This is a genomic window from Leptodesmis sp., assembly GCF_052746595.1.
Genome location: NZ_JBRAGO010000009.1, coordinates 1 through 57,436, shown reverse-complemented (window position 1 = coordinate 57,436; position 57,436 = coordinate 1). Strand labels below are relative to the sequence as shown.

General features: G+C 50.3%; 55 protein-coding genes, 1 tRNA gene and 1 pseudogene. 23 read left to right on the top strand and 34 right to left on the bottom strand.

What is annotated here, in order from left to right; translation table 11 throughout:
* The first annotated feature begins 91 nt into the window (after positions 1-91).
* Positions 92-3,103 (top strand): L-glutamate gamma-semialdehyde dehydrogenase, encoded by a 3,012-nt coding sequence (gene pruA / locus ACUVQO_RS03540; protein WP_445924516.1) that lies wholly within the window; start codon positions 92-94, stop codon positions 3,101-3,103.
* Positions 3,104-3,227: 124 nt separating this feature from the next.
* The gene (locus ACUVQO_RS03535) at positions 3,228-3,701 is read left to right on the top strand and encodes a TerB family tellurite resistance protein (protein WP_445924515.1); all 474 of its coding nucleotides are present in this window, start codon (positions 3,228-3,230) and stop codon (positions 3,699-3,701) included.
* Positions 3,702-3,762: 61 nt separating this feature from the next.
* Here ACUVQO_RS03535 and ACUVQO_RS03530 read toward each other — a convergent pair whose 3' ends face one another.
* Positions 3,763-4,773 (bottom strand): ABC transporter permease, encoded by a 1,011-nt coding sequence (locus ACUVQO_RS03530; RefSeq protein ID WP_445924514.1) that lies wholly within the window; start codon positions 4,771-4,773, stop codon positions 3,763-3,765.
* A 223-nt stretch (positions 4,774-4,996) separates the two neighbouring features.
* A complete protein-coding gene (locus ACUVQO_RS03525) occupies positions 4,997-6,088 on the bottom strand; it encodes a PIN/TRAM domain-containing protein (protein ID WP_445924513.1) in 1,092 nt (363 codons plus the stop codon).
* 176 nt (positions 6,089-6,264) lie between these two features.
* On the opposite strand from ACUVQO_RS03525, the gene hemW reads away from it, so the two are divergent.
* Complete coding sequence (hemW, locus tag ACUVQO_RS03520; protein ID WP_445924512.1) at positions 6,265-7,587, top strand: radical SAM family heme chaperone HemW; 1,323 nt, start codon at positions 6,265-6,267, stop codon at positions 7,585-7,587.
* Positions 7,588-7,723: 136 nt separating this feature from the next.
* On the opposite strand, the gene ACUVQO_RS03515 is transcribed toward hemW, so the two are convergent.
* The 3 genes from ACUVQO_RS03515 to ACUVQO_RS03505 all read right to left on the bottom strand — a co-directional run bounded on the left by ACUVQO_RS03515 (position 7,724) and on the right by ACUVQO_RS03505 (position 10,074).
* Complete coding sequence (locus ACUVQO_RS03515; protein ID WP_445924511.1) at positions 7,724-7,924, bottom strand: hypothetical protein; 201 nt, start codon at positions 7,922-7,924, stop codon at positions 7,724-7,726.
* A gap of 540 nt (positions 7,925-8,464) precedes the next feature.
* Positions 8,465-9,355: a PhzF family phenazine biosynthesis protein gene (locus tag ACUVQO_RS03510; protein WP_445924510.1), complete on the bottom strand. Its 891-nt coding sequence runs from the start codon at positions 9,353-9,355 to the stop codon at positions 8,465-8,467.
* A 125-nt stretch (positions 9,356-9,480) separates the two neighbouring features.
* Complete coding sequence (locus tag ACUVQO_RS03505) at positions 9,481-10,074, bottom strand: PadR family transcriptional regulator (RefSeq protein ID WP_445924509.1); 594 nt, start codon at positions 10,072-10,074, stop codon at positions 9,481-9,483.
* 223 nt (positions 10,075-10,297) lie between these two features.
* Between ACUVQO_RS03505 and ACUVQO_RS03500 the strand changes: the two genes are divergently transcribed.
* On the top strand, positions 10,298-11,728 hold the full coding sequence (locus ACUVQO_RS03500; protein WP_445924508.1) for a carotenoid oxygenase family protein: 1,431 nt from the start codon (positions 10,298-10,300) through the stop codon (positions 11,726-11,728).
* A 108-nt stretch (positions 11,729-11,836) separates the two neighbouring features.
* On the opposite strand, the gene ACUVQO_RS03495 is transcribed toward ACUVQO_RS03500, so the two are convergent.
* Positions 11,837-13,369, bottom strand: coding sequence for a TM0106 family RecB-like putative nuclease (locus ACUVQO_RS03495; protein ID WP_445924507.1), 1,533 nt, complete (start codon positions 13,367-13,369; stop codon positions 11,837-11,839).
* A 151-nt stretch (positions 13,370-13,520) separates the two neighbouring features.
* On the opposite strand from ACUVQO_RS03495, the gene ACUVQO_RS03490 reads away from it, so the two are divergent.
* The 6 genes from ACUVQO_RS03490 (at position 13,521) to ACUVQO_RS03465 (ending at position 19,203) form a co-directional block, all read left to right on the top strand.
* Positions 13,521-14,714: an aminotransferase class V-fold PLP-dependent enzyme gene (locus tag ACUVQO_RS03490; protein ID WP_445924506.1), complete on the top strand. Its 1,194-nt coding sequence runs from the start codon at positions 13,521-13,523 to the stop codon at positions 14,712-14,714.
* Between the two features lie 112 nt (positions 14,715-14,826).
* Positions 14,827-15,657: an inositol monophosphatase family protein gene (locus ACUVQO_RS03485; RefSeq protein ID WP_445924505.1), complete on the top strand. Its 831-nt coding sequence runs from the start codon at positions 14,827-14,829 to the stop codon at positions 15,655-15,657.
* 178 nt (positions 15,658-15,835) lie between these two features.
* A complete protein-coding gene (locus ACUVQO_RS03480; RefSeq protein WP_445924504.1) occupies positions 15,836-16,822 on the top strand; it encodes a J domain-containing protein in 987 nt (328 codons plus the stop codon).
* A complete protein-coding gene (locus tag ACUVQO_RS03475) occupies positions 16,822-18,096 on the top strand; it encodes an ATP phosphoribosyltransferase regulatory subunit (protein ID WP_445924503.1) in 1,275 nt (424 codons plus the stop codon). Before ACUVQO_RS03480 ends, ACUVQO_RS03475 begins: the two co-directional genes overlap by 1 nt.
* A gap of 57 nt (positions 18,097-18,153) precedes the next feature.
* Complete coding sequence (locus ACUVQO_RS03470; protein ID WP_445924502.1) at positions 18,154-18,381, top strand: indolepyruvate ferredoxin oxidoreductase subunit alpha; 228 nt, start codon at positions 18,154-18,156, stop codon at positions 18,379-18,381.
* Positions 18,382-18,471: 90 nt separating this feature from the next.
* Positions 18,472-19,203: an ABC transporter ATP-binding protein gene (locus ACUVQO_RS03465; RefSeq protein WP_445924501.1), complete on the top strand. Its 732-nt coding sequence runs from the start codon at positions 18,472-18,474 to the stop codon at positions 19,201-19,203.
* 7 nt (positions 19,204-19,210) lie between these two features.
* Here the strand turns inward: ACUVQO_RS03465 and ACUVQO_RS03460 are convergent, their stop codons facing one another.
* Positions 19,211-20,056 (bottom strand): C39 family peptidase, encoded by an 846-nt coding sequence (locus ACUVQO_RS03460; protein ID WP_445924500.1) that lies wholly within the window; start codon positions 20,054-20,056, stop codon positions 19,211-19,213.
* 183 nt (positions 20,057-20,239) lie between these two features.
* Here ACUVQO_RS03460 and rfbD point away from each other — a divergent pair, with 183 nt between their 5' ends.
* Positions 20,240-21,127 carry a dTDP-4-dehydrorhamnose reductase gene (gene rfbD, locus ACUVQO_RS03455; RefSeq protein ID WP_445924499.1) on the top strand — a complete coding sequence of 296 codons (888 nt, stop codon included), beginning with the start codon at positions 20,240-20,242 and terminating at the stop codon, positions 21,125-21,127.
* Positions 21,128-21,193: 66 nt separating this feature from the next.
* Here the strand turns inward: rfbD and ACUVQO_RS03450 are convergent, their stop codons facing one another.
* From ACUVQO_RS03450 to ACUVQO_RS03425, 6 genes are all read right to left on the bottom strand, one after another.
* Positions 21,194-21,628, bottom strand: coding sequence for a pentapeptide repeat-containing protein (locus ACUVQO_RS03450; protein ID WP_445924498.1), 435 nt, complete (start codon positions 21,626-21,628; stop codon positions 21,194-21,196).
* Positions 21,629-21,974: 346 nt separating this feature from the next.
* Complete coding sequence (locus ACUVQO_RS03445) at positions 21,975-22,499, bottom strand: GIY-YIG nuclease family protein (RefSeq protein ID WP_445924497.1); 525 nt, start codon at positions 22,497-22,499, stop codon at positions 21,975-21,977.
* A 12-nt stretch (positions 22,500-22,511) separates the two neighbouring features.
* Complete coding sequence (plsY, locus tag ACUVQO_RS03440; protein ID WP_445924496.1) at positions 22,512-23,195, bottom strand: glycerol-3-phosphate 1-O-acyltransferase PlsY; 684 nt, start codon at positions 23,193-23,195, stop codon at positions 22,512-22,514.
* Positions 23,196-23,253: 58 nt separating this feature from the next.
* On the bottom strand, positions 23,254-24,429 hold the full coding sequence (locus ACUVQO_RS03435; protein WP_445924495.1) for a DUF3086 domain-containing protein: 1,176 nt from the start codon (positions 24,427-24,429) through the stop codon (positions 23,254-23,256).
* A gap of 131 nt (positions 24,430-24,560) precedes the next feature.
* Complete coding sequence (locus ACUVQO_RS03430) at positions 24,561-24,944, bottom strand: DUF3119 family protein (protein ID WP_445924494.1); 384 nt, start codon at positions 24,942-24,944, stop codon at positions 24,561-24,563.
* A 131-nt stretch (positions 24,945-25,075) separates the two neighbouring features.
* Entirely contained in the window at positions 25,076-25,873 is a 798-nt protein-coding gene (locus tag ACUVQO_RS03425; RefSeq protein WP_445924493.1) for an MlaE family lipid ABC transporter permease subunit, read from the bottom strand.
* Positions 25,874-26,145: 272 nt separating this feature from the next.
* Between ACUVQO_RS03425 and ACUVQO_RS03420 the strand changes: the two genes are divergently transcribed.
* From ACUVQO_RS03420 to ACUVQO_RS03410, 3 genes are all read left to right on the top strand, one after another.
* A complete protein-coding gene (locus ACUVQO_RS03420) occupies positions 26,146-26,430 on the top strand; it encodes a hypothetical protein (protein WP_445924492.1) in 285 nt (94 codons plus the stop codon).
* 215 nt (positions 26,431-26,645) lie between these two features.
* Positions 26,646-28,202 (top strand): M16 family metallopeptidase, encoded by a 1,557-nt coding sequence (locus ACUVQO_RS03415; protein ID WP_445924491.1) that lies wholly within the window; start codon positions 26,646-26,648, stop codon positions 28,200-28,202.
* Between the two features lie 253 nt (positions 28,203-28,455).
* Positions 28,456-29,757: an O-antigen ligase domain-containing protein gene (locus tag ACUVQO_RS03410; RefSeq protein WP_445924490.1), complete on the top strand. Its 1,302-nt coding sequence runs from the start codon at positions 28,456-28,458 to the stop codon at positions 29,755-29,757.
* A gap of 175 nt (positions 29,758-29,932) precedes the next feature.
* Here the strand turns inward: ACUVQO_RS03410 and ACUVQO_RS03405 are convergent, their stop codons facing one another.
* A complete protein-coding gene (locus ACUVQO_RS03405; protein ID WP_445924489.1) occupies positions 29,933-30,298 on the bottom strand; it encodes a 2Fe-2S iron-sulfur cluster-binding protein in 366 nt (121 codons plus the stop codon).
* A 92-nt stretch (positions 30,299-30,390) separates the two neighbouring features.
* Here ACUVQO_RS03405 and ACUVQO_RS03400 point away from each other — a divergent pair.
* A tRNA-Ser gene (locus ACUVQO_RS03400) sits at positions 30,391-30,477 on the top strand.
* A 155-nt stretch (positions 30,478-30,632) separates the two neighbouring features.
* Here ACUVQO_RS03400 and ACUVQO_RS03395 read toward each other — a convergent pair.
* The 3 genes from ACUVQO_RS03395 to ACUVQO_RS03385 all read right to left on the bottom strand — a co-directional run bounded on the left by ACUVQO_RS03395 (position 30,633) and on the right by ACUVQO_RS03385 (position 35,556).
* Positions 30,633-32,522: an EamA family transporter gene (locus ACUVQO_RS03395; protein ID WP_445924488.1), complete on the bottom strand. Its 1,890-nt coding sequence runs from the start codon at positions 32,520-32,522 to the stop codon at positions 30,633-30,635.
* A 205-nt stretch (positions 32,523-32,727) separates the two neighbouring features.
* Entirely contained in the window at positions 32,728-33,975 is a 1,248-nt protein-coding gene (locus ACUVQO_RS03390; protein ID WP_445924487.1) for an inorganic phosphate transporter, read from the bottom strand.
* 27 nt (positions 33,976-34,002) lie between these two features.
* The gene (locus tag ACUVQO_RS03385) at positions 34,003-35,556 is read right to left on the bottom strand and encodes a DASH family cryptochrome (protein ID WP_445924486.1); all 1,554 of its coding nucleotides are present in this window, start codon (positions 35,554-35,556) and stop codon (positions 34,003-34,005) included.
* 180 nt (positions 35,557-35,736) lie between these two features.
* Between ACUVQO_RS03385 and ACUVQO_RS03380 the strand changes: the two genes are divergently transcribed.
* The 3 genes from ACUVQO_RS03380 to ACUVQO_RS03370 all read left to right on the top strand — a co-directional run bounded on the left by ACUVQO_RS03380 (position 35,737) and on the right by ACUVQO_RS03370 (position 37,115).
* Positions 35,737-36,594, top strand: coding sequence for a M20/M25/M40 family metallo-hydrolase (locus tag ACUVQO_RS03380; protein WP_445924485.1), 858 nt, complete (start codon positions 35,737-35,739; stop codon positions 36,592-36,594).
* Between the two features lie 2 nt (positions 36,595-36,596).
* Positions 36,597-36,806, top strand: coding sequence for a hypothetical protein (locus ACUVQO_RS03375; RefSeq protein ID WP_445924484.1), 210 nt, complete (start codon positions 36,597-36,599; stop codon positions 36,804-36,806).
* Positions 36,807-36,965: 159 nt separating this feature from the next.
* Entirely contained in the window at positions 36,966-37,115 is a 150-nt protein-coding gene (locus ACUVQO_RS03370) for a hypothetical protein (RefSeq protein WP_445924483.1), read from the top strand.
* A 223-nt stretch (positions 37,116-37,338) separates the two neighbouring features.
* Here ACUVQO_RS03370 and ACUVQO_RS03365 read toward each other — a convergent pair whose 3' ends face one another.
* Positions 37,339-37,566 (bottom strand): hypothetical protein, encoded by a 228-nt coding sequence (locus tag ACUVQO_RS03365; protein ID WP_445924482.1) that lies wholly within the window; start codon positions 37,564-37,566, stop codon positions 37,339-37,341.
* Positions 37,563-37,772: a hypothetical protein gene (locus tag ACUVQO_RS03360; RefSeq protein WP_445924481.1), complete on the bottom strand. Its 210-nt coding sequence runs from the start codon at positions 37,770-37,772 to the stop codon at positions 37,563-37,565. Before ACUVQO_RS03360 ends, ACUVQO_RS03365 begins: the two co-directional genes overlap by 4 nt.
* A gap of 23 nt (positions 37,773-37,795) precedes the next feature.
* On the opposite strand from ACUVQO_RS03360, the gene ACUVQO_RS03355 reads away from it, so the two are divergent.
* Both ACUVQO_RS03355 and ACUVQO_RS03350 read left to right on the top strand, forming a co-directional pair.
* Positions 37,796-38,038, top strand: a complete 243-nt coding sequence (locus ACUVQO_RS03355) for a hypothetical protein (RefSeq protein WP_445924480.1) — start codon at positions 37,796-37,798, stop codon at positions 38,036-38,038.
* Between the two features lie 108 nt (positions 38,039-38,146).
* Complete coding sequence (locus ACUVQO_RS03350) at positions 38,147-39,472, top strand: sensor histidine kinase (RefSeq protein ID WP_445924479.1); 1,326 nt, start codon at positions 38,147-38,149, stop codon at positions 39,470-39,472.
* A gap of 161 nt (positions 39,473-39,633) precedes the next feature.
* Here the strand turns inward: ACUVQO_RS03350 and ACUVQO_RS03345 are convergent.
* From ACUVQO_RS03345 to ACUVQO_RS03305, 9 genes and pseudogenes are all read right to left on the bottom strand, one after another.
* Positions 39,634-39,768 (bottom strand): annotated as a pseudogene (locus tag ACUVQO_RS03345) (methyltransferase family protein); the annotation flags it as partial.
* Positions 39,769-40,032: 264 nt separating this feature from the next.
* Positions 40,033-40,467, bottom strand: coding sequence for an iron-containing redox enzyme family protein (locus ACUVQO_RS03340; protein ID WP_445924478.1), 435 nt, complete (start codon positions 40,465-40,467; stop codon positions 40,033-40,035).
* Between the two features lie 163 nt (positions 40,468-40,630).
* Positions 40,631-40,756 carry a hypothetical protein gene (locus ACUVQO_RS03335; protein WP_445924477.1) on the bottom strand — a complete coding sequence of 42 codons (126 nt, stop codon included), beginning with the start codon at positions 40,754-40,756 and terminating at the stop codon, positions 40,631-40,633.
* Between the two features lie 452 nt (positions 40,757-41,208).
* Positions 41,209-42,960 carry a DNA mismatch repair endonuclease MutL gene (gene mutL / locus ACUVQO_RS03330; RefSeq protein WP_445924476.1) on the bottom strand — a complete coding sequence of 584 codons (1,752 nt, stop codon included), beginning with the start codon at positions 42,958-42,960 and terminating at the stop codon, positions 41,209-41,211.
* Positions 42,961-43,116: 156 nt separating this feature from the next.
* Entirely contained in the window at positions 43,117-43,974 is an 858-nt protein-coding gene (locus ACUVQO_RS03325; RefSeq protein WP_445924475.1) for a helix-turn-helix domain-containing protein, read from the bottom strand.
* Complete coding sequence (locus tag ACUVQO_RS03320; RefSeq protein ID WP_445924474.1) at positions 43,971-44,768, bottom strand: pseudouridine synthase; 798 nt, start codon at positions 44,766-44,768, stop codon at positions 43,971-43,973. The genes ACUVQO_RS03325 and ACUVQO_RS03320 overlap by 4 nt, the downstream gene beginning before the upstream one ends.
* Positions 44,769-44,847: 79 nt before the next feature.
* Entirely contained in the window at positions 44,848-46,203 is a 1,356-nt protein-coding gene (locus ACUVQO_RS03315) for a sensor histidine kinase (RefSeq protein ID WP_445924473.1), read from the bottom strand.
* Positions 46,204-46,381: 178 nt separating this feature from the next.
* Positions 46,382-47,185, bottom strand: coding sequence for an ABC transporter ATP-binding protein (locus ACUVQO_RS03310; RefSeq protein WP_445924472.1), 804 nt, complete (start codon positions 47,183-47,185; stop codon positions 46,382-46,384).
* 222 nt (positions 47,186-47,407) lie between these two features.
* Entirely contained in the window at positions 47,408-48,649 is a 1,242-nt protein-coding gene (locus tag ACUVQO_RS03305) for an FtsX-like permease family protein (RefSeq protein WP_445924471.1), read from the bottom strand.
* A 375-nt stretch (positions 48,650-49,024) separates the two neighbouring features.
* Between ACUVQO_RS03305 and ACUVQO_RS03300 the strand changes: the two genes are divergently transcribed.
* Complete coding sequence (locus tag ACUVQO_RS03300) at positions 49,025-49,381, top strand: hypothetical protein (protein WP_445924470.1); 357 nt, start codon at positions 49,025-49,027, stop codon at positions 49,379-49,381.
* 116 nt (positions 49,382-49,497) lie between these two features.
* Here ACUVQO_RS03300 and ACUVQO_RS03295 read toward each other — a convergent pair whose 3' ends face one another.
* On the bottom strand, positions 49,498-50,856 hold the full coding sequence (locus tag ACUVQO_RS03295) for a lipid-A-disaccharide synthase (RefSeq protein WP_445924469.1): 1,359 nt from the start codon (positions 50,854-50,856) through the stop codon (positions 49,498-49,500).
* 88 nt (positions 50,857-50,944) lie between these two features.
* Here ACUVQO_RS03295 and ACUVQO_RS03290 point away from each other — a divergent pair, with 88 nt between their 5' ends.
* Both ACUVQO_RS03290 and ACUVQO_RS03285 read left to right on the top strand, forming a co-directional pair.
* Entirely contained in the window at positions 50,945-51,472 is a 528-nt protein-coding gene (locus tag ACUVQO_RS03290) for a GNAT family N-acetyltransferase (protein ID WP_445924468.1), read from the top strand.
* A gap of 68 nt (positions 51,473-51,540) precedes the next feature.
* Entirely contained in the window at positions 51,541-52,020 is a 480-nt protein-coding gene (locus tag ACUVQO_RS03285) for a peptidoglycan-binding domain-containing protein (protein WP_445924467.1), read from the top strand.
* A gap of 142 nt (positions 52,021-52,162) precedes the next feature.
* On the opposite strand, the gene ACUVQO_RS03280 is transcribed toward ACUVQO_RS03285, so the two are convergent.
* The 5 genes from ACUVQO_RS03280 to ACUVQO_RS03260 all read right to left on the bottom strand — a co-directional run.
* Positions 52,163-52,354 (bottom strand): hypothetical protein, encoded by a 192-nt coding sequence (locus ACUVQO_RS03280; protein ID WP_445924466.1) that lies wholly within the window; start codon positions 52,352-52,354, stop codon positions 52,163-52,165.
* Positions 52,355-52,365: 11 nt separating this feature from the next.
* Positions 52,366-52,644 carry an HU family DNA-binding protein gene (locus ACUVQO_RS03275; RefSeq protein WP_233748283.1) on the bottom strand — a complete coding sequence of 93 codons (279 nt, stop codon included), beginning with the start codon at positions 52,642-52,644 and terminating at the stop codon, positions 52,366-52,368.
* Between the two features lie 262 nt (positions 52,645-52,906).
* Positions 52,907-54,514: a photosynthetic/respiratory NAD(P)H-quinone oxidoreductase subunit D1 gene (gene ndhD1, locus ACUVQO_RS03270; protein ID WP_445924465.1), complete on the bottom strand. Its 1,608-nt coding sequence runs from the start codon at positions 54,512-54,514 to the stop codon at positions 52,907-52,909.
* Between the two features lie 351 nt (positions 54,515-54,865).
* Complete coding sequence (locus ACUVQO_RS03265; RefSeq protein WP_445924464.1) at positions 54,866-56,968, bottom strand: NAD(P)H-quinone oxidoreductase subunit 5; 2,103 nt, start codon at positions 56,966-56,968, stop codon at positions 54,866-54,868.
* A gap of 264 nt (positions 56,969-57,232) precedes the next feature.
* Positions 57,233-57,436, bottom strand: a 204-nt coding sequence (locus ACUVQO_RS03260) for a thioredoxin family protein (protein WP_445924463.1), incomplete at its 5' end; no start/stop codon positions are given.

Here is a 57,436-nt window from a genome sequence, read left to right as displayed (position 1 = left end):
GAGGGGGAGATGGGAGGAGACAACCCGCTCACCCACCTACCCATCCCCTTCCCCAGTAGAATTGAAATTACAGATTAGGAGCTTCCTCACCGTGGTTACCCCAGCTTCTCTCAGTCCCTACGAAACTAAAACTCAAGAGATTGCTCGCCAGTTGATTAGTGCTACCCGCGAGCATCGATCGTTTTTCGCCCAAATGCGCGATCAGATGCGGTGGGACGACAAGATGCTGGGCTGGGCAATGAGCAATCCTGGTTTACGGGTGCAGTTGTTTCGCTTTATTGACTGCCTGCCCTCTCTGCACAGCAAAGCGGAGATTGCTCGTCATTTACAGGAATACCTCGGCAACGAAATCGTAGAACTGCCGGGAGCCTTAAAAGCACTGCTGGGATTCGCCAGTCCAGACTCCATGCCTGGTCAGATTGCCGCCACCACAGTTTCTACTGGAGTGGAAGCGCTGGCTCATCGATACATTGCGGGTGAAACGATTCAGCAAGTGATTAAAACCATTGAACGCCTGCGCAAAGATCGGATGGCGTTTACGGTGGATTTACTGGGTGAGGCCGTGATCACAGAAGTTGAAGCCCAGTCTTACCTGAATCGCTATTTGGATCTATTAGGGCAATTAACCGAAGCCTCCCAACGCTGGTCAACCGTAGAGCAGATTGATCGCGCAGATGCAGAAGACCTCCCCAGAGTGCAGGCATCCGTTAAGTTAACCGCCTTCTATTCCCAATTTGATCCGCTAGATGAACAGGGTAGCCAGGAAAAGGTGAGCGATCGCATCCGCCTGCTGTTACGTCGGGCCAAAGAACTGGGAGCCGCGATTCATTTTGACATGGAGCAATACCAGTACAAGGCGACTATCCTGACCATTCTGAAGCAACTACTGATGGAAGAGGAATTTCGCGATCGCGCTGATATCGGTATCACGTTGCAAGCCTACCTGCGGGATAGCATCGGCGATTTGAAGGATTTGATTACCTGGGCGAAGGAACGCGGCACCCCCGTCACCGTCCGGTTGGTGAAAGGGGCGTACTGGGATCAGGAAACCATTAAAGCGGTGCAAAAAGATTGGCCTCAGCCTGTGTTCAATGATAAGGAAGCCACGGATGCCAACTTCGAGGCCATGACCCGCCTGCTGCTGGAAAATCACAACTATCTATATGCGGCGATCGGCAGTCACAACGTCCGCTCCCAGAGCCTTGCGATCGCCATTGCCGAAACCCTTAATATTCCCCGTCGCCGCTTCGAGTGCCAGGTACTGTATGGCATGGCCGATAAGTTGGGCAAAGCGATCGCCGATCGCGGCCACCGGGTGCGCATCTACTGTCCCTACGGCGAATTGATCCCTGGGATGTCCTACCTGATCCGTCGCCTGCTGGAAAACACCGCCAACAGTTCCTTCCTGCGCCAGAATCTGGAAGAAAGGCCGATCGAAGAACTGTTGAAAGCACCCGTGATGAAAAGTTCTGAGTTCTCAATTTTAAGTTCTCAGTTAGCAGACGGTTCTCAAAATTCAGAACTTAAAACTCACAACTTCTCCAACGCTCCCGATACTGATTACGCCCTCTCCAGCCACCGTCAGGAAGTCCGGCAGGCGTTACAACAGGTGCGGCAACAGTTGGGCAAAACCTATCTGCCATTGGTTAATGGGGAATACATCAACACGGTCAATTATGTCGATTCCGTCAATCCCTCCAATCCCAGTGAGGTTGTGGGTCAGATTGGCTTGCTGAGTGTGGAACAGGCAGATCAGGCGATCGCAGCCGCCAAAGCTGCGTTTCCAGGCTGGAAACGCACGCCAGCAAAGGAACGGGCCGATATTTTGCGTCGGGCTGCCGAATTGATGGAGCAACGCCGTCAGGAATTAATTGCCTGGATGGTGTTTGAAACAGGCAAGGTGGTGAAGGAAGCCGATCCAGAAGTATCGGAGGCGATCGACTTTTGCCGCTACTATGCTGATGAAATGGAACGGTTGGAACAGGGGGTAGCCTACGACTATCCCGGTGAAACCAACCGCTACCACTACCAGCCCAGAGGCGTTTCCCTGATCATTTCTCCCTGGAACTTCCCGCTGGCCATTCCTGTCGGGATGACGGTGGCCTCCCTGGTGGCTGGAAACTGTACCCTGCTCAAACCAGCGGAAGTCTCGTCGGTGATTGCGGCCAAGTTTACCGAAATTCTCATCGAAGCGGGCATTCCCCCAGGCGTGTTCCAGTTTGTCCCAGGAAAAGGCTCGACGGTCGGTTCCCACATGGTCAAACATCCCGATGTGCACATGATCATCTTTACCGGATCGCAGGAAGTCGGGTGTCGGATTTATGCCGATGCCGCCATTCTGCAACCCGGACAGAAGCATCTGAAGCGGGTGATCGCCGAGATGGGCGGTAAGAACGCCATTGTTGTGGATGAAAGCGCTGATCTGGATCAAGCGGTTCAGGGGGTGGTGCAATCCGCCTTTGGCTACAGTGGTCAGAAGTGTTCGGCCTGCTCACGAGTTGTGGTTCTGGAACCCATTTATGATGTCTTCCTGGCCCGACTGGTGGAGGCGGTGCGATCGCTCAACCTTGGCCCCGCTGAGTTGCCCGGTACGAAGGTTGGCCCAGTGATTGATGCCAATGCCCAGGCGCGAATTCGGGAGTACATCGAAAAGGGCAAGCTGGATAGTGAAGTAGCCCTGGAAATGCCTGCTCCAGAAGGTGGCTATTTCGTTGGCCCTGTCATTTTCCGGGATGTGCCTCCCACAGCGGTGATTGCTCAGGAAGAAATCTTTGGCCCGGTGCTGGCCGTGATGCGGGCCAAAACGTTCGACGAAGCTCTGGAAATCGCCAACGGCACCAACTTTGCCCTGACGGGTGGCCTCTATTCCCGCACGCCTTCCCACATCGATCGCGCCCAAGCAGAATTTGAAGTTGGCAATCTGTATATTAATCGCGGCATTACGGGGGCGATCGTTGCTCGGCAACCCTTTGGCGGCTTCAAACTCTCTGGAGTCGGCTCCAAAGCAGGTGGGCCTGATTATCTGCTTCAGTTCCTGGAACCTCGAACAGTAACTGAAAATGTTCAACGTCAGGGCTTTGCCCCGATCGAGGGAGCGGATTAAGGGATTGGCGATCGGCCCTGCACTTAACCGACGACAAGGCTTGATCCAGATCAACACCTGAGGGTTACCCCTGCCTTGCGAGAACTGCCTGCTTTATAGTTTTAGGATTAGGAGATCAGTGATTATGACAAGTTCTTCCTCTATTTCACCGTCAGAAAAAACACTGTTGCGTGTGGTGTACGCGATCGCTCTTGCTGACGGCCAACTCTCCCCTGAAGAACTGGATCGGATACTGTCGGAGTTCTCCAAATTCTTTGCAGATAATGAAGTAAGAGAGCAACAGATTCGGCAAGAATTGCAACAGTTTGCGACGGAGAAAGTTGCCCTGGAAGAACTAGTGCCTCAGTTGAAGCTGGAGGAAGACCGGGAACTGGCTTTGAAGTTGGGCTATATGGTGATTCGCTCCAGTCGCAGAAACCCAGAGGAAGCCTGGATCAACCCAGCCGAAAAAGCGGCTTACCGTCGTCTGATCGAGTTGTTGAACCTGCCCGATGAAACCGTGGCAAAGATCGAAGCCGTGACAGACGCTGAGTTAAATCAGCAAGACGATTTTGTTCACGCAATCGCCCATCGGGTGCGACGATTTTTAGGACGCTAAGCTTGCAATTGCTGTATTAATCTTTCCCCTTCTCCTTATTATTTCTTCTCCTTATTATTTATTATTTGTACTGGATTCTGGGATCTATAAAGGAGTAGGAAAGATCAACGATGAGATTGATCAAGACAAAGGCGATCGCCACAAACACCACTCCCCCCTGCACCACAGGATAGTCCCGTTCTAGAATACCTTGATAGATCCAGGAACCAATTCCTGGCCATGCAAAAATGGTTTCTGTCAAGATCGCGCCTCCTAATAACGTGCCAAACTGCAGGCCGATGATGGTACTAATTGGCAGCAGGGCATTTTTCAGGGCGTGCTGACCAATCACCCGAAACAGTGGCACCCCCTTGGCTTTCGCGGTACGGATGTAGTCCTGAGATAAGGTATCCAGCATGGCGCTGCGGGTGATACGGGCCAGAATCGCCAGGGGAATCGTACCCAGGGTCAGGGCAGGCAGTACCAGATGAGACAGTACATCCAGCAACAACGGCCCATTCAATTTTAGCAGCGCATCTAAGACATAGAATCCGGTGATCGGCTGGAAGGCGAATCCGACCTCTACGCTAAGGCGGCCACTGGGAGGCAACCAGTGCAAATTTACTGCAAACAGGTAAATCAGCAATAGACCTAACCAGTACACGGGTAAAGAGACTCCGAGAAGGGAAACCGTCATCGCCAGTTGATCCAGCCAACGATTTTTGCGAACTGCAGCCAGGATTCCTGCCGGGATTCCTACAATCAGGGCGATCACCATTGCCGCCAAAGACAGTTCAAAGGTGGCAGGCCAGCGAGTTCTCAATTCTGTTGCGATAGGAATGCCGCTGATAATGCTGGTGCCTAAATTAAAGCGCAGTAAGTTGCTAAGAAAGGTCAGATATTGGACGGGTAAGGGTTTGTCTAGGCCGAGTTGCGATCGCAAAGCTGCCACTTGATCTGGTGTAGCCCGCTCTCCCAATAGCACCACCGCTGGATCCCCTGGAATCAGATGCAGAAACCCAAACACTAATAAGGTAATTCCCAACAGGACAGGAACGAGACTGAGTAAACGCTTCAGAATATACGGGGCCATGAAGACAAGTTACTAAAATGGTTTGGGTAAAGAGTTGTCAGGGTAGTGTTCCAGCAGGGGGTTTTTGCACTTTCGTTTGATGGTTGTTTTCCGCAAGGCGAGGTCACGTTCCACGAAGCCTTTCAAGCAAATGGCTACATCGTAGCCTATACAAGAGATGAAGCTGGCTATGAATGTGATCAGCGGCGAGGTTAGCGATCGCCCCCTCAAATTCACTTCAGTTTCAAACTCGTTCCTCCGCAATCGCCGATGTCCTGGGACGGGCAAAAATCATCCGGCCTGCTGAGGTTTGCAGCGCACTGGTAACGATCACCTGAATCTCTCCGCCCATATAGTTGCGACCATCTTCCACCACGACCATCGTGCCGTCTTCGAGGTAGCCCACGCCCTGGGTCGGTTCCTTCCCTTCCCGGAGAATCTTCAGATCAATACTGTCACCCGGCAGGTAGGCGGGACGCACGGCTTGAGTCAGATCATTAATATTCAGAACAGGCACTTTTTGCACACTGGCAACCTTACTCAGGTTGTAATCATTGGTCAGCAACGTGCCATTGATTTCCTGGGCCAGTCGTACCAGTTTGGCATCGACTGTGGGTACATCGTCATAGTCTGCCGAGTGGATCTGGATGCGATCGGGGTAAGCATCGCGAATCCGGTTTAGAATATCCAGACCGCGCCGTCCCCGCATCCGCTTCTGATCATTAGAGGCATCCGCAACCTGTTGCAACTCGGCCAGAATGAATTGCGGCACCAGCAACTGGCCTTCCAGGAAGCCCGTACCCAACAGCGCTTCAATCCGGCCATCGATAATGCAACTGGTGTCCAACAGTTTGGTAGAAGCGGGCTTTAATGTGCCTTCAGCCAGGAGTAAGGTTTCGATCGAGTTGGGATTAATCAGCCGCAGCAGGGCACGCCCATGAGTATCGGCAAGCGAGATGCCAGTAAAGGCAAACAGAATGCTGCCCACCAGTGCAATTATTGGCTTAATAAAGGAAAACTCGCTAGGAATGGGTAGTAAAAAGGTGGGAGCCAGCAACAGGTTGGCTACGAGTAAGCCGATCACCAGGCCGATCGCTCGACTCAGCAGAATATCCGGGGGCATTGCCCGCACCTGACGTTCTAAGCGACGGTAACTGGTCTGCACTACCAGCCCCAGTGCCAGCCCAATTAAGGCACCAAAGCCTGCCGTCACCACGCGCAGGGCACCTTCATTAGTGACTTGCTTCAGGACACTGGCGGGCAAATCTTCAATGCCATGAAAGCCGATCCCCGCCCCAGCCACAATAAAAGAAATGATGATGATTGCATCTAGCATAGATTTGGGATTGTTGGGGAACGAATCCGATTAAGGTTGACCCTGCCAATCTGGGTTGAGAGCCAGTTGGTGGCGGATAATGGATCCATGGAAGGCCGTTAAGCACGAAAACTGGCTGCACAGTCAGGCTGGCATGACCTCATTATACTCTTCGCACCTCTTCTGCCTTGTGTCCCATGTATCCTCGTTCTGCCTACGTCCACATCCCTTTCTGTCGGCGGCGTTGTTACTATTGCGATTTCCCGATTTCCGTAGTGGGTGATAAGTCGCCAGTCGGTGGGGGCGATCGCATCAATGGCCGTAATTCCAGGGCAATTTCCCACTACGTTGAGGTGGTGTGTCAGGAAATTCGCCAACTGGATTCATTAGGGAAGCCTCTCAAAACTGTGTTTTTTGGCGGAGGTACACCGTCTCTGCTGGCCGTTGAGCAGTTACATCAGATTCTTGTGACACTGGATCAGCAGTTTGGGATTGTCGCTGATGCGGAGATCTCGATGGAAGTAGACCCTGGTACGTTTGATCTGGAGCAAATTCAAGGGTATCGATCGGCTGGAGTAAATCGGGTCAGTTTAGGAGTGCAGGCATTTCAGCCGGAATTGTTAGCAGTCTGTGGCCGATCGCATACGGTTGCCGAAATTTACACCGCTATCGATTGGATACAGCAGGCCGGGTTTACCAATATCAGCCTGGATCTGATCTCCGGCTTGCCCTACCAGACACTGGAATACTGGCAGGATTCTCTGGAGAAAGCGATCGCCCTTGCTCCCACCCATCTATCCTGCTATGACCTGACCATCGAATCTGTCACTCCCTTTGGCCGCCAGTACAAACCTGGTATCAGTCCCCTACCTTCGGATGCAACTACGGCTGAAATGTACCGCATGGCTCAACGAACCCTGACTGCAGCAGGCTATGAACATTACGAAATTTCCAACTATGCCAGACCAGGCTACCAGTGCCGCCATAACCGGGTGTACTGGGAGAATCGACCTTTCTACGGCTTTGGCATGGGGGCAACGAGTTATGTAGGTGGCGATCGGGTGGCTCGTCCCAGGAAGACCGGGGAGTATTATGAGTGGGTGGAAAAGGGGGGATTGGGGATCTGGGATCAGAGATCAGGGATCAGGGATCAAGGGTTGGACATTGGGGATTGGGGATTGGGCGGTGAAATGCAAAATGCAAAATGCAAAATGCAAAATTCGGAACTTAAAACTCAAAATTTAGAACTTAGAACTTCTGATCTACTTCTCGAGACATTGATGTTGGGGTTGCGGTTGCGGGAGGGGCTGGAACTGGGTGAGTTGATTGAGCGGTTTGGGGAGGCGGCGATCGCGCAGGTCTGGCAATGTTTGTCACCCTATATTGAGAAAGGCTGGGTGGTTGGCCCTGAACCCAGTTTTCTGCCTCTTCCCACAACCGGACGGATTCGATTAACCGATCCAGAAGGGTTTCTCTTCTCTAATGTCGTACTGACGGACATCTTTGAGGTATTCGACTAAGGTGATCTGCCCTAACATTCCCAACAGTTGGATGAACAGGACGGGCAGCAGATCGCCAAATCACTTCAGGCAGGTGGCATAAAATCTGATCTCTCAAATCTTGTCAAAGACTCTCTTGTTTCTGGTGGAGAAAAAACTAATTTGTACAAGTTTTTAAGACTTTTAACGCCCGGTAAGTACTTTCAATGTCAGGGAGTCCTACAGGCATCCGGCCAAAGCCGCCCCGATCCATCTGACACATTTGCACAAACTGCAGGGCGGCCTCAATGTATGGAATTTTCATGTGCAATATAAGACTGGCAAAAATTGCAGCATAGAGGACTTCCAGGCTAGTCATGATGCCATCTGGACACCGCAAAAATGTATCTGTAGAATTAGGTTCTTCCAGATATTCTGTTTTATAAACACAGAACTTTATAAACACAGAACTCCCCACTGGCACACTGTTTAACTGTTTACTACTCAAATATTGAACAGCACGTTCAAGAATATTATTCATTGACAAATTTGACATCTAAATATTCTCCTAAATTTAAATAGTTCCTCCGGATCCGGCACTGGACTTTTAATAGGCGAAGTTTAGACGATAGAAGTAGAACAAAACTACTATTCGGGATGGAAATGCTGATCGGCTGATAAATCTTTTGCGTTGTCGCCCGCACCCCCTCACCCCAGTCCTCTCCCAAGTTGGGAGAGGGCACTGGAATCGGCTCTCCCCCTCTCCTAGAGGGGGAGAGGGGGAGGGCGAGAGAGTTTTGTCAGCCAACCAGGATGGGAATGTTCTCCAGTTATCGATCGCAGGTTGATACTGTTGAGGGCGTATCATTAAAAAAAATTAAAAAATTAAACCCTTGCGATTTTCATGCAGTTGGTTCCATTAGTCCATACATGCTCCTCTGGCAACTGGAATGACTTTGCCACCAACTGATAGGGCGATCGCCCCCGCCTGCTTCTCAGCTTGCAATCGCAACAAAGAAGGACGCCCCATTTCATAGCCCTGCTCTACCTGCACATTCACCGGCCCATCTCCCAGATAAGCGTGTTGCATCAGATAGCCAGCAAAACAGCCATTGGCGCTACCTGTCGCCGGATCCTCTGCAATTCCCAGCCGGGGGGCAAACATGCGGACGCTGAACTGGTTAGCCCGATCGCGGGTTTCCGGACAGAAGACAAAAATTTCCTTCGCTTGCAACGGTTCTACGACACGGGCCAATTCCTCACTATTGACCTTAATGCGTTGCAGAGCGGCCAGTGTTTTCAGCGGCACGATGATGAAGGGAACCCCGGTGGAAACTTCCTGAATGGGGAAGCGAGGATCAATGTCATCCGGATCGAGGGAAAGGACGGGAGCGATCGCCTCTGCCGACAACACTGACCCAAATTCCGGTGGATTCTGTCGCATCCACAGCACCTCTGGCACTTGATTCTGATAGGTGAGGGTAACGGGAATTGGCCCTACCCTCAAGTTCAAAATAACTTGCTCAACAGGTTGTTGCAGAATCGCCTGTTGCAGGACAAAGGCAGTTCCCAACGTGGGATGTCCAGCAAATGGCAACTCCTTAGCTGGAGTAAAAATCCGTATATCATAGCCTCCCTCCCGTAACTCAGGAGACAGGATAAACGCTGTTTCTGAAAAGTTCACTTCTTTGGCAATCTGCTGCATCTGCTCAGTAGACAGATTACTTGCCTGGGTAAAGACCGCCAGTTGATTCCCGGCGTATTTTGTCTCAGCAAAGACGTCAACAATCCAGAAGGGTAGGGGAGGCATAGGGGATTGGGAATTGGAGGTTAGGGATCAGGGATCGAGAGTTGGGTATCAGGAAAGTTTACCTCATCATCCCATCATCTCATCACGCATCCTGATACAGACGTTTTGGCGAAACGTGTCTACTACTACCCGTCCACTTCCTCTTCGGCAAACGGGCAGTCTTCTAGTTGGGCACCTGTAGCTGGCAAATTACTTAAGACGTGAATGGCTTCATCACACCAACCGATGTAGTCGAGTTCGTAGCGAATTCCTCGGCGCAGAGCCAGATACCGACAGTACCATTTAGGAGCCAATTCCTGCCAATTTTGGAAGAATTGCTGTTCGATCTGGTGATACTCTTGCAAACGTTCTTCGTGAAGCTGACGGTGCCGTTGAATTTCTGTCACCATTGCGGATGGAGGGGCTAGGTAAGCCACGGATGTCTTCACTAGGAGTTCTTCCCGAATGGGCATGGTTTCGGTTGGTTTAAATACCCATGCAATCAACTCCTGTTTACCCCGATCGGTCAGACGATACAACTTCTTGTCGGGGCGGCCTTCCTGGGGAACCACTTCCGAACTAAGCCAGCCATCCTTTTCGAGTTTGGCCAGCTCTTTGTAAATCTGCTGATGGGTAGCTTTCCAGAAGTAGCCTACCGTCCCCTCAAATTTTTTAGTCAGGTCATAACCGCTCTGGGGATAGTCCACTAATAGGGTCATGAGTGCGTGGGAAAGGGCCATGAATAGCGCTCCTTTATATATGCATCTTTTTTAATATGCATCGATTGACATATGCAACTATTTGAATATAATAATCCTAGCAAGATATGCAATTAGTTGAATACTTTTGTGCGATCGCTGTCCGTTAATTCATGTTCGTTAACTCCTGCGTATTCCTTGGAGGAAGTTCTCTCTCCTCTCTCCCGTCTTCCTAATCTCCTTCCCTCCCTCACCCGCTTTACCCATGACTATCATCCTCCCTTCCACCCAAACTCGTGCCTGGTCTAAGGCCATTTCCCAACCGGGAAAAGAATTTGATCCAACTCCGCTCTCGATTCTGTCCGGCAGCATCCCCACTGGTTTACGGGGTTCTCTATATCGCAATGGGCCTGCTCGATTAGAGCGAAATGGCCGATCGGTGGGCCACTGGTTTGATGGCGATGGTGCAGTCTTAGGTGTGCATTTTACGAATTCAGGAGCCACAGGCGTTTACCGCTACGTGCAAACAGTAGGTTGGCAGCAGGAATCTCAGGCAGGTCGCTATATTCAGGCGGGATATGGCATGGTGTCCCCTGGCTCCTGGTGGACGCGGTTGACTAAGCCCGTGAAAAATGCGGCGAATACGTCCGTGTTGGCCTTGCCAGATAAACTGTTGGCACTCTGGGAAGGGGGAGAACCTTATGCCCTAACTTCGGATACTCTAGAAACGTTGGGGCTGGATGATTTAGGAGGATTAGCAGGAAAACCCTATTCTGCCCATCCTAAACGAGATCCAAGCACGGGAGAAATTTTCAACTTTGGGGTCAGCGTTGGAGCAAAAACGACCTTAAACCTGTACCGCAGTGATGCCAGTGGCACCCTACGTCAGCAAGGTAAGGTTCCTTTAAAGGGGTTGAAATTGATTCATGACTGTGTACTGGCAGGGCCTTATTTAATCTTCTGCATTCCACCGATCCAGTTTGATCTGCTACCGATCCTGGCACGGTTGAAGAGTTTTAGCGATGGCATGATGTGGCAGCCAGAAAAGGGAACGGAGATTGTAGTGTGCGATCGCGCGACGCTTGAAGTCATCAGTCGTTCGCACACTGATCCCTGGTTTCAGTGGCACTTCGGCAATGGCTATGAATTACCGGATGGGTCTGTGGTGATTCATCTGGTGCGCTACTCCGATTTCCAAACCAATCAGCGATTAAAAGAGGTCGCCTCTGGTCAAACCCACACGATAGCGGCTGGTATGCTTTGGGAATTGCGCTTGAATCCCCGATCTGGCCAGGTGCTGGAAATGCAACAAGTCTGCGATCGTTCCGGTGAATTTCCCATCACTCCCCCTGATGAAGTGGGCCAACCGTCCCGTTATACCTACATGAGCGTGCATCGCCAGGGCACCGATATCCGTACAGAGATTTATGATGCGATCGCCCGCTTCGACCATCAGACTGGAACGCTTACTGAGGCAGATCTCGGTTCCCATCGCTATCCCACGGAACCCATTTATGTTCCAGATGCTGGTCAACCAGGACAAAGTTGGATCCTTACCGTTGTTTATAACGGCCATACCAACACAAGTGAAGTCTGGATTTTTGATGCAGATGGCTTAGACCGTGAACCCGTTTGCCGTTTGGCTCTTCCTCAGGTCATTCCTCCAGGGTTTCATGGTACCTGGAAAGCAGCATAGCTAGGAATAAGCAAGAAGTCTAACTGCTACCGTTCTGAAATTGTCCAACTGGTACTCTAGAACGAGAGGAGTCAGCCATCGCTGCAATCAGTGTTGATCAGGCTCCTGTCACGCCAGTTCAGCCGTGTGTTCTGAGGTACTTTCCATTAAAAAACCCACCAGCCAATCTTTAATGCGGTGGGTTGCTCGGCAATCGTCTTCGTTGTAGATCAGGATAGAGTTGAGGTGAGTCCGATCGCCCGTGCTTAACCATTGGGAGTACCAGCAAATGGACTGAGCACCGTTAGCAGATGGATCTCGCCAATCAAACCCTAACCAGCGGGCGATCGGTTTCAGAGCGTAACTTTCCACGGGTAAGGTAACCAGCCGAGTAACTCGCTCATGTAAATCAACAAAGCGATTCAGCAACGGTTTGATCCGGTGGCAGGAGGTGCCGTAGAGTTTGGCCAAGCGCTCTACAGTTTGCACTTCGTAAGGACAAAAGTGAAAGATGGGTGCATTGGGATAGCGAGCTGTCAGATCCAGAAATGCTTGCCAGACCAGAATTTCATCGGCTGGTTTCTCAGCTAGCAAAGGATGAAACACTTGAGAATTTGCCACCCGATCCACAACCAAAACCCCATGCAAGTAAGCCACATTCATGTTGGGTTCGGCTTCAATATCAAAATACAGTTCCACAGGAGCCGTCGGAATCTCGGCTGACATCAACACCGCAGCAGGAGTATGGACAGGCAGTTCTATGAGATTACTGGCCAGCGATTTCTCCGAGGGAATTAGCCCCTCTTCAATCAACAAGGCGCGATTGTACAAGGTTGATCGCGCCTGTCGCACCAGTTTATACGCCGTTTCCCGACCAAATCCTGGCAGTGGCTCCAGATCGGCAGGGTTTGCTTCAGCCAGGGATTTAACTGTGACTAAATTCAGGTCTTGCAGTTGTAAATAGCGGGTGGGGGTAACTCCGGGAAGCAACGACAGATGGTGATCCATCTGGGCGAGTGTGTGGCAATGGCTGAGCCAGTGACAAAGACTGCAACGGCTACGCGCAATGAAGACTTCTGGTTCTTCCTGCTGCAACAACATTTGCACACAGTCATCCAGGATCTCCTGCATCCGGGGCAGTACCTCCCACAAATCAACCGAGTAAACTCCCCCTTCCCTGAGCATTAACCAGGCTGCTTCCGGCCAAGCCCCCTGTACCTGAGCCAAAACATAAGTATGAAAAGCAGTGACCACCTGATATTCAAGTTTGGGACGTTTGCCCAGTTTGATGTCCATTGGTACATACAACCAATCACCAAAATTGGACTGACCGGGCTGTTTAACCAACAAATCCGGAACACTTTTGAAAGTGACTCCTGCATCTCCTTGGCTCAACAAAATGCCTTGATAGATCCGGTCTACACCCTGCTGCATTAATTCCAGAGTTGCCAGCGCCCCTGCCTCCCAATCATTTTCAGGATATTTAGGCTGACTGAAGATCTGCTTGGATAGAACAAAGCGATGATTGGCTCGACTATCCTGAATTAATTTCGAGAGATATTCGTTGGGAGCATCTCGTTGTGAGAGATCCCCATGCACATCCAAAAAAGCTCTGCGACGGCAGCGTTGGTAGTGAATTAACTGCTCGGCATCTATTAGCATGTTCTCAAATTAGCAGGAAATTGCAACTTATGTGGTGTTTTACAGACAACAAGGCATTGGAAATTGTCTGGCTTCTCGCACCTGATGTGAACTGGTTCTCGGATCCTGTTAGCTTTAATATGCAACAGATTGTCTCTCCTTCACCACTTTTATGATGGGCATTTCTCCCCCTCAGCTTTCTTTAGAAACCTTTCGACGGCAGTTTCCGGCTTTGCAAAACAAGGCTTACTTTAACTACGGAGGGCAGGGGCCAATGTCCCAGGCAGTGCTGGAGGCGATCGTTCAGTCCTACCGTACGCTTCAGCAAGTGGGGCCATTTTCAGGAGCAGCCTATAGCTGGACAGTGCAGGAAACCGAGCAAATCCGGCAGGCGATCGCTGAGGAATTGGGCGCCACTCCCAACACCATTACCCTGACAGAAGATGTCACTGTGGGCTGTAACATTGCACTCTGGGGCATCGACTGGCGAATCGGGGATCATTTATTACTGACCGACTGTGAACATCCCGGCATTGTTGCCGCTGCCCAGGAATTGGAACGCCGATTCGGGATTGAAGTTTCTACCTGTCCCTTGCAAGCTACCTTGAATCAGGGCGATCCGGTGGCGGTAGTTGCCAGTCATCTAAAACCCAACACCCGTCTAGTTGTCCTTAGTCACATTCTCTGGAATACGGGACAGGTGCTGCCGCTGGCTGAAATCGTGGCGGCCTGTCATAGCTACTCCAATGCTCGTCCGGTGCGGGTGCTGGTGGATGCGGCCCAGTCAGTCGGAGTGCTGCCCCTCAACTTAACTGAATTACAGCCCGACTTTTACGCCTTCACAGGACACAAATGGTGGTGTGGCCCCGAAGGCTTGGGTGGGTTATATGTGCGTCCGGCAGCATTGGACAGCCTCAATCCCACTTTCATCGGGTGGCGGGGAATTACCAAAGACCGTAAAGGCGTGCCAACGGGATGGAAGCCCGGAGGAGAGCGTTACGAAATTGCCACCTCGGCCTATCCTCTCTATACGGGGCTGCGGCAGGCGATCGCCCTGCATCACGAATGGGGCACGGCTCAACAACGCTATGACCGGATTTGCCACCTGAGTCATTATCTCTGGCAACGGTTAACAGAAATCCCTCATGTCCATTGCCTGCGATCGTCCCCTCCGCAAGCCGGATTAGTCTCCTTCCAGTTACCGAATCAATCTCACCACCAATTGGCACAGTTTCTGGAAAGCCGTCATATCATGCTGCGTACTATCCTCGATCCAGACTGTGTGCGAGCCTGTGTCCACTACTTCACCCTGGAATCCGAAATCGACCAACTGGTCGAAGCTATCCAACAATTTCCTAGAAAGTAAGGATGTAGCATTCGGGGATAAATCTCTGGAATGAGGATAGAATCTCCTGCCGAATGCCGCGCCCCTACAGTTTCTCAATCCCCAACCCCTAATTCCTAATTCCTAATCCCCAATGACTTCTATATCAACAAATGATCTGCAGATTTTCCTGGATGTAGCCACAGAAGCAGTGCTGGCCGCAGGTACGGTACTCCAGGATTTTCTAGGGAAATTAGATGAGATTGAAGAAAAAGGTCGTCCGGGAGATCTGGTCACGGTAGCAGACAGAACCGCCGAAACCCTGATTCTGGACATTCTCAAGCGACACACGCCCGATCATCGAATTTTGACTGAAGAAACTGGATCCTTGGGCAATCTAAACAGTGATTTGATGTGGGCGATCGATCCACTGGATGGAACGACCAATTACGCCCACCAGTATCCCGTTTCTGCGGTTTCAGTCGGCCTCATGATTCATGGAGAACCTGCCGTGGGTGCCATCTACGATCCCTTTCGCCAAGAGTTATTTCGGGCAGCAACCGGTCTGGGGGCAACTCGCAATCGCCGTCCAATTCGCGTATCCAGCACCTCAGAACTGAGCAAGAGCTTGCTGGTAACGGGATTTGCTTATGATCGCCATCAAACCTGCGATACTAACTATGCAGAATTCTGTTACCTGACCCACCTGACTCAAGGCGTGAGACGCAGTGGCTCTGCTGCTATGGATCTGGCCTATACCGCCTGTGGCCGCTTTGATGGCTACTGGGAACGAGGCTTGTCTCCCTGGGATATGACGGCAGGCATTGTGATTCTGCGGGAAGCAGGAGGACAGGTCACGGCTTATGATGGCAGTCCTTTTCAGATGGCTACGGGACGGATTCTAGCCACCAATGGTTCCATCCATACTCAATTGAGTCAGGCGTTGCAGGAGGTGCCACCGTTGGGGAGGTGGGATAAGGGGTAGGAAATGGGAATTTGGGATTGGGAGTTGGGGATAAAAAGGAAAAGATTGATAGAACGGGCGATCGCGTCTGTGTAGGGTAATGATCAAACTTTCTTAAAAATCTGGTCAGTTCCTCTAGCACAGACAGCAATCGGTCAGATTACACTAGAGACTATTCAACGGCAGGCAGCAAAAAACCATGTCTTTCCAAATTGATCGCGGGTTATTTCAATTCGATTTTGCAGACCACCACGCCGTTTTGGGGGTGCCGATCGATGCAGATGCACAAACGATTCGGAAGCGATACCTGAAAATCGCTCGTCGATTACACCCGGACAGTTGTGCCTCCGAGAGCGAGGAAGATAGGCAACGGGCCAGCCAATTTCTTTCTAAACTTGTCAATCCGGCCTGGAAGCAATTGTCTCAGGAGAAAGAGAGAAGTGAATACGATTTACTACTAAAACTGAAGGGGCAGCAAGCCAGTCGGCAAAGTAGTGGTGAGCTCAGTACGCTGGGCAAAGAATTATCCACTGCCAGCAATCCCGATCATTTCTATCACACATCCCTGAAGGGATTAGCCGATAAGCAATATGACCATCTAGATCAAGTACTAGAGATTACTGGACAGATCAGTGAACTGAATATGGTCTACCTGATGCGGAAGGAAGGCCAGACCACGGCAGGAACCAGTGAACCGAAAAAGGCCATTTATACCGGTAGCAATCTTCCTGATTCGTCCCAATCTTCAGTTAGGCCCACCACTCGTCCGGCTCCGCAACCTCAAGCATGCCGAGAAAGCATTGCTGATCAATACTATCGCCGAGCGGAAGGATATGCCTCCAAAAATAATTTTGCTCAGGCGATACTGGAACTCCGGGATGCGCTAGAGATTGAACCTCGCAATAGTCGCTGCCATGCTTTGCTGGGAATGGTTTATCTAAAACAGAATCAGGCAACGATGGCAAAAATCCACTTTAATAAAGCACTGGAAATTGAACCCGAAAATGCTATGGCTAATCAGGGGAAACAACAGTTAGAGCAAGTTCAAAAAGCGAGTGGTAAAGCCAATGATGCAGGAGCAACAAGCGCTAGGGCTGCCTCGCAAAAATCAGCGACTAAACCGAACAAATCTAGTAATCAGTCTGGTGGTGGTTTATTTGGCCTATTTGGTGGAAAGAAGAAGTAATGGTTTATCAGTCTCCCTCTGGGGCCAGGGATTTGCTACCCCTGGATGTAGTGCAAAAACGTTGGATCGAAGAGCGGTTGCAGCAGGTGTTTCGGCGGTGGGGGTATCACCGCATCATTACCTCGTCTCTAGAGCGTTTGGATACATTGATGGCTGGGGGTGCTATTCAACCCTCTACAGTGCTACGGGTACAAAGTTCTGAGGATGAAGATCTGGGGTTACGTCCTGAATTAACCGCCTCGATCGCCCGTACTGTTGTCACTCGTATGGCCGGATCTGCTTACCCTCTGCGGCTGTATTACAACGCTAATGTCTTTCGTCGCGCTCAGGACAATAGCCACAATCGGCAACAGGAGTTTTACCAGGCAGGGGTAGAGTTATTGGGAGTTGGCGGGTTGCTGGCAGACGCAGAAACATTACTGCTGGTCATGGACTGTCTGCAAACTCTTGGCCTTCAGCAATGGTCGATCGTCCTGGGAGATGCCGGACTGACCCGATCGTTGCTCTCCCCCTTCCCCGACTCTCTGCAATCCAAAATCCGCACTGCGATCGCTAACCTGGATCGAGTTGCCCTGGAAACTTTGCCGATGAGCGAGGAACTGCGCGATCGAGCACTACTACTGCTTGACCTCAGAGGAAAACCCGAAATCGTCCTGGAACAAGTCGCCAGCTTAGACTTAAAACCCGCCCAACGCGCATCCCTCAACAACCTCAAGTCTCTCATCGAACTTCTATCCACCACCCATCCTCCACAAACCTTCCAGCAAAGCGTCTCTACCAACTATCCTCCCTCCCCCGCTCCACTTCCTACTGCTCACTCCCTTCTGCTTGACCTCAGCCTGATCCAGTCCCTCGATTACTACACTGGAATTGTCTTTGAAGTTGTCAGTCATCACCCTTCCGGCATCCAGGTTCTGGGCCAGGGGGGCCGCTATGACCAACTGCTGGGCCTCTATGATCCCCAGGCAAAATCCCATCCTGGAATTGGCTTTGCCCTGCACATTGAGCATTTGCATCAGGTACTGCTATTGACGGGGCAACTGCCCCAGCAAACCCCCACCAGTGATTGGTTGATTGTTCCCGAAACGGCTCAAGCCTATCCTGTGGCCCTGGCCTATGCTCAGAATCTGCGGATGACCAACGACCACTTACGCGTGGAACTGGAACTGGGAAGCCGCACCCCCAGCGAAGTGTATGATTATGCTCGTCACCGCCTCATCCCCCAAATTGCCTGGATTCAGGTCAGCGGAGAAGCGAAGGTGGAAAAGGTATAGAGTGGATAGTTGAGAGTTCAAAGTTGAGAGTTCAAAGTTGAGAGCTAAGAGTTAAAGATGCCACATACGATCGTCACTGAAACCTGTGAAGGTGTTGCAGATTGTGTTGATGCCTGCCCGGTTGCCTGCATTCATCCCGGCCCTGGTAAGAATATGAAAGGAACCGATTGGTACTGGATTGATTTCACAACCTGTATTGATTGCGGCATCTGCTTGCAGGTGTGTCCCATCGAAGGGGCGATCGTCCCCGAAGAACGCCCCGATCTACAAAAAACACCCGAATAGTCCTTAGTCTTTCGGCCTTAGTTCTGGGGAATCCGTCCCAAGCCCCGCTTCCTCATCCTCAATTCCTGACCCCTGATCTCCGATCCCCTTATGTCTGCCTCCTCTCCACTGCTCGAAGTCCAGGATGTATATGCCGGGTATGTGAAAGATCTGGATATTTTGCAAGGGATTAACTTTCGGATTGAGCCAGGGGAATTAGTGGCGGTGATTGGCCCTAATGGAGCCGGAAAATCCACTCTGGCAAAGACGATTTTTGGCCTGTTGACTCCCCACCAAGGCAGAATTGTCTTTCAGGGACAAAACATTGTGGGATTGAAGTCAGATCAGATCGTGCAACGGGGCATGGGCTATGTACCGCAGATCTCCAACGTGTTTCGCTCCCTGACAGTAGAAGAGAATCTGGAAATGGGAGCCTTTGTGCTAAATCAGCCGCTGCAATCTTTGAAGGAGAGTGTGTTTTCCCGCTTTCCCAGATTGGCCGATCGCCGCAAGCAACGAGCAGGCACTCTGTCAGGAGGAGAACGGCAAATGCTGGCCATGGGTAAAGCCTTGATGCTGAAGCCCTCCCTGCTGCTATTAGATGAACCCTCAGCGGCTCTCTCCCCCATTCTGGTCAACAGCGTATTTGAGCAAATTCGGGAGATTAACCGCAACGGCACCGCGATTGTGTTAGTGGAACAGAACGCCCGCAAAGCTTTAGAAATGGCGGATCGCGGCTATGTTCTAGAAGCGGGGCGCGATCGCTTCGAGGGGCGGGGAATTGACCTGCTCAATGATCCAAAGGTAGGTGAGCTTTACCTAGGGGTAGCTAAAGCTCACTAAGGTAGGATTAGCCCAGACCTGTTGGTTTTCCGTTGATGGCAGTTACCAGCCGACCCCATCCAGTTTTTGGGCCATCCGGTAACCAGCGGCGGTCTAGGGAAGGGTTGATGGGGTATGCCACATTTGCTCCGTTTGGGTTGGTGTAGCTGAAGCCTTCACCCCAGGGGTCATTGGCATAAAACACGCCATTGGCGGTGTCCATGCCAACAATCACAATCACATGACCACCAGTGGGGGCTGCCACCGGGCCGCGGTGTAAAACGCCAATAACCACCGGGCAACCCAACTCCAACGACTTTTCCAAATCGGCAAAGTCCAAATCTTGGCGAAAGGTTGAATCAATGCCAAACCGCTTCAGAGCAGCCGTATGAACGGCCCAGTCTGTGGAGTCGCCGTAGGGTTTTACGTGTTTTTGAAAGTAGTCATCATCAGAGGCAACACTGCCAGGTTTCAAAAAGTTGAGCAGCATGGCATGACTGCTTGTGCTGCAAGTGCGCCACCACTGTTCCTGGTTGTCGCGCTGCGAGTAATACGGCACCTTCAGGTGAATTCGCTTGGATTCTCCCTCACACTCCACATCATCACCCCATAGCAACCAGGTCTGGTAGCCCGCAATTTTGTTCCTAAAGGTTACTCTTTGGTGGCCATTGGGAGCAAACTCCCACTTGAGAATCTCATAGATTCCAGGCTTTAACTCAGTCTTAAATTGCGGTGCCAGGGTTTTGGCCTGGGCTGTGGATTGTTTCGCGATCGTGCTTCTCAAAACTTTGGCATACATCAGCAGACTCCCTGAAAAGTTAATTTTTACCAACTGTCCTGACTTAGCGCGGATAATCGCAGTTTCTAGAAACACAACTACCCACCGAACAATTTATTCAGTGTTGACACAAGCTTTAAAAAACTCTCGATCCCCTGCTCCCCCTGCTCTCCCTTCCCCTGCCTTCCTCATCTCTCTCATCTCCCTTCTCTCAAGCTCTCGTCGATCGCAAAACTCTGGGATATGGTTGATCCAGCACATATACTCCAGACACATTCGATGACACGCATCCTCCTAACAGGCGCAAACGGACAGGTCGGGGAAGAACTCCGACAAACTCTCACTCCTTTGGGGTCCGTTACCGCAATCGATCGCACAAGCTGGGATCTCGCTCAACCAGAGGCTATTGTGAGCATCATTGAGGAGGTTCAGCCCACGTTAATTGTGAATGCGGCAGCTTACACCGCCGTAGACAAAGCAGAAAGTGAACCGGAATTAGCCTTGCTGGTCAACGGTAAAGCTCCGGGCATCCTGGCTGAAGCGGCTGAAAAAATCGGAGCAGGACTGATTCATATTTCGACGGACTATGTATTCGATGGCAAAAACAGTCGTCCCTATCTGGAAAGTGATCCGACCAATCCTTTAGGGGAATATGGCAAATCGAAATTGGCTGGAGAAGAGACGATTCGATCGACCTGTCCTCATCACATGATTATTCGTACTGCCTGGGTGTATGGGGTACGGGGAAAAGGAAACTTTGTGAAGACCATGCTGCGGCTGGGTACCCAACGGGAAGAACTGCGGGTCGTGACGGATCAAATTGGCACTCCGACCTGGGCCAGGGATCTGGCGATCGCGATCGCTCAACTCGCCCCTCAACTCAATGCCGACACAGCAGGCACTTATCACTACACCAACAGCGGCGTGTGTAGCTGGTACGATTTTGCGATCGCCATCTTTGAAGAAGCCGAAGCACTGGGGTTGCCGCTACAAGTGCAGCGAGTCATTCCGATCGCGACGGAAGAGTATCCGACTCCAGCCACCCGCCCCCCGTTTTCCGTATTGTCTTTACGCAAAACTTCTGCTCTGTTAGGTAGCCCTCCTCCCTACTGGCGGCACAGCTTACGAAAAATGCTGGCTGAATTGCAACAAACGCAATCCCGATAACTGCCTTCATGATGCTTCTATAGCGACGGTGCAACGGAACATCGCTACAAACGGTGGCTGTGTTCTCTATCGTTCGCCACCTACACTAATTCCGCTGCCATAAATGTCTGAGCCAGCGATGTTGATGTTCGTTAGATTTGCACCAAAGGTTTCGGCGTTAATCATGTGAGCATTAGCCAAATTGACACCGCTCATATTGGCATCGTTGAATACAGCATTTGTTGCAAAGGAGCTAGTCATATTGGCATTCTTCAAATTTGCACCTGTCAAGTCTGCCCCTTCTAAATTGGCGTGAGTCAGATTGGCACCTTCCAGGTTGGCGTTTCTTAAATCGGCCCCAATCAGGTGGGCTGCTTGCAAATTTGCTCCAACCAGGTCACATCCGGCACAGGCCCCTGTCTCCAAAAGTTGCTTCACATGGGCGGGGTTCTCGGCTTTTGCCACCAATGCCAGCGACAGGGCTGCGAGCGTCGCAATGATGGGAAGAACAATAGTTTTCATGGTTGCCTCCTCGTGAAGCGATCAACAGGTTACTACACCAGCTTGCTGATCAATTTCGGAAAGGCAGCAATTGAGCTTAAAGTTCTACTCAGGATTGTCAGGAATTTTATGCAGAACCTATACCATTAGCTTCGCACTGTTGAAGAAAAAAACCTCATGCTAGGGGATGAACTTAACAGTCAGTGTTTTAGAGGGCGTTTGCAAAGTATCCGGCGGTTAAAACCACGACCACACTCACCAAGTCTGCCAGTGCAGGCTCAATACAATCCAGGTTTTCAGTAACCGGCATCGGCAGGCTTTCTCCGTATAGCTACGACTTCAGTCGCCAGGGTGATATTAATTTTACTTACTTTAAATCTAACCATCCCTCTTCCTTCATTTTGGGGTTGAAGCGCAGTTCTTCCTGAACTCTCCGATCACTCAAAATTCCTATCAACTCTGCTTCAACTCGGTGAGCGACCTGTTTCAATATCTTGATTTGCGAAAGTTCATCAACAGCTGTTTGGTAAGCCGTTTGCTCCGTTGTTGTCATCCGCTGTTTAACGTCGATCGGTTGACTCCACAAAGCCGCATCTGCCGCATTACCAACAGGAGTAGCACCATTCTCAGCCATCCAGCTATCCCGAATTTCCTCCAGAACGGTGCGATTGGGGCGATCGACGGTCGCAACCTTCAACCAGTAGCAGTGCAGCGGTTGGCATACCAGATGTTGCTTTAAGCTCAGGTAGATATCGCGTGAATAGCCAATGTATTGCAACTTCTGCTCCGCATCAAAGATGGCATAAACTCCTACCTTGCCCTGAAACTGATCGGGTAGTAAGCCGCGATCGTTCAAGTAGGGAATAAACTCCAGGCTAGATAAGGAAGGCATAAAAGAAGCGCTTTAGGATTGAGCAGAACTATCTGGCTCTGGTAACTTCTGGCCCAGGCGAGGTTCGGTTCCCTGCAATAAACGTTGGATATTGGCACGATGACGCAGGATGACGTATAAACCACCGGCTAAACCGAACAAGACGTAGGGCAGCGGTTGATGGGTTGCCCACATTAGCCCAGGGACAGCGATCGCACCACTTATGGAACTAATCGACACAATCCGGGTAATGGCCAGTACCAACAAAAACACACCAAATGTCCCCACACCCACCAGCCAACTCATTGCTAGCAATACACCCAAACTTGTAGCCACTGATTTGCCGCCTGTGAAGTTGAGGAAGATGGATTTACTGTGTCCCAGTAAAGCGGCAATCCCAGCTAGAGTGACTATCCACGGGAGCCAGGTGGCTGGGTTAAGGGTACTAGGGATCAGGGGTTGGATCAGGTCAGTGGTGTAGAACCAGTTGACCAGGGAGATCGCGCCCACTCCCTTCAAAACATCGATCAAGAGCACCACAACCCCTGGCCCTGTTCCCAGAGTTCTCAGCACGTTGGTTGCCCCAGTGGAGCCAGAGCCATGCTCTCGAATATCAATACCTTTTAACCAGCATCCAGCCCAATAACCTGTCGCCAGAGAGCCGAGGAGATAGGCCAGGAGGATTAACAAAGCGTTGAGAGTGAGCCAGAGTGCCATCAGGGGAATCAGAGGTCAGAGTTGGGGATTAGGGATTGGGGATTTAGGCATCGGGAAGTTAGACCCAATCGCGGGTATAACCAGGGATTTGGGGATTGGGGGCAAAGGCTAACCAGAGGGGGAATTGCAGGATGGCCAGATCAACTTGTTCTTCGGTTTCATCTATGACAATAAAGGGGAGTAAGCCGTCTTTTTGCAGGCGATCGGCCTTCTGAGCCAGCACTAAGGGATCTTCAAACAAGGCGGCTCCCTGATCAGGGCCAAAGTCAGCGCGGGTGATGCCCAGACAATCCTGCAGTCCCCGTCGCCATTCACCCAAGCGCTCTGGAGAATCAGCCAGTATGAGGGTGCAGACGCGATCGCCATACAACTCATTCAGGATCGAAATGATTGCAGAGGCCACCAGAATATTTTGCAGACGGCTCCCCATTGTGCGGATGGCTCCTCGACCGCCTTGCGTGAAGAACCAGTTGGAGACCCGTTCTGCATGAATTGGTTCAAAGGTGCGGCGTAACTGCCAGGGTGGGCCGTAGTAGTCCGGACGGTTGCGATACTGGTCAATCAAAGCACGAATTTTCTTAGTTTGATCCTGAAAGCTTTGCTCGGCAAACTTAGGAGTGGGGGATGCCGGAGACTGAGGGGCAGGTTCGGATGCTGGGGCAGGTTTTGCCGCCTGCTGTATCACCTTGGGCAATTCCAACTGTTCTGCGGCATAGGCCAGATCCTGCAAGCTGCCAACCAGATAATCCTTAAAACTCTGTACGCGAATTGCCAGATCTTGCGATACTCCAGCAAAGGTTGTTCGCATTTCAGCCTGGATCCGTTCTTGACGGCGCTCCAGTTGCTCAATACTAATCTGCAAGTCTCGTTTGCGGCTTTCTAGCTCCTTAAGTCCTGCTTCAACCAGTTGGCTTATTTTGGCCTGAGCCGTAGCGATTTCATTTTGAAGTTGCGCCTTGGTTGCCTGTAATTGAGCAATTTCCTGTCTCAGGCTATCTGCTTGTTGCTGGAGAGAGGCAGATTGAACGGAAGCCAGAGAAAATGATAGCGATTCTGGTTCATCCTTGAGGCGAGTAACAGGACTGTCCAGAGGACTGCCCTCCTGATTCTGGGCCATAGGAGAGTATTCTTCATCAATCTGGGATTGCATCGACGCTTCCTGAATTCCCATCGGCTCTTCAGTAGGTAGCTCGTCAGATAGCTCGTCTTCAGTTTGGTATTCGTCGGAATTCATAACCGTTTTGGGTAAGGGTTCAAGTAGTTGTTTTAGCTAATGAGTTTAGTTAAGCCAAATCCAGCTAGAGAACATTCGTTTTCCGATCAGAGAAACTACGGTTCTGGAATTGGACAAGGTTTATAAATGTCTTAACTCCGAGGACAACGAGTTTCCAAACATTGCTGTAGAACCTGGGGATCAAACAGGACAGGCAGAAAATGAATACTGTTCACTTCCTTGAAATAGAACAAGATGGGAAGAGCCGGCCAGAAAATCTGCCAATTTTGCCAGTCCCGATAAGGAAATCGGCGCAACAGACGATCGCCCCGATACACATCCAGATCCGTTTCCGTAAAGCGCAGTCGGATCGCCACTGTTTGAAATAACAGGAACGTCCCCAACAGGGCGATCGCCAGACTGACCCAAATTTGCAGGAACAGGAGTGGCAACGCGGCCACAATCAGAGTCACTGGCAACCCGTAGAAAGGCGCAAGCTCAACGGTTTGACGGGAAGAGGATGAAACAGTGGTCACAGACACTTATGATTCACATTTGTTTACCACTCTATTCTATGCACGGGTGGCAGACACATCGCGAGGGCAGAAAGATCTAAATGTAGGGGCATTACAATGCAATGCCCCTACAAATTCCCTATCCCTAATCCCTAGAATCCCTGCAATACCGCACTTCCCGTCCCCTGAAACATAATCCACGATAGGAAAAAATTACTGATAAAAATGGCCAGCAAGGAGGTGACAACGGCTGTTGTCGTGGATTGCCCCACTCCCTTCGCTCCTCCAGTCGTCGTCAGTCCCCAACTGGAACCAATTACAGCAATCAGGGCACCAAAACAAAATCCCTTGATCGGTGCACTGAACAGATCCCACAAGCGCAGAAAATTATGAACGGAATCGAGAAACACCGAATGGGGAATGCCATACAAAGCACTGGCGATTAATAGACCACCGCCTAACCCGGTGAGCAGAGACAGTACCGTCAGAATGGGTAACATCAAGCAGCAGGCAATGACTCTGGGAATAACCAGATAGTCGATCGGATCCGTCTTCAGAACATACAGTGCATCAATCTGCTCAGTCACCTGCATGGTTCCCAATTCTGCAGCAAAGGCAGATCCGACCCGTCCTGCTAACACTACTGCTGTCAGCACCGGAGCTAGCTCCCGACAGAGCGCCAGGGCCAGTACGCCACCTACGGCACTACCTGCCCCTAGCGTGATAAACTCTCTGGCCACCTGAATCGTAAACACCATGCCCACAAACCCAGCCGTAATTAACGCGATCAGCAGCGAGGCTGGGCCAACCAGAGCCATTTGCTCCAGGGTATTCCGGCGATGAATCTTACCGGCCAGCAGATGCACAACCACTTGGCCACCTAAGAGCAGGGCAGCCAGTAGGCGGCGGCTCCATCGTCCTAAGCCTGTAAAGGTCGGTGCTCCTTTCACAAATGCCTCAAACAACTGTCCTTAGCCAAAATGCCGAAATTCAGCCAAAATCCAGTCTCAAATCGTAGCGATCGCTTCACCAAGCTTCTTAAGAGTATTTTAAGATTTGCAAGCAAAATAGCTAATCCCACTCAATCCACCCTATTGTAAAGTTAGCCCTTTAGGATCTGCTGGGCAAAACATTACATCTTTTCCTGTATACCATTTGCCATTTTTTAGGCCATTCCTTTAATGAGGCTTTTTGGTTCCTGTAGTTTACCTTTCCCGGTTTTATGCGTTCAAAAGCTTTCCTGCACTCTCTACTGGTCACCAGCACACTGAGCTTCATGGTGCCAATTATCCTGATCAGTGCTGTTGTAATGACATTGTTCCTGATGATGCACATTCCGATCGCTGAAAGCGTCAGTCAGGCAATGGTTGGGCAGGTGTTGCAGGTGCTGATGGTATTTGGCACAGGTAGTGCTATTGAAGGAGCGATCGTCATCGCCACCACTTGTAGTGTGGTGGGAATTCTGTTTGATACCTATGCCTTCTGTAATGGATTGCGCAATGGGTAGAGGGGAGAAGGTCAACCCTATTACTGCCTGTCCCGCTAGCATCAAGAACCGGAGGGCGGCGCAGAAGTCCTAGTGATCGTGGATGCCTTTAATTATGGTTCATGGTCCGATCGCTAAGGCTGGCCCTTTCGCTATTCTGAGAGAGGATCTTTTTCAGTTATGCCATGACTTCACTGCCGCGTTTGTATTCTAAGGCCCATTTCCCTGCGTTGCGGATGCGAAGATTCTGGACGATCGTGCTGCTCTGCCTGACCTTATGGAGTCTTTCACCGGAGGAGGTACTGGCCAAGACTGCCATGTCTGAGGCAACCAGTCCAGTCCCTACAGCATCCCTGCAGCCGTATCTCGATCGCGTGATTGAGCAAGTCACGGAATTCAAGTTGGATAATGGACTGAAGTTTATTGTGCTGGAACGGCACAAAGCCCCTGTCGTCTCGTTTCTCACCTATGCTGATGTCGGTGGAGTAGATGAACCTGATGGCCAGACCGGAGTGGCTCACTTTCTAGAGCACTTGGCCTTTAAAGGAACGAGCCGCATTGGTACGACCGATTACCAGGCAGAAAAGCCCTTACTCGATCGCTTGGATGAGCTATCGCAACAAATTCGATCGGCCGCCAAGGAAGATGTGACAAAAATCGAACAACTAAAAGCCGAATTTGCCAAGGTCGAGGCAGAAGCGGCCCGGTTAGTCCAACAGAATGAAATGGGACGCATCGTGGAGCAGGCCGGAGGAGTGGGTTTGAATGCCACTACTTCCACTGATGCCACTCGCTACTTTTACAGTTTCCCCTCCAACAAACTGGAACTGTGGATGTCCCTGGAGTCAGAACGCTTTTTAGACCCGGTGTTTCGAGAGTTCTATAAAGAACAGAATGTAATCCTAGAGGAGCGCCGTCTGCGAACCGATAATTCACCGATCGGGCAGATGATTGAAGCATTTTTAGATAAGGCATTTACCGTACATCCCTACCGTCGCCCAGTAATTGGCTATAGCCAGGACATTCAGGGACTGACGCGGCAAAATGTCCAGGATTTTTTTGAAAAATATTATGTCCCCAAGAATTTAACGATCGCGATCGTTGGCGATGTCAATCCCAAAGAAGTGGAGCGTCTGGCCAAAATTTACTTTGGCCGCTATCCAGCAAAACCCGCGCCTCCAGAAGTGAAAACCATCGAGCCACCCCAGCAGGAAACCCGCGAAGTTACTCTAAATCTGGTTTCTCAGCCCTGGTACCTAGAGGGGTATCACGCTCCTGCCTTCAACCATCCGGATTATGTGGTTTACGACATGATCGGCAGTATTCTCAGCAGTGGTCGTACTTCCCGGCTATACAAATCTCTTGTGGAACAGCAACAGGTTGCGTTGTCGGCCCAAGGTTTCACCGGCTTCCCCGGCAATAAGTTCCCCAATTTGATGCTGTTCTATGCTCTCACGGCCCCCAATCATACAGTGGATGAAGTTGCCACCGCCCTGCGAGCCGAAGTGGAACGACTGAAAACAGAACCCGTCTCGCCAGAGGAATTGGAGCGAGTCAAAACTCAAGCCATAGCCGGATTGGTGCGATCGCTTAATTCCAACATGGGCATGGCTCAAGCATTGGTGGAATACGAAGTCAAAACTGGCAGTTGGCGAAATTTATTCAAAGAACCTGAGCAGATTGCCGCGATCACTGCTGCCGACATTCAACGGGTTGCCCAGACCACCTTCACGCCCCAAAATCGCACTATTGGGAAGATTTTGCCAAAAGCAGAAAAGGGGATTAGGGATTAGGGATCGGGGATCGGGAGATTAGCAAAGAGGAAAGCGATTCGTCATGGGTCATTCGTCATGGGCCGTTAGTAGAGGACAAAGAACAAAGGACAAAGGACGAAGCAACTCAAATTCAAAACTCAAAACTCCTTCCCATCACCCCATTACTCCCTCCCCCACCGCCTGTTAGTTCTCTCCCCTGGCTGGCCAAACTAAGGTAGGTGTTATGGGCAGTTAGACGCTTATGGGCGGTAATGGGCTAGTTCCTCTCGTGATGTTTGGTTGGATTCCGCTGGTCTTGTATCTGTTTACCCGGTTTCCCCCCCAACGAGCACTGGTAACTGGATTTGTGATTGCGTGGCTGTTTCTGCCCGTCGCAGAATTCAAGATTCCCGGTATTCCCGGTTACAACAAAATGACCGCCATTTCCTATGGCATTCTGCTGGCTACGGTCATTTATGATTCGCCACGGCTTCAGACCTTTAAATTTCACTGGGTCGATATTCCGATGGCCGTCTGGTTGGTCTGTCCATTCATCACCTCCAACGTGAACGGCCTTGGGCCTTACGATGGTCTTTCCATGGTGCAGTCCCAAATTGCAACCTGGGGACTGCCTTACTATCTGGGCCGCATCTATTTAAATAACCTGAGCGGACTGCGCCAATTAGCGATCGCGATCTTCATGGGTGGCCTCGCTTATGTTCCCTTATGCTGGCTTGAAAGTCGGATTTACACTAGCCTCATGGGGATCATCTACGGGGTCTCGACAGGGCGGGATGCAGCTCAATCATTTCGTTACGGGGGCTATCGTCCTCAATTGTTTATGGAACACGGCCTCATGTTAGGAGTCTGGATGATGACGGCTTGCTTGATGGGTGTGGCACTGTGGAAAACCGGAATTATCAAAAGATTGTGGAACCAGCCGATGGGGGTCTGGATGGCAATCTTGATCCTCACCTTCATCATCTGTCGCTCCACAGGGGCTTATGTCCTGTTTCTAGTAGGAGTATTAGCGCTCTTTCTGGCCTGGCAGTTTCGTACCAGCATCATTCTTTGGGTTTTGGTTCTAGGAATTTTCTACTACCTCTATCTGGGAGTTTCGGGGACTTTTCCGAATAAACAGATCGTGGCTACCATGTCTCAAATATTCAACGCCGATCGGGTCGCATCGGTTCAGTTTCGCTTTGATAATGAAGAAATTCTAGGTGCTAAAGCCCGCCAGCAAATGATTTTTGGTTGGGGAGGATTTGGCCGCAGTCGTGTGTTTAACGAGCGTGGGGAAGATATCTCGGTAACCGATAGCTTGTGGATTATTGTATTTGGCATCAATGGAGTAGTTGGGCTGATCAGTGTATTCTCGTCTCTGTTACTGCCTGTCCTGTCCTTCTGTATCCGATTTCCAGCTCGCTTGTGGGCAAATCCCTTATTTGCGCCGCCCGCCGCTCTAGCAATAGGAATTGCCGCCTATTCTTTAGACTGCGTGCTCAATGCCATGGTAAACCCGATCTTTATCCTGGCTAGTGGGGGCATCGCTGGACTAGTAGCAGCTAAGGATAAAGATCTAATGAAAGGCTAGAGCTATTTTAGAAAAGTATCCAGCGGTTAAAACCGCGACTACACTCACCCAGTCTGCCGACGCAGACTCAATAAAATCAAGGTTTTCAGCAACCTGCGTCGGCAAGTTTTCTCCAGATAGCCGCGACTTCAGTCGTTAGGGTAACTTCCTCAGCTAAAACTCCCTCAATCAAGTCTTAATCTTCATCCAATGGCAGTCCTCGTCGTACCTTTCCTTTACCGAAATACCGACCGAATTGAAGTTCGTATACTTCATCCTCATCCTGGGTTTCCACTTCCAGGTCAGAACGAGCATAGCTAACACACAACAATGCATAGCCCTGATGCTGCAGCTCGGCAGACAGCCCCATTGCCTCTGGTTGATCTAGTTCTCCAGAAATCACACGCACGGCACAGGCAGTACAGGCTCCATTGCGGCAGGAAAACGGAAGATTAGCTCCTTGATTTTCGACAGAATGGAGAATGTAGCGATCGTCCGGAACCTGGCAAGTGTACAGGGTATCAGTGCGACGATCGCGGATGCGGACAGTGTAAAGGGTCATAACAAGCTATAAAAAACGCAGGATTAAAGACTGAATTGGGGCCATTACCTGCTAACATAATACTTCTGTGACTGTTCACACAGCACCCCCCTGGAGAGATGGCCGAGTGGTTGAAGGCGCAGCACTGGAAATGCTGTTTAGGGGTAACCCTAACGAGGGTTCGAATCCCTCTCTCTCCGTTAAATCTGGTAGCTACAGATGGATGCAATATATCCAGCAAATGCAATATACCCAGCAATTTGTCTGCCATGGGCGACAGATAACTTGGGCCTAGCTTTACATAAATGCTGAACACTACGCTCCGGCGTGGCTTAGGTTGCTCCTGTTCCCGTTTCTAAGTTTTGGCTGCTTGCATTTGTAATTTCATACGCTCCGCGCTCAGCAGACCAACCCCCAGGGTAACCAGGAGAATGCCGAGGACTTGCACACCCTGCAACGGATTATTAATCAGAATCCAGGCCAGCAGAGCCGTCACCACTGGCCCGATCGAGGCAATGATGGAGGCTAGAGCCGCTCCCATAAAGCGTACTCCAAAGTTGTTGGCGAGATAACCTATTAGAGTCAGGGCGCCCAGAATAATGCCGCTCACGATAAAGCCAACTCGCTTCTCTGGCTGAACCAATACACCCAAATTAGGTCCCAGGAAAATGAGAATTATTGAGGACAGAACAAAGATAGTAAAGAACTGAATCAGGCTCACGGGAACGGGGTGCAGTTTCTTGAAGCCTAACTGCATAAAAATGAGGTAGAGAGCAAAGGCAATTCCTGCGGCGATCGCAGCGATTACCCCCATTTCTCCCCCAGAGGTAACTTTGTTCATGTCCATACTGGGTAACGCCGTGAATATTACCCACAAAGAAATAATGGACATCACCGCGCATCGTAGCGGAGTGGGACGATCGCCAAACAAGATCCAGGCCAGGGGTACCGTAACCAGTGGATACATAAACAGAATAGTGACGGCAGGCCCAGCCCCAATTTGACCAATGGCGATGTAAATCAACACCTGGGAGAGAAATAGGAAAAAGCCGCTACCCACAACATTGAGCAAGGGACGACGATCGCGAGCAGCCAAAAACTGGCTTAAATCTCGCCAGACGGGAGGATACAGCACCATCGAGACTGCCACCATCAACGGCAACACTACCAGCATCCGCAACCACAGGATTAAAAGCGAGTTGCCCAGCACTGTGATATTGATAAACCCACCAATTTCTGGCAGGCCCAGAATAGAACTGGGTTTACCAATAACCCGCACCACCACATTGTGAATCGACAGCGCTAGGGTAGAAAACAACACCAAAATAAAGCCAGCCCAAAAGTTTGTTTCCTTTTTGGGAAACAAACGGGTCAGGGGTTGAGGCACTCCTGGAATGGGAATAGGAGTGGAAATCACCGGGCTGGAAGCAGATTGAGGAGGATGGGAATGAGGAGCTTGAGGGGAATAGACGGAATGAGTTTGCCCAGCCTGGGCTGATAAAGAGGGGGATGGGGAGAGATCGGACGGAGAAGCATATCCTGGTCTTGCATGAGGTTGCAGTACAGTCTCACTGAGAGAAGGCTCATCCTGCCCTATAGGGTAGGAATAGACAGAACCACTCACCGGAGATTGTAAGACCGTTGTTGAATCAAAGCTTTCAGCCTGCAGTTGCTCCTGGAGTTTACTCACAAGAGCCTGCAAAATAGCCTCTCCCTGTTGTTCCAGGTTATGCATCCGTCCTAGCTGTTGCGATAAGGCACTGTGATAACTATTGAGTTCCTGTTGCAAGGTTCTAAAGGTGGCACTAAATGTTGCATCCAGGGAAGCCAGCATTCGTTGGGCATTGTCACTCTGCAACTGGCTACTTCCGGGCAATCCAGATTCCATTGCTGCCATTGAGTTGGCTTTTGTCATCTGATTCATTTGCTGCACCATCAAACTTTGCAGATGGTTAGCCAATGCCATTGCCAATTGCTTAGCCCATAACTGTTGTTGGGCGATTTGTTGTTGGGAGAGAGCGGCTGTTCTTTGCGTTTGCAGCGTCTGATGCTGAGCTTTCAGTTGCTTTACCTCTTCCGTCAAGTAAGCTTTTTCAGCCTGTAGTTGATTCACTTCCTCAGAAAGTTGCGTGACTAACCCCTCATGCAACCGTCTGAGATCCTGAGTCACGATTTGCAGGAGGCTCTCAACGGTGCGCCCGTTCTCGCTAGTATTACTAACTGGTCGATTCTCCATTTGTCCCATGAAAGGTTCCTCTAAACCTATCCACCCTGAACTATTCAACGTTTCATGTCACTTACTCATACCTAATGTTCCCAAGTAATAATTTGGAAAAAGCTATATCAGCCAGGATATATCCAATTTTCGAGAGTGAGCAGTGAATTTGGTCTTTATTCCAGTTCCGCTTTACAGATGTGGATGGTAAACGGTGAGTGGGATTGTTTTCTGGTCAAGGAAGCCAGGAGGAAAGGAGACGAAAGGTAAGTGCGCCCAGCCCGATCGCCGCTGGAATGGTAGCAATCCATGTGAGGCCGATCGTTCTCACCGCCTGCAACTCCACCGTTTTCCATCCTTGCGCTAAACCTACTCCCACTACCCCACCGACTAAAGCATGGGACGTAGAGACAGGGAGTCCAGCTTGAGAGGCCAGCAGCACCGTAGTAGCGGTGGCCAATTCTGCACACATGCCGCCGCTTGGTTGAAGGGCAATAATATTTTCTCCGACAGTAGTAATGACTCGCTTGCCCCATACCGCCAGACCCACCACAATTCCTGTCCCACCTAACACTAAGACCCAAAGCGGAATCTGAATGGAGTCGATGGGAACAGTTCCAGTTTGCAGGGTGGCGACGATCGCCGCCAGCGGAGCGATCGCATTTCCCACATCATTAGACCCATGAGCAAAGGCAACAAAGCAGGCACTCAGGAGTTGGAAGCGGGCGAGGAGAAGTTCGGGGAGAGAGAAAGGAGGGGAGGGAGAGATCGCCCGCCTTAATTGCCCCCATAAAACAAAGGTCAATGTCATGCTGGCGATCGCCCCTATTCCTAACAAAATGGTGTGGGAAGGCAGCAGGATGCCCAGGCGCTGAGATAAAAAGCATTGGATGGGTTGGCTAAAGCTGGGTAAAACGATTACGCCGAAGATGCTAAACAGGATGGTACTCAGCCAGGGAATCCATTCGTCCAGTTGCTGTAAGGGATGGGGTTGGTCGAGAATGAAGCGTTTGATGATGGTATAGAAGAGGGCAGCGATCGCACCACCGAGGACGGGAGTGAGAATCCAGGTGAGGGTGATGGTGCGGATGGATGGCCAGTCAACCGCCTGAAATCCCACAGCAGCCCACCCAAAGCCTGAGATCGCGCCGACCACAGCATGGGAGGAGGAGACGGGCAGCCCAAAGGCGGTCGCAAGGTTGATCCACAGGCCACTGGCAACCAGGACAGCCAGCATTCCAGTGAGAAAAATCTGAGGCGTTTGCCCAAAGAATTCTGGACTGACGATTTGGGTGACCAGGGTTTGGGAGACATTCTGACCAAAGAGGATGGCTCCTGTGAATTCCAGTACGCCAGCAATGATCAGCGCCTGTCGCAGGGTAACGGCTTTCGACCCCACTGAGGTACCCATTGAATTGGCGACATCATTAGCACCTAGATTCCAGGCCAGGTAAAACGCCAGCAGGCAAGTCAGAATTAGCATCAAGCAAATGGTTAATAGCGATCGAGCTTAAATTTTGGATTTGCGATTTTGGATTTTGGCCTGGTAATGGCCGCTGCCGTTCTTTTCCTTACGACTTTTTGAGTAGCCGTAGAGTGCCTGGTTGTAAATGGCTTCATGCTCCTGGGCGGACTGGAGGAGATCGACCACAGGAGCCGGATAATCTACCCCCAGGCGCACACCAAACCGCTTTTGTTCAACAGGAAGCAGTTTCCAGGGTTCGTGGACTTTAGTGGCTGGAACGTGGGCCAGTTCAGGAAGCCAGTGTTTAACGTACTGGCCATCGGGATCATAATCTTTAGATTGCTTCAAGATGTTAAAAAATCGGAAGCCTCGCGCATCATTACCCACGCCAGCCGTGTAGTTCCAGTTACCCCAATTGCTGCACACATCGTAATCAATCAGCAGGGACTCAAACCACTCTGCGCCCATCTGCCAGTTGATTCCCAGATTTTTCGTGAGAAAGCTGGCAACATTCTGACGACCCCGATTAGACATAAAGCCAGTCGCCGCCAGTTCGCGCATATTGGCATCAACGAGCGGAAAGCCTGTTAGTCCCTGTCGCCAGCGATCAAACAACTCCCAATCTTCTTTCCAGGGAATGGGAATCCCCTGCAGTCCAGAGGTGCGAAAGATGCGGTTGCCGTGTTTGGCACAGATAAACCGGAAGTAATCTCGCCACAACAACTCAAAAATCAGCCAATAGGTCGAGTCATTTTTGATGCGGGTGGCTTCGTAGGTCTGCACCTGTTCATAAATAAAGCGCGGCGAGAGGCAACCCAGGGCCAACCAGGGTGAGAACTTGGATGAGTAATCTGCACCCAACATACCATTCCGGGTTTCTTTGTAAAGCTTGAGGTGATCCTGTTGCCAGAAGTAATGGGCCAATCGTTCCAGAGCCGCCGTTTCTCCTCCTTGAAAAGATAGAACAGCGCGATGATCAATTTGTGGAGGTTCTAAGCCCAGGTCGGTAAGGACAGGCAGAGAACCACGATCGCACTCCGGCAATTCCGGTAGGGTATCCGGAGTAGGTAAGGCCGGATTGACCATAGCATCCTGCTCCACCTGCTTCCGGAAGGTCGTAAACAACTCCGGTAACTCCTGAATTGTGAATGGCAAATCATCAGGGTGATACAGGGTATGGCCCCAGAAGCCTCGCAGGGACACCTTTAATTCGGTCAAAGCAGTTTCCAAAGCCCTCTCCACAGCTAATTCTTCCGCCGTCACTTCCCGGTGATAGTACACGGCAGAGATATTCAGATCTTTGACCAGTTGCGGAATCACGGTTTCTGGATGGCCCTGACGAATCAGCAGATCGCTACCTCTGGCTTGCAGCGATCGGCGTAAATCGGCCACACTGTCCAGCAAAAATTTTGCTCGGAAAGCCCCTGTTTTAGGAAAGCCAAAGGACGTTTGACCGAACTGGCGCGGGTCAAAACAATACAGGGGAATGATTTCAACAGCAGAAGTGGCTTGTCCAGTGAGTGCCTGATGCAGGGGTTGGTGGTCATGCAGGCGCAGGTCATTGCGAAACCAGAGAAGAATTCGGGTTGGGGTTGCCATTGAGTTAGAGGGTTGAGGGTTGGGGGGGATTAGGGATTAGGGATTGGGGATTGGGGGGATTGGATCGGTGTGAGGGAGCGATAACTGCAAAAGGCCCATAGGATACCAGAGAGAGCTTACTTTCAGGGTATACATTTATTCATAAAACAGGGGCGACCCACGGGGAGTTTTTAGAAACCTATGGCATTGACGGAGCTAAAACAGCGATTACACAGCCATCTAATAGAAATTGTTCGGGAGCGGGATCCATACCTGGCCACGGAAGGTCATTTTTATGTGCAGCAATACATCCGCCACCAACTGGAGCAATGGGGCACGGTGGAAAGCTGTGAATTCAAAATTCAGGCCCGGACTCACGTTAATTTGCTCCTGAATCTCCCTGCCCAAACGGGTCGTTCTACCCAGCCACCGATCATCCTGGGTGCCCACTATGATGCAGTTCCGGGTACACCAGGGGCCGATGATAATGCCACAGGGGTAGCGGCTTTACTGGAACTGGCCCGATCGCTCGTCCAACAACCCGCCCGTTATCCCATCCAATTGATTGCCTTTGACCTGGAAGAATACGGGATGCTAGGCAGCCAGGACTATGCACAAGCCCTGTTTCAGGCCCAGCAACCCGTTCGACTCATGCTCTCTCTGGAAATGCTGGGCTACTGCAGCCAGGAACCCAATTCCCAGCGCTATCCCTCACCGTTGTTGAAGGCCATTTATCCCAATCAGGGAAATTTCATTGGGTTAATTGGCAACCTGCCCACGTTGCCCGACCTGCTCCATCTCAGCCATCATATCCGGAGGGCCGGAGTTCCCAGTCGGTGGCTCCCAGCAGGTATGAAAGGCCAGATTTTGCAAGCCACTCGTTTGAGTGATCACTCCCCCTTCTGGGATCGTGGCTATCGAGCCATCATGGTTACAGACACGGCTTTTATGCGAAATCCCCACTATCACCAGGCGAGCGATCGCATTGAAACCCTGGATTTAGACTTCCTCACAGGCACCTGCCTTGGCCTCATCCGGGGCCTGCAAACATTGAAATAGAAATGCTGCAGTGGCATTTCTACTTTGAATGGGCACACCAAGCTTTGCCCATCGCTGAAGAGAAAGCTACGGTAGGGGTCACAGTTGATCTGCCTCTGTCCCTGCACCAAGCGTTGACGGATCTGGCCCAGCAGCAGGGCAAGCGGAAAGCGATCCTGGTCAGGTGGGCGACCCCTTGCGGGTATCTGCAAAGCAGCGCGGGCGGTTGTTAAGGGAATGTAAAAACGATTCAGTCAGGCCGTGAATAACCAGGAATTTTACCGAAATCCCTCAGATCGGGTGTAGGAGAAACCAAGGGATTTGCAGTCATGCTGTAACTCAGGCTAAATTCGAGAAGACTCTGCTAAGAGAGAAGAAATGAGGGGCCGGAGATGAATAAGGAAATTGCTCAGTTCTCCCTCGAAGATGGCACGAAGTTTCTGGTGGAAGTGGATGAGCCAGAGGGAGCAGCCGTGGAGCGGGTGGCGGCTGAAGTCAATACCGAAAAGATGGTGCTGCAGGCCAAACAGACGTTTGAATAGGCGATAGAAACGGTCAAGCCCGTAGCTGTCGTTCTGCCTATCGCCTCAACGACTTTCCGGACAACCGCCTCAACGCTCTCGGTTTTCGTGTTGTCTGTGCGGCTGCGAGGACTCTAGCTTAGCCCTTTACCCTTTAGTACTTTTGCACTACTCTCTCTTGCTTTTACCCTTTCTTCTTCCGCCGCAGGCGGATCAAAATTTTTTTTGGGAAAGGCCAAAAGGATTAGGCCGCTTCATTCGTCGAAGTAGGCCGTTCCGTTAACTTCCTGGCTTCTGCCACTTCCATCTCTGCCAAAGTTGCGGCCCAATCCGCTAACTGGCGTGCGATCGTGGCCCGTCGTTGGGGGTCTTTTTCTTTCCAGAGCGCCAAACTTTCAAAGTAAACCGTATACCGATATTCAAAGATCGATCCCGGCGGTACTGCATAAGGGCCAGGGGTTGCATCAGTCATGGCAGGTAACTCACTTCAGTTTCAATCGTGGACAACTGACGGTCAGGCTCATTATAGGTGAAACGAATACCCAGGAGGGTTTTCTCAGTCAACACTGCATCGTATCTCGCTTCAGTTGGGGTCAAATCAGGATGGCGGGCAATAATCGTGTAACTGCCTTCAGGAACATCTCGAAATACAGCTACCCCGGTTCGTAGGGTCAGCATTTTTAGCTTATGCTCCCATAGCAGTGACAGTGCTAGATAACCAGTTGAACTACCTGTGCACCAGCTACCGGTGGCGTGCGAGTGGGGGATGGGATGAGGCCGATCTGCTAGGTCAATCCCATCTGGAAACAGTTTCCCATGAGTCAGATGAGTGGCGGCTTTTCTACCAACAAAGCCTGACGGAAGGAACGGTAGCCCAACGAGAAGAATTTACCCAAATTTCACCAACGGCAACTGGCTGGCTCAATTGGCGAGTCAGTCCCTAGTGGGAGGCGAGTGGCAATCCGGGTGGGCTAATTATACTGCGAGATGATATTACCGCCCAGAAACTGGCGGTACTGGAAAGCTACTCCAGGTTTCAGGACGATCGCGCCTTGATTGAAGCAGCTCTCATAGAAAGTGAAGAAAAGTTTCGTCGGCTGGTTGAATCTGCTAACGATCTGATTTACATGATCGGTCTGGATGGTAACTTTACCTATCTTTCTCCCCAATTCCACGAGATGTGGGGGTATGAATTAGCCGACTTTGAGGGCAAATCCTTTGCCGAAATTGTGCATCCAGAGGATATGGCGAAAGTCACCCGCTCAGCACAATGGTTGATGCAGACGCGACAACGGGATGCTGGTCTGGAGTTTCGTACTCAACGCAAGGATGGATCCTGGTGTTGGATTGTTTGCAACAGTTCACCGATTGTTGATGCGAATGGCAATGTGGTAGGGTTGCAAGGTATCGCTCGCGATGTCAGCGAGCGCAAACAGGCGGAACTACAACTGCAACAATCTGAAGCCAAGTTGCGGCAGCAAGCCGAGGAACTCACTACCACGTTGCAAAAGTTGCAGACTACGCAATTGCAATTAATCCAGAGTGAGAAAATGTCCAGCCTGGGTCGGTTGGTGGCTGGAGTCCCCCATGAGATTAATAACCCGGTCAACTTTATCCATGGGAATGTGATCCATGCAAGTGAGTATGTGCAAGACCTTTTAAAAAACTGCTTATTAAAACTGCTTAAGTTGTACTATGAGCACTACCCACATCCAGACACAGCTATTCAAACCGTCATTGAGGAAATTGATCTGGATTTCCTGATGCAGGATTTACCCAAAGTGCTGGCATTCATGAAAGTAGGGGCCGATCGCATCCGTCAGATTGTGCTGTCACTACGCACGTTTTCGCGGATAGATGAAGCAGAACTTAAACAGGTAGACATCCACGATGGCATCGATAGCACCCTGATAATCTTGGAGCATCGCCTGAAAGCGAAAGACGACCATCCTGCCATTCAGGTCATCAGAAACTACAGCCCCCTGCCGCTAATTGAATGCTTTGCTGGGGAACTCAACCAGGTGTTTATGAATATTTTAACGAATGCAATCGATGCACTCAATGAAGTCAGATTCACCGCCCCAGCCGACTTCATACCAACAATTACGCTAACAACTCGGCAAACAGAGTCCAATCAAATTACGATTCAGATTGCGGACAATGGCCCAGGCATCCCTGAATCCATCAAAACCCGACTCTTTGACCCGTTCTTCACCACCAAACCCGTTGGCAAAGGAATCAGACAAATCAAAGATCTTTGTCCAGGCCAGAGCCGCGCCCATACTATGCCCATGCATCGCCAGGGTAAAAGTACGTGCCAGTGCCGCTTGCTCCTCATGCGATTGAAACAGCTTGCCATTGGCGTAGACCTGGGATGAATTGGTCGGATAGCTTTTTGCAAACTGGGATAGCTATTGACCTGATGATTGGCAGTCACCATGGTTAAAAAGCCACCAAAATAAGTCGGGCTAGTTGCCAACAGGTAGTCCTGAGCGAGCTGCGTTAGCCTATAATGACCGCGATCGACCTGCACTAACTCCATCGAACCGCAGGCGGTCAGCATAGCCTGGGTTGCCCGATGAGCCAGCTTGAGAGCTGTGGCAATCTCTTCTAATGTCTGTGGCTTTTGTGCCAGTAGAGGAAACAACCCCAAATCATGAGCAACCAGCAGCATGTGATAGTTGAAATGCCCCAACACAATATCCCACAGTCGGCTCTCATTACTTTTGGGGCGTTGGATCGGTACCACCTGATCGCGATCGTTCTCTAATATCACTTGACTCATACAATCTCCTCTTCTACCTGAGTAAACAGTCTGCCTGGGTTAATACAATTGCCAGAAATTGTCAGAAAAGCCAAGGAATCCGGCATTAACCTGATCCTCGGCTATCAGTCTGCAAAAATCTTCCAGTGAGCAAGATCTTATAGAACCAGCCATCTAGCCTACAGAGGCCAACTGTTTATCAGATTGCCAGGGTTGTTGATCTAGTTCCAACAGCATGTAGTCAAACATAGCTACAATTTGTTCAAAGATTAACTGATAGTTGTGCTTGACAGTTTCCAGATCTGCATCACTATGGATATTGCGGGCAATTACTTGCAGTAGATCAGCCTGATGATCGGGGTCAAGTTCGCTGTGGATATGGAAATATTCAATCTCATGATCTGTAATGCCATTAAAGGTCTGCGTCAGACCTTTGATATACATAGGGAAGAGATCGGGAAGGACGGTTTCAATCGCCAAAAAACGAGCGAGAACACCCACTAGAGGCTCATTTGGATCAACATGAAATCGCTTAAATACCAGGGCTGGAATCCGGCTGCTGTCGTCATCCTCATGGACTGAAATATTTTCACAGCCGATCGCTTGCATAAAGCGAAATAGAGATTGACATAGGCTTTTTTAACATCCAAACAACCATGTTCAGTATAGATATTGTCAATCAATACAGCTCGATCTTCCACGTCAGAAGCCATCGCAATCGCCATCAAAAATGACTGATTAAAGCGATTGGATCCGGGGAGCATTTTTTAGCCTACCAACGAATTTGCTCGGCATTAAATCCACCCTGAGAAAAGCGGGTCATAAATGGATGACCACACAGATTATAAGGCTGGGAGAGCGGCTTCAAAACATCAGAGAGAGTTTGAACCATAAACATATCGTCTCCTCCTATGTAGATGCAAATGGATCGGCAAAAATATATTAAAAAAACCTTAAATGAATCAATCAAATATGGTCAGTATTCTCACTGGCACAAATAATAAAAATATAAAATTTTAGTTGAGCAATACTATAAGATTAGTGAATTCATGTATTTTTACAGCAGAAAGAAAAATTCAAATGGACTGAAAACTATATTTTTTAAGACCAAAATTTATTACATCTATCAATATTAAGTATTCGGCGGTTAAAACCACGACTACACTAACCAAGTCCGCCGACGTAGACTCAATACAATCAAGGTTTTCAGTAACCTATGTCAACAGGTTTTCTCCGGATAGCCGCAACTTCAGTCGCCAGGGTGATAAACTTACCTCCTTACAGCATCTGCCGGAATCAAAATTTCATTTGGTATAAGTTAAATTGTGATCTCGTCCCTACCAGTTCATTTTAAAGACCGTGGCTTTTGCCAATCATCCAGTGCCGCCGGAAGAAGCGAGATAAAGAAGACTCGCTGAGGGTAAGACAGATGGGCCGACCGTGGGGACAGGTACGGGGATTCCGGGTTTGCTGCCATTGATCGAGTAAGGTTTGCATTTCCGATAAGGTCAGGGGGGTACCATTCCGAATTGCACTGCGGCAGGCGATCGCAGCCTGGACTGTGGGTAAATCTCCCCCCAAACTGAGTTCCAGCAAAGCATCCGCACAGTCTTGCCGAGCGGCCACCATATCCGGGGCCGATCGCACAACCCAGGTTTGTTGACCGAAAGCTTCTACTTCCAGTCCCAAGCGTTGCAACTGTTCTAGCTGGGCAGGGGTGAGTTGGTTCAAGATAATGGGAGTAGATAAAGGAACAATCTGCCAGCGATCAACCAACTGCTCATACAGCACTCGTTCATGAACAATGTGTTGTTCCAGCAGCCAGATTCCCTCAGCGTGTTCTGCCAGAATGTAGGTCTGGTGTACCTGAGCGATCGCTTTTAAGGACTTCAACCCGGACGCATGGTTGATGACTTCTTCTGTTTCAGCCTCACTCCCACTCTGCTCCACAGCATATTCCCCTGCGGTTTCTGCCGTTTTCAACAGTTGCCCCAATCGCCTGGAATGAAAACTTTCTGGGAGAGTATTTGGGTTGAGTTGTAGAGTTTGTGCGATCGCCGCCACAATCTGCTCACACCAGAACTTCAAGTGATGCAAATAGACTTCTGATTTGGCGGGATGGCGATTCCAGTCCACCTGCTCCGGTGGAACTTGTAACTGTACGATGCAGACAGGATAGCGATCGCGGGGTAAGGTACGGCGAAACCCCGTCAAAATCGCCCGTTCTAACTCCGGTACATGGACAAATCGGCCATTGATCGCAACGCGAATCCAGTCCGCCCGATGACGATGACAGCGATCGGGCAATCCCAACAACACATACAGGGAGCAACTGCCCAGGAACAGGTCAGACGTGCATAGGCTGCCATTTTCTACGGGTTGAACGTCAATCTCCAGTTCTCGCAAATCGTGAACCTGCACATCTCTCAGCACTTGCGGCAGAATTTCACGGGGTGTAGCACCAGGAAACAAAGTAAACCAGTCTCGCTCATTTTGCTGCACATGCCAGGTGACATGAGGATAACCCAGGGCCAATTGGTGAATGGTCGCCTGTACCGCTTTTAGCTGTTGGGTAAACGAAGGCAAGCCCTGACGACGTGCCGGTAAATTAGCGAACAATTGATCCACCGTGACGATCGTTCCCGGAGCGATCGCCACAGGGCGAGTCTGCACCGCTTCACCCAAGGAATTGTAAGTCACCAGCCAGCCTTCTCCAGCTAACCGATCTGGGGCTGCCCCATTGGCAGTCGGGACGATCGGGCGACTGGCAATGGCCAATTCTGCCAGTTGGGCCAAACTATACAGGGCTTCTCCCCGAAATCCTAGACTGGTGATGTGCCAGAGATCGACCCGATCGCGAATTTTGCTGGTGCTATGGGGAGAGGCCGCTTGTTGTAAATCCTGTAACCCCATGCCAGTTCCATTATCGGCAACCCGGACTCGCCATTGATCGGGCCAGAGGGCAATCGTAATCCGTGTGGCTCCGGCATCCAACGCATTTTCTGCCAGCTCTCGCACAACCGCTGCCAGCGAATCAATCACCTCACCCGCCGCAATCAGATGCACAACTTCAACAGGTAGCGGTTCAATTCCGGATTGCATAAGCCTTAGCCCCTCCAGTCCTAGAAACCGGGTGCTGCCTTCACATCAAGATTGCTTTGGCTTGCTTTAGAAGCCGCATCTTAGAAAACGGATTTCTGCCTTGAAGACATCAAGATCGCTAACCTTCCCGGCAACAAAATCAGCTTCTAGACAAAGCTACAAAACCGCGTTTTGGGCAGTTGTCGTGGGAGACACGAGAGACTGACCACTGGCATGAGAGCTGGCATCAAACTGTTTTTCTTCAACGACTCCCGGTTTCCCCATAAGTTGGGGTCTTTCCTCATTATGACTCACTAACACGGCTCCTGCGTCTCCGGCTCGCACTATCACCTGTTTGTTCGCTTCCCAGGTGCGTTGGGTTCCCTCAGGTAAAACCCCCTCAAACTCTGTTTTACCATCCACAGTGATGCGTAACCAGGATTGGGCTGTCAGCGTCAATCCCACTCGCACAGGCTTACAAGACGTGGTTGGAGCTATTTTTTTAGCAGCAGTTTTACCAATTTGAGTGGGGGCAGAAGGGCCATAAAACTCGTTTGAGCCGGGCGCAACATACTGACCAGGTGAAACAGGTTTTGTCAAATACGCATAGCGGCTTGCCTGACTAGCAGAGCGATTCAGGGTATAAGATAAACCAATGACCGCGCCCACCACGAGCAGCATATACAGAATATAGAGATGGAGTGGCCGCAATTGAGCTTTGAAGGCACTCTTCCAGGTAGGCTTCACTGGCCTGATGATAGCTCCTGTGGGAAAAGCATTGGCAAGCTCTGCGCCATCAGTCCCGATCGCATCCGCATAGCGACGAATAAAGCCCTGAATATAAACAGGCTCAGGCAACTGTGCTAAATTCCCGTCTTCGATCGCCTGCAGCGTGCGAACAGGAATTTTGGTGATCGAGGTGACTGTTTCCAGCGATAGTTCCTGAAGTTGTCGCACCTGACGTAGATAAGCACCAATTTCTGTCAGCAGTTCTGCCTGTTCATTGCCCATCTTTTGAAGAGCCTGATTTTTCATACACTGCACTCCTCACGTTTCACTGGCTCCCTATTAATAAATGTTAGGGCAATTTGGGAGTTCAAGAAACCCACCTCCGTATCGGTTAAAGCGCGGTAACATCCTGGTAGAACCTCGGGTACTCCAGGGTTTTGTAGCCGGATTGGCCCGATCGCAATGCGATGTAACTGCAAAACGGGATGACCTAATTGATCGGCTACCCGACGAATTTGCCGATTGCGACCTTCCTTCAGCACGATTTCCAGTAACGTCTTGCGATCGGGATGGCGCTGCACCATAGAAACTTGAGCAGGTAAGGTTTTACGGCCTTCCAGCAGGATTCCCTGCCGCCACTGGCGCAATGTCTCCTGAGTCGGATAGCCCTCCACCCAAACCCGGTAAGTCTTAGGAATGTGATGACGGGGATGGGTCAGATAAAAGGTCAGATCACCATCGTTGGTCAGCAACAACGCGCCTGTAGACTCAGCATCCAATCGTCCCACGGGATGCAGTCCCTGTCCCTGCTGCAGGTCTTTGGGCAAGAGATCGAGAACAGTACGACGCCCCCAGGGATCGTCACAGGTAGATACGACTCCTGCTGGTTTATTCAGCAATAAGTACAGTGGGTCGGGCTGAATGGCAGGACTCACCAACACCCCATCCACACAAATGCGATCGCGCTCAGGATCCACCTTCTGCCCCAGATGGGCAATTTCATGATTGACCTGGATTCGTCCCTGCCTGACCAGTTGCTCAGCCTGACGGCGGGAAGCCACGCCCCAACTCGATAACACTTTTTGTAACCGCTCATCCATGACATCACCTTAACAATTCTCAGCACTGAATAAAAGATGGAGAAAGCCATGCTTTGGAAGGGGGAAATAACCGCTCATGTCATGATTCCTGATCTATTTGAGACTGGGGCAAGCGGATTTGCAACCATGCTCCTCCAGTTTCGGGATGGTTACTGGCTGAGACTTGTCCCCGATGGGCTTCCACGATGTGCTTGACGATCGCCAAACCCAAGCCGGTACTGTTACCCGATTGCCGAGAGGAGGTAGCGGTAGCAAAATCGTTAAAGGACGATGGCTCACGGGATTTGGGATCGAAGCCAGCAATGCCATGACGGGTACGGGAGGGATCAGCCCGATAAAACCGTTCAAAAACGAAGGGCAAAGCGCTGTCTGGAAAGCCGGGGCCAGCATCAATGAAATCCAACTGAATCTCTGGTATTGGCGCTGATTCAACCGCTGACTGAAGCTGCAATCGAACTTGAATTTTTTGGTGAGGCGGACTGTATTTAATACTGTTGTCAAAAAGGTTGATAAACGCCCGGTAGAGCCATGCTTCATCCCCCTGAGTTACTAACTGGTCTGGGCCAATGTAATCTAATTGGACTTGTTTGACTCGGGCTAAAGGTTCCAGACTCAGCCATGCTGAATGAATTAATGGCACCAGATCAATTAATTTACAGGTCAGACGAGCCGTGGAGTGCGACTGCAGTTGGTTCAGGTCGAGCAGATCCTGGACTAAATTGCTGAGACGGATGGTTTCCTGCAACAAGCGGCCAATCCATTCCCGACCTGAAGAATCGACCTGGCTTTGTAGGGTTTCAGCCACTAAGCGGATCGAGGTGAGGGGCGTTTTCAATTCATGGGCCACATCGGAGATCCAACGATCGCGCTGCTGGGCCAATTTCACTGTTTCCTCACGGCTTTCTAAAAATATTGCAATACACCCCTCCGCCAGCGGAAAGCCGTATCCCCGCAGAGGTCGGGATTGCTGCTGCGACAACTTCGTGAAATTGGCATTGACAGGGTGGAACAACCACTCACTTTGACAGGGTTTCTGAGCCTGACGGGTTTCCTCCACCAGGGCATCTAATTCATAGGAACGCACCAGTTCCAAGAGTAAACGTGGGGTTGTGGCCTGGTAGTTTTGCAGACTGAGTAATTCACAGGCTTTGGGGTTACAGGAGAGTAACTGATTATCCTCATCCACCTGTAAGAACCCGATCGGAGCGACCTGAATCAGGTACTGCAAATCCTGCAGATCTTGCTCCAGATGCCGGTGGGCCTGCTGATAGGCGGCGATCGCCTGCGTTAACCGGGAGGTAGAAGAAAACGGTAAACTGAGCAGATCGGGGCGAAGTTGCTGCACAATCCGTCGGAGTTTCAGATTCAGGCGCAGCCAATACCAACCGAAAAGGGCTAACCCAACACCTAGTCCCAGCAGAAACCCTACATTCATAGTTTTTTGCGGCTCGACTTCAGCCGGGATTTGCTCCTCGCTGGCAACCTTAACTTAATTAGTGACCAGATATGGATGAAAGCAGAATCACCGCTATTTTAAGCCCATAGCTATGCAAACGGTATTTCGTAGAGATATTCCGTCAGAACATCTCTATAAAATAAAGTAAAAACAATTACTAGCCCCTGATCTCGATTTCCTTGCTGCTGAGGATTCCATCTTCTAAGTAGGCTACATGGTCTGCCACGTCTACAAGGCGGGGATCATGAGTCACAATTAAGACGGTGCGACCCCCTTCTTTAGCCAGTTGGCGCAGCAGTGCAATCACGGCATGGCCACTGTGGGAATCCAGGGAAGCAGTCGGTTCGTCGGCCATGAGCAATTTGGGATCTCCAGCCAGAGCACGGGCGATCGCCACCCGCTGCTTTTGACCACCCGACAAATCACGGGGCAGGTAATCAACCCGGTCTGCCAAACCCACTTGAGCCAACAGTTTCTGTGCCTGACGACGCATTTCCCGACCATGAAAACCTTTCATCCGCAGGGCAACTTCTACATTCTCAGATGCTGTTAGCGCAGGAAAGAGATTAAACCCCTGAAAGATAAAGCCAAGGTTATGCAGGCGAAATCTTGCCAGAGCATCTTTAGAGAGAGTGGTAATTTCTTGCCCCAGGAGGCGCACACTACCAGAAGTAGGAGTCAATATTCCGGCCAGAATCGACAAAAGCGTTGTTTTACCTGAACCAGAAGGCCCCATCAGAAGCTGGATATCCCCTTGAGAAATATCCAGATTGATGTCTTTGAGAACGGGAAATACATCTGCTTCCGAGCGAAACACCATGCTTACATCACGAGCCACAACTGCTTGCTTGGTTGCCCATTCTCTAACTCCCAGACTAGATAGAGGTTGTTCAGCAGTGACAATTACTGAAGGCTCTAGGCTTTGAGCATAAGTAGAAATGTTGATTTGAGAAGCCGTCATTCGTTTATTCGTTGGATGCTTTTAAATGATACAGAGACACACGGAAGTGGGAGGAAACCAAAACAAACCGTCACTTAGAAAGTTTTTGAACTTGCATAGAATTTGGACTGAAGAAGAGCAGTTTGAGTTCAGTGTGAGAGCAGTCGATGAACCAGATGTTAACTAGTGTAACGAGAATACCAGAATACCAGCCATTTACCTATGCCGCTTGAGGGGGCCAAGTCAGGCTTTAAAGACAATGGCGGGGTCTACATGGGTCACCTTCTGGATGGCAAAGAGAGCAGAACCAACACACATGACGACTGTTACACCCAACACCGCGATCGCGGTTCCTGGGGTAATCAGAATCATGATTCCTTTAGCGGCCACCGTCCAGGAACCTAAGACTAGACAGAGAACCATACTGGGGATATATCCTAGAATCGCCATCCAAAGAGCCTGTTCCGTAATTACGCGATAGATTAGCCAATCTGACGCGCCCATGGCTTTGAGAGTTCCAAACTCCTTGAGATGGTCAGACACCGATGAATACAGAATTTGACTAACGACGACCATCCCCACCACCACTCCCACTGTTGCGCCCAATCCCAAAATGAATCCGACCCCCGTTCGCTTCCGCCAGTACGTGCGGGTGATATCTGCCATCTCGGTTTTGGTATAGGCACGCACCCCCGAAAGGTTTTTCTCCAATCGCTGCTTCAATTGCTGTAAGTCCTGTCCTGGTTTCGCTTTAACCAGTACGAACGTGATGGGGTCAGCTAAATTGAGTTGCTTTGGTGGCGGAGGGGAGGCCAAAGTTTGAGAACTTGGTGTAAAACTGCTGACACAATCCAGGTTTTCTGACTTGAGGGAGCAATTGACAGAGGAACTCAGCCCTGCACTACCATAGGCATTGGCCGTTTCCAGGGAGGTATAGAGGTAGGTAGCAGAAGCCATAGATTGGGTGTCTTCACTTAAACCGACCAACTTGGCAGGCAAGGGACCAATACTACCGGATTGCCCTATTTTTTCCAGTCCTAATGCCGCCAAGTTGCTGCGATCGGTAATAAAGGTGTATGGCTTGTTGAGACTATCCAAAGACCCCTGGGCTAATTTCCAGCCCGCAAATAAAGTACCATTAGGATTAAAACCATAAACCCGCGCTGGGGCAATATTCCCACTGGGATCAAGCCAAAGTGTGGGGCGATTGATCAAAGCTTCTGCCCGCTCCACACCCTCGACCTTACGGGCCTGAATTAACTGATCCAAAGGAATGGGCAAATTGACTTCTACATGGAGCAGGTCTTTTGATCCTACCCACACATCCGCATCCGATTGTTCAATCAGTCGCGTAGTCGAGCGACTAAATCCATCCAGAATGCCCACTTGAATCGTCACCAGACTGACAGCAAACATGATCCCAGTCTGTGCAACAAGAAAACGGGGAATATCTTCAAACAGATTCTTGCGGGCGATCGAAGCCATAGCTTAGTCAATGAGGATATTACTACCTTAGAAAATTCTCAAAGTTAGCGAAACGGTACACAGGATGATAGTCTTCGTTTCTTGATTCATCCATCCGTAAGGGGACTCATTTTTATGCTCTACCAATGGCTCTAGTCAGGCAGCAAAGCGTTCTTTAAGCCAGTGCCTTGGAAAGCTGAACTTTTTCTTAAGAGAAATCATAATCTGAATTGGGATAAGGGCTACCCTGAATGGTTAAGCTCTTGCATCCGACGCTTAATTTCTGTTTGAGAATTCTTAGCTTTTCGTTAAGATGTTCTACCAGAAAACGTTCATCCTATTCTCCTAATTCCGTCGCCAGCGTTACTCGTGTTCCTGAACGACCTATTCCCATTTTTGGCTCATGTCAACCCAACCGCGATCGCGGGTACCAGTTTGTGGGCACTAGCTCTTTATCTAGGGTTGTTTCCCCTAGGCGAATGGGTCAGCTATCAACTCAATCGCTGGTTTAACTTTGCTGAACGTAGTCTTTATACCTCTGCTGAAGAGTTTGAACGTACTCGTAAAGGGCGCGAATCCCAAAATGCTTTCTATGCCTCACTGTTCAGCATCTTTCCCTTCTTAGCGTTGGGGATTTTTTGCAATCTTTGCGTTGAGTTTACCCTGGGCGATAGTTGGACGATCGGTATGGGGTTACTAGCCTGTGTGGGATGTGGCATTTATGAACTAGGTCGTCGAGATGGAGCACCATGAGGAAGTTTTGAGTTCTAAGTTTTGAGTTAGGAATTAAACTTTGTCAAAGTCTAGAACCGTAGTTTCTCTAATCAAAAAATGACCGTTCTCTAGCTGGGCTTGGTTTAGGCAAAGCTTTAAAGTTTTTCCAGTTCCTCAATCACGAGTTGTACCAGTTTGTGGGCCGCTCCGGGTTCGCCTCGAACAGCTCGTAATTCATCACTCATAACTTGCAAGTGTTCAGGATGATCGAGATAGGCGATCGCCCTTTTGGCCACTTCTGCTGGCTGTAGAGCACCAACTAACTCTGGCACAATTTCTCGCTTAGCCCAAATATTTGGCCATGCGAGCAACCCCCTGCGGCGAATGGCCAGCCAGTTAATCGGCCTTGCCAGTAAAGCACCAATTCCTGGCAGATTTACCAGCAGACCGGGTATGCCATCCCAGGCCCGCATGATATCCAGTTGCTGGGTTGGCAGTAGTACGATCATGGGCACGCCTAAAGCCCCTAATTCCGCTGTATTGGCTCCGATCGTGGTCAGACAAAGGCTGCACTGGGATAACAGGTCATAGGCCGGAAATCCTGTCCACAGACTGACTTGCACCCCAGCAGGTGTTTTCAAAACGGGTAATTGTTCTGCTGGCAGCATTAATTCTCCCCCAACCCATCCCAAGCGTTGAATCATTGGATTCTTGGTGGGGTCAGCATAAGCAGCCAGGTCTTTAACAGACAGGGTCGGAGCCACTGGAATGACAAATTGCACATCCGATCGAGTCATGTAAATATGTTCCGCGATCGCCAGTGTTAGAGGCACTCCCAGGATTAACTTCATAGGCTTGGAGCCGGGAAGCAAACCGATAAGAGGGGATGAGGAGGTGATGGGGGGATGGGGGGATGGGGTGGTGACTAAATCACTCTCATCATCCCATCTTCTTATCATTTCACCCGCTCCCCCATCTTTCTCACCTCCCCCACTCCTCCACTCTTTCACTCTTCCACTCCCCACGCCTGCTTCTGCCATCAAGTCGCCAACGACGGAAAACTTGTGAGCATACCTGGGAGCAACCCGATTCAGAATCTCGGCATTCATCACACCAAAGCGATCGCCCCAGGCATGCCAGCGAGCTTCCCATTCGGCATAAATCACGGTGCGGTAGCCAAGACGTTTGGCAATCACAATTGGAAAGAACTGATCACCACCCAGGAACAAGACAACGCCGCGCGATCGCCAGTCCCAATTGGCGTGAGTTTTGCCAAACAGAAGAAAGGGGAAAAAGTGCTCGGCTCCCTGTACTCGATCCACTTCGGGAAAGCGTTGGGCGATCGCCACTTCCTGACCGCTGGCATTGGCACAGGGAGACAAAATAATGGAAATGCGTAACAGGGCGCGATCGATCGTCAATTGTCGCCGCAATTTTTTGACCACAGGCTGTACCCAGGTAGACAACTCCCCTGGCCCATTAGACAAAATCAAAATATCAACGGGGTAATTCACGCACCCAAATTCCTCCCCTGACTTGAGTACAATACAAGCACCTCACCCATCATCTCAAAACCCAGATCCCCATCAGGATTAATCATGTATGGCTCTTTCATCCAGTCGAATTGTGCTACGTGCGGCTCAACGTGAAGATAGTGAAATCATTTTCACCTTGATTCAAGCCTTAGCCGATTACGAAAAGTTGTCCCATGCAGTAACAGGTACGCTAGACGAATTACGGGATCATCTGTTTGGTGCTCGTGCTTATGCCGAGGTGATTCTGGCAGAAGTAGACGGTCAGGTTGTGGGCTTGGCGCTGTTTTTCTATAACTACTCCACCTTTCTGACGAAGCCAGGGATTTACCTGGAAGATTTGTTTGTTTTACCGGCATACCGTCGTCAGGGAATTGGCAAAGCCCTCCTGAGTTATTTAGCAGAACGGGCGGCGCAGGAAGGCTGCGGACGTTTGGAATGGAGCGTGCTGGATTGGAATGCATCCGCGATCGCCTTTTACCAGCGCATGGGAGCCGAAATTTTACCCGACTGGCGGATCTGCCGGGTGACAGGAACAGCTCTGGAACGGTGGGCAATTGTGACAGACAGCAGTAATGAAGGTGTGGATGAAATTTAGACCGTTGAGTTTGAGTAGACACTGAAGAGTGAATAGTGGATATTGAGTGAAGCACCAAGCATGTATCTATGAACAAAATTCAGAAACCCATCAACGCGACGATTAACTCTTTGACAACAGGGCCAACCCTGCGACCGTGGGATGTGGAACCAGAGGTCGTGGAGTTGCAGGAATTATTGCGGGCACATGGCTTTCGGTTGAGTGTAACAGGAGAGTTTGATAGTCGCACAGAGGATGCGGTGATGATCTTCCAACGACGGCAGGGGATGCGAGTGGATGCGATCGTTGGGCCAAAAACCTGGGCCGCTTTGAAAATGAATGTGAAACCCGGTACTCGCATTCTGCGCAAAGGGCTAACTGGTGCGGACGTATACGAACTACAAGGCTTGCTGCAAGTCAATGGTTATCCGGTGCGACGGGATGGCTTTTTTGGCAACGAAACCAAACAAGCTGTGCTTAATTTTCAACAACGGCACAAGTTAAGGGAAAACGGAGAGGTCGATCAAGTGACTTGGGGAGTTTTACAAAATGGGCCAGGCAGTCGCTAAGCGCCCAAAGTTAGGGAAGCCGGAAGTTGCGATCGCACCCATTGTCGACAGGTTTTCATGATGGTGCTACGGCCTGCTGCTGACTAAGAAACATCATGAAGCAGAATTCCTTGGCCCTCCGCCTTCTGACTTTCATTATCGGTCAGTGTGGCCATAAATTAATGTGACAGGCTTCTCTACTGTCAAAACCTGCCACATGACCAGGAATCGTTCCTGCATAAACACTTTCGTCGTCAGAAGCCTCTGAAATCAGAGATAGACGCTCCCCTGGTAGAGGCTTCATGCCAAACATTCGCAGGGCGACGGCGTGAGGATGATCTCCGCCAATCAGCACCAGATTCTACACTACTTGCCAACAACCTTGTCTTTGAATTGTTTTCCAGCACTAAAAGCCGGAACCTTGGTCGCTGGGATTTTGATGGGTTCACCAGTAGAAGGATTGCGGCCTTCTCTAGCCTGACGTTGCCGTGCTTCAAAGGTACCAAAGCCCACCAGCGTTACCTTATCTCCACTAGCAACGGTGTCTAGAATTACTTCCAGCATCGCTGTCAAGATTGAGTCTGCATCTTTTTTAGTAACGTTTGCTTTCTCAGCTATTTTGTCAACCAGTTCGCCTTTGTTCATAACCGAAAATCCTTAGAACAGTTGCTGTGATTATACTTGAGGCTTTTGAAAGTGCAACAGTTTTCAAGGTTTTTGGCTCTAATTTAGGAATAATTAAAGATATGGAGCGATCGCCTAAATCTCTAAAAGCCTTATGTCACAGACATTCCAGCAAATCAGCAGGGAACTGGTACCCCGTGATCTTCATTAAGAAATACTCAATAGTAGTCTGAATCTATTCGTCAAGAAACCGGATTTCTGGCCAGAAACCCGGTTTCTCAGGTTATTCCGGTAAATGCACGATCGCCGGAGCCTGTATAAACTCCGCACTAAACGGTTGGAGTGACACCGCTTTTGCCGGAGCTTTAGCCGCCAGACTGGGCACACTTGCTCGCAACTGCTCGGTCAGTTGAATCGTTTTGGCATCGTAGATCTGGGTCAGGAGTTTGGGATAGAAGCCAATGCCAATAATGGGCACCAACAGGGCGCTGATGATGAACACTTCACGCGGTTCGGCATCCACCAACACTTCATGGGAGGTGAGTTCCTTATTCTCCGGCCCATAGAAGATTTCTCGCAGGTTGGAGAGCAGGTAAATGGGAGTCAGGATCACGCCCACTGCCGCCAGCAGCACCACAATCACCCGGAAAGGAAGACTGTAAGCATCGCTGGTCGCAAAGCCAACGAACACCATCAGTTCCGCAACAAATCCACTCATGCCCGGTAGAGCCAGGGAAGCCAGGGAACAGACTGTCCACATGGCGAAAATTTTCTTCATCTTCTGCCCTACGCCACCCATTTCATCCAGCATCAGGGTATGGGTGCGATCGTACGTCGCGCCCACCAGGAAGAAGAGGCTGGCCCCAATCAGGCCGTGAGACACCATTTGCAGCAACGCCCCGCTTAAACCCAGATCAGTGAAGGAGGCAATCCCAATCGTGACAAAGCCCATGTGGGAAATGGAGGAGTAAGCAATTTTCCGCTTCAGGTTCCGTTGAGCAAAGGAGGTGAGCGCCGCATAAATAATGTTGACTACCCCTAGAATCACCAGGGCAGGCGCAAAGTAAGCATGAGCATCGGGCAACATGCCAGCATTCATACGAATCAGGGCATAGCCACCCATCTTCAGCAGAATTCCCGCCAGCAACATATGAACAGGAGCGGTGGCTTCCCCGTGAGCATCCGGTAGCCAGGTGTGGAGCGGAATAATCGGGAGTTTAACGGCGTAGGCAAGCAGCAACGCGGCATAAATCCACAGTTGGAAATTGAGAGCCATATCTTTGGCAGCCAGCGATCGCATATCAAACGTGACCGTATCGCCGTAAAAAGCCATTGCCAACCCTGCCACCAGGATGAACAGTGAACTGCCTGCGGTGTAGAGAATAAATTTAGTAGCGGCGTACTGCCGTTTCTTCCCACCCCAGATCGCCAGGAGCAGGTAAACCGGAATCAATTCCAATTCCCAGGCCAGGAAGAAGACAATCATGTCCTGAACGGCAAACACCGCAATCTGGCCCCCATACATCGCCAGCATCAGGAAATAAAACAGCCGCGGTTTGAGGGTCACGGGCCAAGCGGCCAGAATTGCCAGGGTGGTAATAAATCCCGTCAGGATGACCAGCGGCATCGATAGCCCATCCACGCCAACAGACCATCGCAAATCCAACTGCGCAATCCAGGAATAGCTTTCTACCAGTTGTAGATCTGGACTGGAGAAATCGTAATAGTTGTAAAAGGCGTAAACAATGACAGCAAAATCGATCAACCCAACGATCAGCGCAAACCAGCGAACGGTTCTGCCATCCTTATCGGGTAGAAAGGGAATGAAGAGAGAGGCCACGATCGGAAACAGGATGATGAACGTCAGCCAGGGAAAGTTAGCAGTCAACATTTGAGTTCTTGCAATTTATGAATTCGTTCTGAGACAGATTTACTAAGCCAAGTCCAGCTAGCAAACTGGCACTTCCTTGCAGAAAGAAAATAGTTCTGAACTTGGACAGGATTTAAAGGGTTAGGAAAGGGGTAAGAGGTATGAGAAGGGGCGCAGCATTTGGTGATCAAGCTGTAATCAACAGTGAGTAACCCCAAATACTCCGCCCCCAGTATGCTGGACAAAATTGGAATGGTACCAGGAGTATGAACTAAATAACGCTGAACTTTGTATGGGCGGGTCTAGCAAACCAGACTGTCTGATGCAACCACCTGGCGGCAAAATCCACCCCTCCCGTGATTTAATCCCAGATTAGGACATTACGCCAGAGAAGATCACTAGGCCCAAGACGGCTGCAAACACAATCAAGGCATAGAATTGAGCGCGGCCATTTTCAAGGTATTTCAGACCTTCCCCTGTGAGCAGAGTAATCAACCCGGTCAGGTTCACCACTCCATCCACAACCTTATAGTCCACTTCCAGTACCTGGCGAGCCAAGCGGCGGCTTCCCTGGACAAATACAACGTTGTAAACATCATCGAAGTACCACTTGTTCTTGGACAGTTGATACAGAACTGGGATTTTTTCCGCGATCGCCGCTGGGTCAATCTTGTGCCGCAGATACATCAGCGAAGCCAGAGTAATTCCGATCAGGCTGATGCCCACCGAATTGCCAGCCATTACCAGGAACTCATTCAGTTCCTCGGCAGGTAGGTTGTGGAATCCAGGTTGCAATGCCTCAACCACTTCTCCAGGAGGATGAATAAAGGCTTCAAAATAATTGTGGAAGGGTGTACCTGCCAGACCAATCAGCATCGAAGGAATGGCCAGAAGAATCAGCGGTAGTGTCATGGACAGTGCAGATTCATGGGGAGTGCTGCTGTGACCATGCGATCCGTGAGTATCGTGAGCGTCGTGGTTGTCTGCGATCGGATCCACTAGCAATTCCTGGGGATTCATCGCACCTGGGCCGAAAGCAAGACCAGCCGCCTGCAGTTGTTCCGCCTTGATCTGGTTCGCAATACCCACATCCTTGCCCCGGAATTGTCCTTCAAAGGTGGTGAAATACATCCGAAACATATAGAAGGCAGTGATTCCAGCCGTTACCCAGCCAATCAACCAGAGGGTGGGATTGGCTGCAAAGGTTAATCCTAAGATTTCATCCTTTGACCAGAATCCGGCAAAGGGTGGAATTCCAGAAATCGCCAACACGCCAATGAAAAAGGTTACGGCTGTAATCGGCATATACTTCCGCAGACCACCCATCATCCGCATATCCTGCGCGTAAGCCGGATCATGACCGACGACCCCTTCCATGCCATGAATAACTGAACCGGACCCCAGGAATAACATGGCTTTAAAGTAGGCATGAGTCATCAGGTGGAACATTCCGGCACTGTAGCCGCCTACCCCCATAGCCATCACCATGTACCCCAACTGGGACATCGTGGAGTAAGCCAACCCCTTCTTAATATCGTTTTGGGTAATGGCTATGGTGGCTCCCACAAAAGCGGTGCAAGCTCCCGTCCAGGCAATCACATTCATAGCCGTCGGGATTTCTTCAAACACCGGGAACATCCGGGCAATCAAAAATACTCCGGCTGCCACCATCGTTGCCGCATGGATCAGGGCGGAAATGGGAGTAGGGCCTTCCATTGCGTCTGGCAACCAGACATGCAGGGGAAGTTGAGCAGATTTGGCGACTGGTCCCAGGAATACCAACACCGCAAACAAAGCGGCGATTGCGCCACTTAAAGCACCGGATTCGACGAGTTGCTGCAGCCGTTCTCCGATCGTGCCGAAGTCAAAACTGTGGGTTGCCCAGTAAAGACCTAAGATGCCCAGTAACAGACCAAAGTCGCCTACCCGGTTGGTGACAAACGCTTTCTGAGCTGCATCAGCGGCAGCTTTTCGGTCATACCAGAACCCGATCAGCAGGTAGGAACACATTCCCACCAGTTCCCAGAAAATATAGACCTGTACAAGATTGGGGCTAATCACCAGTCCCAACATAGAGGAACTAAACAGGCTCAGGTAGGCATAAAAGCGAACGTAGCCAGGATCATGCGCCATGTAGCCGTCGGTGTAGATCATGACCAGAAACGCTACGGTGGTCACAATCACCAGCATCAGAGCAGACAGGTTATCGATGACATACCCCATACTGAGGTGGAAATCTCCTGCCGCTGCCCACTCAATCATCTGAGTGTAAGGGGCATGTCCCTGGAACTGATTCCAGAAGATGGCAAAGGAGAGCACCATCGCAAATCCCATCACTGAAACGACGAAAATAGCTGATAGTCGTCGCAGGCTGTTCGTCAGCTTACTGAAAGAGATCAAACCCACGCCAATCAGTGCAGCCGCCAATAGGGGCAGTACAGGGATTAGCCAGGCGTATTGATATAACATTTCCATTGATTATGGCCGCGTAAAAGTTCTTCACGGAATTGGAAAAACCGCTTACATTGTGACACAAGCTTGCCAGGAAACTGTCAAGAGTGACCACAAGATTTCAGCTTCCAGGAACAGTTTTCCAAGAATGCGATCGCAAAGATACATTTCTAGATCGAACAAAACTCATCCGAGAAGGATTTTAAGATTTATTTCGTGTTTTACCAGGAAAGCGTCAAAGCTGTCCCGCCCCTGCGGAAGGTATTAAGGATCGTCAGGGTAGCTGGTCTACTTAGTAGAACTGGAGGCCCATAGAAAACTGGGAACCCATTTTGCCAGTTCTCCCCAAAGCACTTCTCGCTTGTGCATGCCTTCCATCCGGTGCAACAGTTCTCCTTTTTCAAAGAAAAGGAGGGTGGGTAGGGTAGTAATTCGGTAATGGCTGGTTAATTTGATATTTTCGTCGGCATTAATTCGAATCAGTTTCAGAGG

Excerpts from the sequence above, each read along its gene's own strand:
- ACUVQO_RS03535 (WP_445924515.1), top strand. The coding sequence starts at position 3,228 with ATGACAAGTTCTTCCTCTATTTCACCGTCAGAAAAAACACTGTTGCGT.
- ACUVQO_RS03530 (WP_445924514.1), bottom strand. The coding sequence starts at position 4,773 with ATGGCCCCGTATATTCTGAAGCGTTTACTCAGTCTCGTTCCTGTCCTG.
- ACUVQO_RS03525 (WP_445924513.1), bottom strand. The coding sequence starts at position 6,088 with ATGCTAGATGCAATCATCATCATTTCTTTTATTGTGGCTGGGGCGGGG.
- hemW (WP_445924512.1), top strand. The coding sequence starts at position 6,265 with ATGTATCCTCGTTCTGCCTACGTCCACATCCCTTTCTGTCGGCGGCGT.
- ACUVQO_RS03515 (WP_445924511.1), bottom strand. The coding sequence starts at position 7,924 with ATGACTAGCCTGGAAGTCCTCTATGCTGCAATTTTTGCCAGTCTTATA.
- ACUVQO_RS03510 (WP_445924510.1), bottom strand. The coding sequence starts at position 9,355 with ATGCCTCCCCTACCCTTCTGGATTGTTGACGTCTTTGCTGAGACAAAA.
- ACUVQO_RS03505 (WP_445924509.1), bottom strand. The coding sequence starts at position 10,074 with ATGGCCCTTTCCCACGCACTCATGACCCTATTAGTGGACTATCCCCAG.
- ACUVQO_RS03500 (WP_445924508.1), top strand. The coding sequence starts at position 10,298 with ATGACTATCATCCTCCCTTCCACCCAAACTCGTGCCTGGTCTAAGGCC.
- ACUVQO_RS03495 (WP_445924507.1), bottom strand. The coding sequence starts at position 13,369 with ATGCTAATAGATGCCGAGCAGTTAATTCACTACCAACGCTGCCGTCGC.
- ACUVQO_RS03490 (WP_445924506.1), top strand. The coding sequence starts at position 13,521 with ATGATGGGCATTTCTCCCCCTCAGCTTTCTTTAGAAACCTTTCGACGG.
- ACUVQO_RS03485 (WP_445924505.1), top strand. The coding sequence starts at position 14,827 with ATGACTTCTATATCAACAAATGATCTGCAGATTTTCCTGGATGTAGCC.
- ACUVQO_RS03480 (WP_445924504.1), top strand. The coding sequence starts at position 15,836 with ATGTCTTTCCAAATTGATCGCGGGTTATTTCAATTCGATTTTGCAGAC.
- ACUVQO_RS03475 (WP_445924503.1), top strand. The coding sequence starts at position 16,822 with ATGGTTTATCAGTCTCCCTCTGGGGCCAGGGATTTGCTACCCCTGGAT.
- ACUVQO_RS03470 (WP_445924502.1), top strand. The coding sequence starts at position 18,154 with ATGCCACATACGATCGTCACTGAAACCTGTGAAGGTGTTGCAGATTGT.
- ACUVQO_RS03465 (WP_445924501.1), top strand. The coding sequence starts at position 18,472 with ATGTCTGCCTCCTCTCCACTGCTCGAAGTCCAGGATGTATATGCCGGG.
- rfbD (WP_445924499.1), top strand. The coding sequence starts at position 20,240 with ATGACACGCATCCTCCTAACAGGCGCAAACGGACAGGTCGGGGAAGAA.
- ACUVQO_RS03450 (WP_445924498.1), bottom strand. The coding sequence starts at position 21,628 with ATGAAAACTATTGTTCTTCCCATCATTGCGACGCTCGCAGCCCTGTCG.
- ACUVQO_RS03445 (WP_445924497.1), bottom strand. The coding sequence starts at position 22,499 with ATGCCTTCCTTATCTAGCCTGGAGTTTATTCCCTACTTGAACGATCGC.
- plsY (WP_445924496.1), bottom strand. The coding sequence starts at position 23,195 with ATGGCACTCTGGCTCACTCTCAACGCTTTGTTAATCCTCCTGGCCTAT.
- ACUVQO_RS03435 (WP_445924495.1), bottom strand. The coding sequence starts at position 24,429 with ATGAATTCCGACGAATACCAAACTGAAGACGAGCTATCTGACGAGCTA.
- ACUVQO_RS03420 (WP_445924492.1), top strand. The coding sequence starts at position 26,146 with ATGCGTTCAAAAGCTTTCCTGCACTCTCTACTGGTCACCAGCACACTG.
- ACUVQO_RS03415 (WP_445924491.1), top strand. The coding sequence starts at position 26,646 with ATGCGAAGATTCTGGACGATCGTGCTGCTCTGCCTGACCTTATGGAGT.
- ACUVQO_RS03410 (WP_445924490.1), top strand. The coding sequence starts at position 28,456 with ATGTTTGGTTGGATTCCGCTGGTCTTGTATCTGTTTACCCGGTTTCCC.
- ACUVQO_RS03405 (WP_445924489.1), bottom strand. The coding sequence starts at position 30,298 with ATGACCCTTTACACTGTCCGCATCCGCGATCGTCGCACTGATACCCTG.
- ACUVQO_RS03395 (WP_445924488.1), bottom strand. The coding sequence starts at position 32,522 with ATGGGACAAATGGAGAATCGACCAGTTAGTAATACTAGCGAGAACGGG.
- ACUVQO_RS03390 (WP_445924487.1), bottom strand. The coding sequence starts at position 33,975 with ATGCTAATTCTGACTTGCCTGCTGGCGTTTTACCTGGCCTGGAATCTA.
- ACUVQO_RS03385 (WP_445924486.1), bottom strand. The coding sequence starts at position 35,556 with ATGGCAACCCCAACCCGAATTCTTCTCTGGTTTCGCAATGACCTGCGC.
- ACUVQO_RS03380 (WP_445924485.1), top strand. The coding sequence starts at position 35,737 with ATGGCATTGACGGAGCTAAAACAGCGATTACACAGCCATCTAATAGAA.
- ACUVQO_RS03375 (WP_445924484.1), top strand. The coding sequence starts at position 36,597 with ATGCTGCAGTGGCATTTCTACTTTGAATGGGCACACCAAGCTTTGCCC.
- ACUVQO_RS03370 (WP_445924483.1), top strand. The coding sequence starts at position 36,966 with ATGAATAAGGAAATTGCTCAGTTCTCCCTCGAAGATGGCACGAAGTTT.
- ACUVQO_RS03365 (WP_445924482.1), bottom strand. The coding sequence starts at position 37,566 with ATGACTGATGCAACCCCTGGCCCTTATGCAGTACCGCCGGGATCGATC.
- ACUVQO_RS03360 (WP_445924481.1), bottom strand. The coding sequence starts at position 37,772 with ATGCTGACCCTACGAACCGGGGTAGCTGTATTTCGAGATGTTCCTGAA.
- ACUVQO_RS03340 (WP_445924478.1), bottom strand. The coding sequence starts at position 40,467 with ATGCAAGCGATCGGCTGTGAAAATATTTCAGTCCATGAGGATGACGAC.
- ACUVQO_RS03335 (WP_445924477.1), bottom strand. The coding sequence starts at position 40,756 with ATGTTTATGGTTCAAACTCTCTCTGATGTTTTGAAGCCGCTCTCCCAG.
- mutL (WP_445924476.1), bottom strand. The coding sequence starts at position 42,960 with ATGCAATCCGGAATTGAACCGCTACCTGTTGAAGTTGTGCATCTGATT.
- ACUVQO_RS03325 (WP_445924475.1), bottom strand. The coding sequence starts at position 43,974 with ATGAAAAATCAGGCTCTTCAAAAGATGGGCAATGAACAGGCAGAACTG.
- ACUVQO_RS03320 (WP_445924474.1), bottom strand. The coding sequence starts at position 44,768 with ATGGATGAGCGGTTACAAAAAGTGTTATCGAGTTGGGGCGTGGCTTCC.
- ACUVQO_RS03315 (WP_445924473.1), bottom strand. The coding sequence starts at position 46,203 with ATGAATGTAGGGTTTCTGCTGGGACTAGGTGTTGGGTTAGCCCTTTTC.
- ACUVQO_RS03310 (WP_445924472.1), bottom strand. The coding sequence starts at position 47,185 with ATGACGGCTTCTCAAATCAACATTTCTACTTATGCTCAAAGCCTAGAG.
- ACUVQO_RS03305 (WP_445924471.1), bottom strand. The coding sequence starts at position 48,649 with ATGGCTTCGATCGCCCGCAAGAATCTGTTTGAAGATATTCCCCGTTTT.
- ACUVQO_RS03290 (WP_445924468.1), top strand. The coding sequence starts at position 50,945 with ATGGCTCTTTCATCCAGTCGAATTGTGCTACGTGCGGCTCAACGTGAA.
- ACUVQO_RS03285 (WP_445924467.1), top strand. The coding sequence starts at position 51,541 with ATGAACAAAATTCAGAAACCCATCAACGCGACGATTAACTCTTTGACA.
- ACUVQO_RS03275 (WP_233748283.1), bottom strand. The coding sequence starts at position 52,644 with ATGAACAAAGGCGAACTGGTTGACAAAATAGCTGAGAAAGCAAACGTT.
- ndhD1 (WP_445924465.1), bottom strand. The coding sequence starts at position 54,514 with ATGTTGACTGCTAACTTTCCCTGGCTGACGTTCATCATCCTGTTTCCG.
- ACUVQO_RS03265 (WP_445924464.1), bottom strand. The coding sequence starts at position 56,968 with ATGGAAATGTTATATCAATACGCCTGGCTAATCCCTGTACTGCCCCTA.